We start from the raw sequence: 49836 nt of genomic DNA on the forward strand, positions 1-49836 counted from the left end.
GGATAGGATATGTTAAGAACTTCTTTTTCGATCGCTCTTGTAAGTATTTTCGCACTATTAACTCCCAAGTTTTCATTTGCTTCGGAAGGTGTTGAGAAACATGATGAATCTGCGCAAGTAGATACTCCTGAGGAGATTAACGAGTACATTCAACATCACTTGAAAGACTCGCACGATTTCACCCTATTTTCTTATGGCAGTGAGCCTAGAAAACATTTTGGATTTCCACTACCAGTTATTTTTATAGATGAAGGAATACACATGTTCATGTCATCTAAATTTCATCACGGAGAAACTGTAGCTGAATCCAATGGAAAGCACTATGCCTTATACCACGGTAAAATCTACAGAACGAACGAAGCTGGTGATATTGATCTGGATGAGGCAGGACATGCTACAAATGTCAAGCCTCTGGATATATCCATTACAAAAAATGTTGTCGGTATGTTATTGGCCGGCTTGTTGTTGATTTTAGGATTTAGATCACTTGCTAATAGCTATAAAAAAGGACCTTTACCAACAGGTGTAGGAAGAGTATTGGAGCCATTGGTTATTTATGTGAGAGACGAAATTGCCAAACCAAACATTGGAGAAAAGAGGTATAAAGATTTTTCTGGATTCCTTTTAACAGTATTCTTTTACATCTGGCTATTAAACTTAATGGGAATGACCCCTCTTGGGTTTAACGTTACAGGTAATATAGCAATAACAGTTTGCTTGGCATTGTTTACCTTTTTCATAGTACAATTTAGCGGTAATAAGAGCTACTGGGTGCATATTTTCTGGATGCCTGGCGTGCCCATTATTATGAAAATAATATTAATGCCAGTAGAGGTGCTAGGTATGTTGACCAAGCCATTCTCACTATTAATACGTCTTTTTGCTAATATGACTGCAGGTCACTTTGTTGTGATGAGTTTGATAGCATTAACCATAACTTTGAAAGCGCAATTTGGCGTAGTGGCATCAACAAGTATGTCATTTGTATTAGCATTTTTCATTAGCATGATTGAATTGCTTGTAGCTTTTCTTCAGGCATATATTTTCACGATGTTATCAGCGCTGTTTATTGGAATGGCTGTAGCTGATGATCATCATTAATTTTAGAACTTTTGTTTAATTAATATAAATCAAATTTTATGTACAATTTAATTGGAGCAGGTTTAATCGTTATCGGAGCAGGTCTTGGATTAGGCCAAATCGGTGGTAAGGCTATGGAAGGTATTTCTAGACAGCCAGAAGCAACAGGTAAGATTCAAACTGCGATGATCATTATTGCGGCACTATTAGAAGGACTAGCCTTCGCTGCGTTGATCTTAGGTAAATAATCCTGTGAGAAGTTATTCAAGGCGCTAGGCCTTGAATAACTTCTCTTATTAAACAAAAAACTAAACAAATGGAGCAATTAATAAACGACTTCTCACCGGGCTTGTTCATCATGCAAACGGTGATTTTCTTAATCCTACTTTTCATTTTAGTAAAAGTAGCCTGGAAGCCAATTTTGAATTCAATTAGAGTAAGAGAAGACTCTATTAAAGATGCTTTAGAAGCAGCTGAGAAAGCCAAGGAAGAAATGGCGAAGCTTCAGTCTGACAACCAAAAGTTATTAGAAGAAGCTAGAAAGGAAAGAGATGTTATCCTTAAGGAAGCCAGAGAAGTTGCAGCAGGTCTACAGGAAGAGGCTAAAACTGAGGCTAACAAACAAGCTGAGAAGATGATTGCAGATGCCAAGATGGCCATCAATACTGAAAAGCAAGCTGCAATGGCTGAGGTTAAAACTCAGGTAGCTACACTTTCACTTCAGATTACTGAGAAGCTTCTTAGAAAATCATTGGAGTCAGATAAAGCTCAAAAAGATTTAATCAACGAGTTTGTTAAAGATATAAAACTCAACTAAGCAATGTCAGAATTAAGAGTAGCATCGAGATATGCCAAGTCATTATTAGAACTAGCTGCTGAGCAAGGTGTACTGGAAGAAGTACATGCTGACATGGTGAGTTTTCATAAAGTATGTACTGATAGTCGTGATTTTTATTTAATGCTTAAAAATCCAATTATCAAGCATGATAAAAAGCTGGCTATACTTAATGCCGTATTCAAAGGCAAAGTACATAAGCTTACTTTGGCTATATTCGATATCATAACAAGAAAGAATAGAGAGGCTATATTAGATGCAATATCTAAAGAGTTTCATCTTCAGTATAACATTCATAAGGGTATTGAGGTTGCTAAGGTAGTTTCTGCAGTTCCTCTTGATAAGGCTATTAAGGCTAAAATTGAAGCAATTGTTTCTGAGATATCATCTTTTGATAAGGTAGAGCTGCAGGAGAAAGTAGATAAAGACCTTATAGGTGGTTATATACTTACTGTAGGAGACAGGCAAATCGATGATTCAATAAAAAGTAAGCTTAAAGCGCTTGAGCTTGAGTTTACTCACAATCCATACATAAAAGAATTTTAATTTAAGACAATATAAAAATGGCAGACGTAAGACCAGATGAAGTTTCAGCAATACTAAGAGAGCAACTCTCAGGTGCTAAAACTGAAGCCGAACTAGAAGAAATTGGAACCGTACTTGAGGTTGGTGATGGAGTAGCAAGGATCTATGGACTATCAAAAGCACAGTCAGGTGAGCTTTTGGAGTTTGAGAACGGTTTGAAAGCTCTTGTACTGAACCTTGAAGAAGACAACGTAGGTGCTGTACTTTTAGGTGAGTCAAAAGGAATTAAAGAAGGTGATACTGTAAAGAGAACTGGAACAATTGCTTCAGTCAATGTAGGTGAAGGTATGGTTGGCCGTGTGGTTGATACCTTAGGTAACCCAATTGATGGAAAAGGACCAATCGAAGGTGAAACTTTCGAAATGCCATTGGAAAGAAAAGCTCCTGGTGTAATCTATCGTCAGCCTGTAAATGAGCCACTTCAAACTGGTATCAAGGCAATTGACTCAATGATTCCAATCGGAAGAGGACAAAGAGAATTGATCATTGGTGATAGACAAACTGGTAAAACAGCTGTGGCTATCGATACTATTATCAACCAAAAAGAATTTTATGATAGAGGTGAGCCTGTATTCTGTATCTATGTAGCTGTTGCTCAAAAAGCATCTACTGTAGCTAACGTTGTTGCTTCTTTAGAGAAAGCTGGAGCTATGGCTTATACAGTGGTGGTTGCTGCTTCTGCTTCTGATCCTGCTCCTATGCAGTTCTTTGCTCCATTTACTGGTGCCGCTGTTGGAGAGTTCTTCAGAGATACAGGAAGACCAGCTTTGGTAATCTATGATGATTTATCAAAACAAGCAGTAGCTTACCGTGAGGTATCTCTTCTATTAAGAAGACCTCCGGGACGTGAGGCATACCCTGGTGATGTATTCTATCTTCACTCAAGATTATTAGAAAGAGCGGCCAAAATAACTACCAGTCAGGAAATTGCTGAGCAAATGAATGACTTACCTGAATCTTTGAAAGGTAAAGTTAAAGGTGGTGGATCATTAACAGCTCTTCCAATTATTGAAACACAAGCTGGTGACGTTTCTGCATATATCCCGACCAACGTAATTTCTATTACTGACGGACAGATATTCTTGGAAACTAACCTTTTCAACTCTGGTATCAGACCTGCAATTAATGTTGGTATTTCTGTATCACGTGTGGGAGGTTCTGCTCAGATCAAGTCAATGAAAAAGGTAGCTGGTACATTGAAATTGGATCAGGCTCAATTCCGCGAATTGGAAGCTTTTGCTAAGTTTGGTTCTGACCTTGATGCTGCTACTAAATTGACTATTGAAAGAGGTAGAAGAAACCTTGAAATATTGAAGCAAGCGCAGTTCTCTCCAGTACCTGTAGAAGAGCAAGTAGCTATTATCTACGTTTCTACTAAAGGTATGATGGATAATGTGCCAGTTGAGAAAGTAAAAGAATTTGAAAGAAACTTCCTTGATACTTTAAGATCTAAGCACAGAGATGCATTGGATTTATTGAAAGCAGGAAAGCTTGAAGATAGCGTTACAGATGTTTTGGCAGCTGTAGCAAAAGAACATTCGAATCATTATTAAGATTTTAGTGTAAAATCACTATTTAAATAGCGCTAAATGGCAAGTTTAAAAGAAGTAAAAAGTAGAATACAATCAGTAACATCAACACAGCAGATAACCAAAGCTATGAAGATGGTAGCTGCTGCTAAGCTGAGAAGAGCACAGGACAACATCACTCAGATGAGACCTTATGCTGCTAAACTGGCTGGCTTACTTCAAAACCTATCTGCACAGAATGAAGGTGAAAACTCTAGTGAGTACACTGAAGTAAGAAATGTAGAGAAGGTATTAATAATGGTTGTTACTTCTGATAAAGGACTTTGTGGAGCTTTTAACAGTAACGTGTTTAAGGCTACTAATAAGCACATTCAGGATAATTATAAGAAACAATCAGAAAGTGGTAATGTAGATATTATGCCTATGGGTAAAAAGGCTCTAGACTATTTCACAAAGAGAGACTATAATGTAATCTCTGATTTCTGGAATATGTTTATGCCCGTGTCTTTTGAAGCAAGCGAAGCTGCCGCTGAATTTGCTATGAAGGCTTTCTCTAAGGGTCAATATGATAAAGTAGTACTTATCTATAATGAGTTCAAAAATGTGGCAACACAAATAATGAACGTAGAGCAGTTTTTACCTGTATTGCCACCAGATTCAAGTAATGAATTTTCAACAGATTATATCTTCCAGCCTAACAGAGAAGAAATAGTTACTGAACTGATACCAAAATCGTTAAAGATTCAGGTGTTCAAAGCTATTTTGGACTCTAATGCTGCAGAGCATGGAGCAAGGATGACAGCTATGGATCAGGCAACTGATAATGCTGGTGAGCTGTTGAAAGAGTTGAAATTAACCTATAACAGAACGCGTCAGGCGGCAATTACAAAAGAGATTTTGGAGATTGTTGGTGGAGCGGAAGCTTTAGGATAATTACTGATATATTATTTGGAAAAGCCCATCTGCTATTTAGCAGATGGGCTTTTTTTATTGCCACAAACTTTTATTTACTTATCTGACTCTTCTGGCATCAATACAATCTTAATGTACTCATCTGCAGGTAAATACTTTTTAGCTGCTTCCTGAAGATCTTTTGATGTGAGAGCTTCGATTTGCTTTTCATACTCATAATAACCTGATAGATCATAGTCATTAAAATAGTAGCCATACAGTGAGTTCAACCAATATTGGTTTTCCTTAAGGTTGTCTTTTCTTTCTTTTCTTTGGGTCTCTTTTAGCTTATTGATATCTTCTTCAGAAACACCTTCCTTTTTGATTTTTTCAATCTCATCAAAGGTGGCCTTTACTAAGTCATCAACGTTCTCAGGGCCGCAAGGGAATTGAATTCTGAAAGTATAATTTTCATAAGGGTACTTGCTAATACTTCCTGAAGCACCTACTCCATATACTCCACCTTTTTCTTCTCTCAAGATTTCAATGAGTTTAATACTCAGTAATTCACCAAGGGTTCTTATGTTATAACTGTCTTCTTTTGTGTATTTTGTTTTGTCAGTAAATACAATGTTAACAGAGCTTTTTTGATCTGTTCCTTTATTGACTACTTTCTCAACCTTTCCTGATGGAGGTCTGATACCTAAGTCTTTCCAGGTTTCTTCTCTTGATGTAGAAGGTAAACCTCCAAGGTAAGATTCTAATAATGGACTGATCTCAGATATGTTGAAATTACCTACAAACAAGAATGTGAAATCGCTGGCATCAGCAAACCTGTCCTGATAAATTTCAAATGATCTTTCGAAATTAATGGCATCAAGATCTTCCGGAGTTGGGAACCCACCACCTCTTGGATGATCTTGGGTAAGGATTCTACTTACCTGATCAGAAAAATAAAACTGAGGGTTGGACATTAAATTACCCAAAAGCATTTTGTTCTTTGATTTGAAAGACTCAAAAGACTTCTCATCTTTTCTTGGGTTGGTGAAATACAAATACACCATCTGTAACATTGTCTCCAAATCTTTAGGAGCGGCATTACCACTGATACCTTCAGTAAGGTTGCTAATGAAAGGGTTTACTCTAACTGTTTTTCCTGACATCATTTTTTGTAAGTCGGTTACTGTAAATTCACCAACTCCACTTTCATTGATAATTTGAGAAGCAAAACTCGCGTTTTTATCATCAGCATCAGGGTAGATTGACTGTCCACCCGGGCTATATGCTCTCATTAAGATCTCATCATTTTTAAAATCAGTAGGCTTTAAAACCACTTTAACACCGTTAGATAGAGTAAGCTCTGTAGCTCCAACGGTTTCTAATTCTTTGCGTGAAGCAATTTTTCCAGCTGTTGGCTTCTCTTCTAAAAGTTCAGCTCCAACAGTACCATCATCGTATGGAGTAATCTTTGCTAATTGCGCTTTGAAAAGAATTTTCTTAACCTCTTCTTCAGTCGGCATTACAACACCTTCTTTTTCTGGACCGGTAATCACTACCACTCTGTTAGAGTTACTGATCCATTTTTTAGCCAATGCATTTACCTCTTCAACTGTTATTGTTGGTAATACCTTTTTATAAAAATCATATTCAAAGGCAATTCCAGGAATAGGCTCATTGCTCAGGAAGTTTCTGATATACTCAGAGGCGTAGTTTTGCGACTCTGTCTTATCTGCCTCCTTATATGCTTTCTCCATACGGTTTAGCATATCGGCTTTATATCTGTCTAACTCTCCTTCTGTAAAACCGAATTTCTTTACTCGCTCATTTTCAGTTACTAGGGCGTTTAACCCATTTTCAACTCCATTTTCACCTACTACAGCGAAAGAAGAGTAGTTACTTTTGGTACGAACCATGCTGCCATAGCTTGTGCTAGCAAAAAAGAATGGAGGTTCTGGTGACTGCTTTAGCTCATCTAGCCTTTTAGTGATCATTCCAGAATAGAGATTATAAACTATGTCTCGTCTGTACTGATCTAAGGTTTTAGTCTCTTCGTTATCCTGCTTATAAATTAATTGAATTTGAGTAAAAGAAGCCTCGGGATCTGTAACTACACTAACTGCAGTATTGTCCTGATCAGGCACGTCATAAAATGTTCTTTCACGAGGGTTCTTAGGGTTTTTGATCTTGCTAAATTGAGCCTTGATTTTTTTCTCCATAGCAGCAGGATCGATGTCACCTACTACAACCAATGACATCAGGTCAGGTCTGTACCAGTCTTTATAGAACTTTCTAATGGTCTCATAATCGAATGATTCCAATACTTCTTTTTTACCAATAGGCAATCTATTGGCATATCTTGAATCTTTGAACATTACTGGGAACCACTCATCGCGCATACGCTGATTGGCGCCTTGTCCTAATCGCCACTCTTCAATAACCACACCTCTCTCCTTATCTATTTCTTCATCAGATAAAGTGATATTATGGGCCCAGTCTTCTAATACTAATAGTCCTTTGTTAAGGGTTTCTTCATTGTCTGAAGGTATTGGAAGAATATAAACTGTTTCGTCAAAAGAAGTGTAGGCATTTAGATCAGCTCCGAATTTTACACCTACTGATTGTAGGTAATCTACCAATTCATTTTTTTCAAAATTCTTAGTGCCGTTAAAAGCCATGTGCTCCAAAAAGTGAGCAAGACCAAGTTGATTTTCATCTTCAACGGTAGACCCTACATTAACCACCAATCGTAATTCCACCTTATCTTCTGGCTTTTCATTTTTACGGATGTAGTAAGTCATCCCGTTGTCAAGTTTTCCAACAACAACATTTGGGTCTGTTGGAAGGGGGCTATTAAGACTCCCCTTGATTTCTTTTTCTTGTGCATTGACGAGTCCTGTCAGCACAAACAGGAAAATTGCCAAAACACTTAAACATCTTTTCATCATATTGGTTTTAGGTTAGTTTTTATAAGAATAATATTATTCCTGTTAGTGTAAATGTATTCTATTAGCACCAATAAAAGAAGGGCTAAACATGATTAAATGTTTAGCCCTTCTTTTAAAATCTTAAAGAAATTTAATTTTGATAATTGCTTCTAAGAAAGCACCTCTTCCTGAGTTGTTTCTTGCTCCTGCTTTAGTTCCTCCTCAGATTTTACACCTTGAAGCTGTTCTTTAGGAATAAAGAATTTCTTCTGGAATATTAAAATGATGACTACACCAATAAATATGGATGAATCAGCAATGTTGAACACTGGACTGAAGAATAGGAAGTAATCGCCACCTACAAACGGCATCCATTCTGGATAATGGCCGTCAAACAGCGGGAAGAACAACATATCAATTACCTGACCATGAAACCAAGGTGTAGGAGAACCTGCCGGTGCGTTATCTAGTAGTACCCCATATAAAGTACTGTCAATGACATTGCCTACCGCACCACCTAATATAAGTCCCATGCACCATAAAAGGCCAGTATGAGCTTTTTTGATATATAGGTAATAGATATAATAACCAATGCCGAACATTGCTCCAAGACGGAATAAAGTCAATAATAACTTACCATACTCATGGCTCGATTTCAAACCAAAGGCCATTCCAGGGTTGAGTAAGTAATGAAGTTTGAACCAGTCGCCCAGTACATCAATTTCACCACCGGCTCCCATCATCATGTTGTTGTGCACAAGCAGCTTAGAGGTTTGGTCAATAGCGATGACAACCAAAGCCACCAAAAAATACCTCAACAACGTCATATTCAGCTTCATAATCTTAGGCCTCAATTTTTATTTTTAACTTATGCTCGTCCATTTCAAGCAAACTTCCATCAACTATACTGTCAGAAATGTTCAACGATAAAGCCTGAGTTTCTGTACATATATATTCCTTATTGCCTTCTAGTGCCGCATTCACAAGGTCAGTATTCTTTTCAATTATGATAATAATCTTATCCTGAACTTCAAGCCCCATGTCTTTACGCATGTTCTGTACACGGTTCACCAAATCTCTTGCAATACCTTCTTTCTTCAAATCCTCATCTATTGTGATATCCAAGGCCACAGTAAGCCTTCCTTCAGTTGCTACAGACCAACCTGGAATATCCTGATAGGTTACTTCAACATCTTCTAACGTCAACGTTACCTTTTGATCAGTTAGCGCTATTTCTAAGCTATTATCTGCCTCTAGTTTGCTGATATCATCAGCGTTTAGCTGATTGATCTTCGCAGCTATTTCCTTCATTTTAGGGCCATACTCCTGTCCTAGCTTTCTGAAGTTTGGCTTGACATTCTTTACCAGTATACCTGATTCATCATCAACAAATTCGATGGTTTTGATATTAACTTCAGATTTGATTAACTCCTCAACCGCAGTAACGTGAGATTTAAACTGTGCGTTTAGAACAGGCACCAAAATCTTAGATAAAGGCTGACGCACTTTGATCAAATGCTTCTTGCGCAGTGAGTGAACAAGAGAAGAAACATTCTGAGCCAATGCCATGCGAGTTTCTAAATCTTCGTTGATATAGCTTGCATCTGATACAGGATAGCTTGCCAAATGTACTGACTCAAATGATTCTAAATTGCTCACAGCGTTTAAATCCTGATATAGTCTGTCCATATAGAATGGAGCTATTGGAGATGAAAGCTTGGCAATAGTTACAAGACAGCTATACAGGGTCTGATAAGCTGAGCGTTTGTCATCATTGTATTCACCTCTCCAGAAACGCTTTCTGTTCAAACGAACATACCAGTTACTTAAATCATCTATAGTGAAGTCCTGAATAAAACGCGCTGCTTTTGTAGGCTCATAATCCTCATATGCCTGATCTACTTTTGCAATAAGGCTGTTAAGTTTACTAAGTATCCAGCGGTCACTTTCTGTTCTCGAGCTTAAATCTATTTCGCCTTCACTATAATCGAATTTGTCAAGGTTAGCGTAAAGCGCAAAGAATGAATATGTATTGTGGAGCGTACCAAAGAATTTTCTTGAAACTTCAGATACACCGTCAATATTAAATTTAAGATTATCCCAAGGGTTGGCATTTGAGATCATATACCAGCGCGTGGCATCAGGACCATGCTCGGCTAGTGTTTTAAATGGATCCACAGCATTACCCAATCGCTTGGACATTTTGTTTCCATTCTTATCTAAAACAAGTCCGTTAGCAATTACATTTTTAAATGCTACACTTTTATTTAGCATTACCGCAATGGCATGCAGTGTAAAGAACCAACCTCTTGTCTGATCGACACCTTCTGCAATGAAATCTGCAGGGTAATTAGCTTTAAAAATGTCTTCATTTTCAAAAGGATAGTGCCATTGAGCATACGGCATAGCCCCTGAGTCAAACCAAACATCTATAAGGTCGGGCTCTCGAAACATTTTCTTGCCAGACGGAGAGACTAAGACAACATCATCTACAAATGGTCTGTGTAGGTCAAAATCATCTGAAAGTTCAGCTTCCATAAATCCAGCTTCTACAGACTTAGCCACTTCAGCCTTTAGCTCTTCCATTGAGCCGATACATTTATGCTCAGCTTTATCTTCAGAAACCCAAATTGGCAATGGTGTTCCCCAGAATCTTGAACGTGACAAGTTCCAATCGACAAGATTCTCTAACCAGTTACCAAATCTTCCTGTACCGGTAGATTCAGGTTTCCAGTTGATCGTTTTGTTCAATGCTACCAAATCATCCTTGACGGCAGTGGTCTTGATGAACCATGAGTCAAGCGGATAGTATAAAATAGGTTTGTCCGTTCTCCAGCAATGTGGGTAGGAGTGTTCGTATTTTTCTACTTTAAAAGCTTTATTCTCTTCTTTTAACTTGATAGCCAATAGCACATCAAGAGACTTATCAGGTGCATCAGCCTCGCTGTAGTATTCATTTTTGACATACATACCAGCAAACTCGCCCATCTCTTTCACATATCGGCCTTGACGGTCAACTATAGGAGCATCTTTGCCCTCACTATCCTTAACCAATATCGCTCCTATGCCTGCTTGCTTAGCCACACGGTAATCATCAGCACCAAATGTTGGAGAGATATGAACTATGCCAGTACCATCTTCAGTGCTTACATAATCACCAGGGATTACTTTGAATGCAGGTCCATCTGGCTGGATATAAGGCAATAACTGTTCATATTCCTGACCAACTAAATCCTTACCCTTAATTTCTTCAACTACCTGATATGGGATTACCTTATCACCTGCTTTATAATCTTCAATTTTGGCCTCAGCATCTTTAGCATTCAGGTAAGAGTTGAGTCTGTCCTTTGCTAAAATCACAAATACCTTTTCAAAGGTGTAAGGGTTGAATGTTTCAACCTTCACATAGTCTATCTTTTCACCTACTGCCAAAGCAGTATTTGCAGCTAGCGTCCATGGAGTGGTTGTCCAGGCCAGGAAATACTCATTGTCAGTACCTTTCTTTTTAAACTGTGCTGTAACCGTGGTATCCTTTACATCTCTATAAGTGCCAGGCTGGTTCAGCTCGTGAGAGCTTAGGCCGGTACCTGCTGCTGGTGAGAAAGGTTGAATAGTATAGCCTTTATAAAGCAACCCCTTATCGTAAAGTTGCTTTAATATATTCCAAAGTGATTCAATGTAATCTTTTTCGAACGTAACATAAGGGTCGTCAAGATCAACCCAGTAACCCATCTTTTCAGTCAGGTCATCCCATTGATCTTTGAATTTCATTACGGTCTCACGGCACTTCTGATTGTATTCCTCAACAGATATTTTCTTGCCAATATCCTCTTTAGTAATACCTAATTCCTTTTCAACCTGAAGCTCAACTGGAAGCCCGTGTGTATCCCAGCCACCTTTTCTCTTTACCTGAAAGCCCTTAAGAGTCTTATAACGGCAGAAAATATCCTTTACTGCTCTGGCCATCACATGGTGAATACCAGGCGTGCCATTAGCAGAGGGAGGGCCCTCATAAAATGTGAATGTCGGCTGTCCTTCCCTAGTATCTATCGATTTTTTGAAGACCTCTTCTTTCTTCCAATAATCAAGTACTTCATTGGCTATTTCAGCATAGTTAAGCCCTTTATACTCTTTATACTTCACCGTATTACTCCTTTAAAGATTATGATTTAATTTCTTCTGATGTGTTTTCTTCATCTTTTGCCACCCTGATCAACTCAAGATCAATTTCTTCATCCTCATCTTCCTGATAGAAGCCATCATCGTATTGCTCGATAAGTGGATGAAGTGTTTTACTTCTTTTACCACTATCAAATGTCATCAAAAGTGAAGGCAATAAAATGAGGTTGGTAATCATAGCAATTAACAAAGTGATGGATGTCAAAATTCCTAACGCTACAGTTCCTCCAAAATCTGACCATACAAAAATGACAAAACCAGCAAAAAGGATGATGGAGGTGTACATCATGCTCGCCCCTGTTTCTTTTAAGCTTCTGCTCACGGCTAAAGGCACAAAGAATTTATGAGCGAATAATTCTTGTCTGTACTTTGCAAGAAAATGGATGGAGTCATCCACTGAAATTCCAAATACAATACTAAATATCAATGCAGTGCTCGGCTTAAGGTGGATACCTGCAAAGCCCATTATTCCTGCCGTAATAAGCAGCGGAATTACATTTGGTACTAATGAGATTATGATCATCCTTACATTGACAAATAACACTGCCATAATAATGGCGATAATGATAAAGGCCAGACAAAGGCTGAACCAAAGATTCTGAATTAAAAATTTGTTGCCTTTGATAAATAGTGGGGTGGTACCTGTAATACTTAATTTTAAGTCCGTATCACCAAACAAGGTATCAATTTTTGGTTGAACAACACCTTTGATCAGAGAGTCCATTTTATGGGAGCCTATATCTGCTACCTGCATAGACAAGCGCATTTTAGTTAAAGTAGAATCAACAAAGGAGCTAAAGAGCCCAGAGCTGTCTCCTTGATTTCGCATGTACCTGAGGATGTAATTTTTCTCTCTGTTGGTAGGTAAACTATATCGTGCAGGGTTATTATTATAAAATGCCTGCTTGGATGCTTTTACAAAACTAACCACACTAACGGGCTTAGATATATCTCTTTGTTCTGCTAAAAAGGTTTCAAACTCATCAATCTTTTGAAGGTTTTTGAGATCAATAACGCCTCTGCGTTTTTGCGTGTCAACAACAATTTCTAATGGCATAATCCCACTAAAATGTTGTTCGAAGAATCGCAAGTCTTTTTTTATCTCACTACTTGAAGGCAGGTCATCAACCATATAAGATACTGCCTCAACCTTTGTCATTCCGTAAATGGAAATAGCAACCAATATACCAGTAACAGAATATATAGCTGCTCTGTGTCTATGCACCAGAATATCCATTTTACTGAGTATAAAGTCTATACCTTTAAAACGTAAATGTTTCAGCTGCTTGCCCCCTGGAGATGGCAGCCATGAGAAAACAGCTGGTATAAGAATTATACTTACCACGAAAGTGGCCATGATATTTAAACCAGCTACAATTCCGAATTCTCTAAGAATTGTAATGTCAGTGGAGGCGAGCACAAGGAAGCCTACAGCAGTTGTAAAGTTTGTGATTAAAGTAACAAGGCCTATTTTCCTCACCACTCTACTAATGGCCATTACTTTATTGCCATGCTTCTCAAATTCTTGATGATACTTATTGAGCAGGTAGACACTATTGGGTATGCCAATGACGACAATCACGGGAGGTATCAGTCCTGTAAGTATGGTTATTTTATAGCCAAAGAGCACCAGAGAGCCCATTACCCAAACCACAACAACAGCAATGATTGTCATTGGAAATACAACGGCATCCCAGGTTCTGAAGAATAAAAATAGAATCAGTCCTGTAACTGCTACAGAAAGGAAAAGGAAAATCTGCATTTCCTTTTTTACCTTGCCCGCTACGACTGAGCGTACAAAAGGTAATCCGGCATAGTGTAATTTTATACCAGTCTCTTTTTCAAAGGCCTCACCGTTGTCTATTATCTTTTGGGTTAGGTCAAGTCTTTTCGCGGAATTAAGCACTTCCCGTTTTATAGAAATCAATACCAGAGTGGCTCCATTGTTTTCATTGACAAGCTGCCCTGCATAAAATTTCTGATCAAAAGCCTCTGACATAAGACTGTCTAAAGTGGCTCGGTCATCAGGGATGCCATTAGCAAAAATGGGCTTTAAGATAAATTTGTTGTTGGCAGTGTCTTTTTCTAGTAGTTGAATCAATGGTAGCGATAGAACACTATTGACCCCATCAAGAGTGTCAAGCTCTTTACTTAATTTATAAAGTGATTTGAACTTATCAGTTTCGTAAACGCTGCTATCAAGAATTCCCAGTGCGACCAAGTTTCCATCTTCTCCAAATAAAGACTTGAATTTTTGCAACTCGATCATATCTGGATCATCTGCAGGTACAGTTTTTGCAAATTCAAAACTCATCTCAGCAAAGCGCGCATGATATCCCATGAAGGCCGTAATGGCCACCAATATAGCTACTAATAATAGCCGCTGTTTAATGATGATATGAGAAAGCTTAGTCCACATGCTAAAACAAAGGCACAAAGGTAATGATTTTAGCCAGAAACAGTAGTTAAAAATGGGATAGAAGGCATTGCAGCAAAAACTCCGAATTTGACCACCAGAAATTAGCTATTTGGTAACGAAATCCCTTTGATCTTTCTGAAAAGTGAGATGGCGTGTCTGTCGGTCATACCAGATACAAAATCGATGCAACTCATCAGCACAGAATAGGAGTTGCCCTTGTTCTGTTTGATATCTAAAATAGCTTCTGGAGGCATTAAACGTAAAAGCGATTGGTTTTTAATGGAAGCCTTATTGTTTTGAGATAAATCCATAGCGGCCTCAGTGAAAGCCTCCAACAACCCTGGAAGCACCTCGAATCCTGCGGCTTCGGTCTCCATAACCTGACGTGATCTGTAGATCTTTTCAATAGAGATTTTAATAACGTCATTTAAAACTCCTGCAGACGGTATGGCATCGGTTAGTGAGGTGTCAAATTCTCCGGAGATAATTTCTTTCTCTTTATCCAAAAACAAAGCGCAGCATTCATCAATCAGTTGACCAACAGAAAGTGCTCTTAGCGTGCCAATTCGCTCGTTAATAGTATCAATCTTATTGAGTTTTTCTAAGCTGAATCTTTCCTTCAAAATGTTGGCAAAGAGCTCAACTGTTTTTTCATAACTGACAAGCCCAAGTCTACAGCCATCTTCCAGATCAATAAGATGATAGCAAATGTCATCTGCAGCTTCTACCAAAAATGCCAATGGATGTCGTGACCAACTGTAGCCTTCAAACTGTATTAATCCGGTGCTTTCAGCAATAGATTTAAATGTGTCTTTTTCGCTTTGAAAGAAACCATATTTCTTTTGGCTTCTTCGATTAGGGTCTTTTGATTTGATGATCGATTGTCGCGGGTATTTGCTAAAAGCAGCAAGCGTAGCATAAGTCAGCTTCATGCCCTGGTACCGCTCTTTGTTAAATAACCTGAAACCCTGAGCATTTCCTTCGAACGTGGTAAGGTCAGCCCACTCGGACTCGTTGACTAATGATTGATATTGCGTACCATTTCCTTCTTTAAAGAAACCTGATATGGCATCTTCGCCAGAATGCCCAAAAGGAGGATTGCCTATGTCATGTGCTAAAGAAGCAGCAGCGACTATGGCACCAAAATCATGAATGGAAAAGCTTTTTGAAAGTGCTGAATGCCTTTCAAGAATCACCTCGCCAACGCGTTTTCCTAAAGTTCTGCCCACGCTGGACACCTCGAGACTATGGGTGAGCCGTGTATGCACGAAATCATGCTCTGGTAATGGGTGAACTTGTGTTTTATCTTGCAGCCGTCTGAAAGGATGGGAAAAAATTATTCTATCATAATCCTGCTCAAAAGCACTTCTGCTAGGCTCATGTGCTGTCTTTTTCTCTGGAGTACGCTGATTAGATAAAAGTTCTTCCCAATTCATGATAACTATTTTGGACTACTAAAATTATATAATTTCAAAGGATCCTGACGCAGCAAAATGGCAATAGTTTGATAAAGATCAGGAAGTTGTTCGCTCATTTGTGTCGGCTGCTCAAAGAAATATTCAAGTGCAACAGCAAAGAACTCATATTCATTGGTGCCTGCATAGGCTCTTAATAAATGCGGCTGACCACTATTTATTTTTGGCATTTCCCTGTCGGTGATAATACTCAGTGTTTGAAGAGCATCCTTGTTAAGAAAGTCAAACTCCTCATTTCTAATTCGGTTTTCGAAGTGTATGGCATGTGCCATTTCGTGAATACCTACATTAAATGAATCGGTCAGATCCCCATACCCTTCTACGAAGTGATTCCATGAGAGTAGTATTATTCCTGCTCTTGGGTTTACCTCGCCAAGATGATATTTTTTGGTGATGTGAGAATAATATGAATCAGGATAGATCAGTATTTTATCAAAGTTTGAAAGGTAAATCTCTGGCAATCCAAAAGTCAATTGTATCGCACTGGCAGAGATCAAAACTTTCATCTCTTCCGAAACTGGTAATGATGATCTGGAAATAAACCTTTTAGAATAAATAAAACGTTGCACCCGCCTTTCAAACTCTTTCTTTTTGGCCAAAGGCAGTACTTTATAATAAGCGCTGTATTTGTTAAGTATCAGCTTCCTGCTACTTTTTAATGGCTGTCTGACCTTAAGGCTGTACCTAATCTGATCGTAGATATAAACATATATGTCATTAAATATTGACCAGACTCCAAAAATTAAAAGTCCAAGAACTGTAAATAATAAAAGGTATCCCAACTAGATTTTTTTCAGCAAGCTGGTTACAGATACAAGGTCAGAAACTCTGGCATGAAGCTCTGAGATATTAATACGCTCCTGCTGAAGGTTGTCTCTATCTCTTATAGTTACTGTATTGTCTTCAAGCGTTTGATGGTCAACAGTAACGCAGTAAGGTGTACCAACCGCATCTTGTCTTCTATATCGCTTGCCAATGGCATCTTTTTCATCATAAGTGCAATTGAAATCAAGCTTAAGCTCATCTAATATTTCCCTTGCCTTTTCAGGAAGTCCATCTTTTTTCAACAATGGTAACACTGCCACTTTAGTTGGAGCAATAGCTGCAGGTATTTTCATAACTGTTCTTTCGCTGCCATCTGTCAAGGTCTCTTCTGTGAAGGCGGCCGTCAATACGGCAAGAAATAATCTATCAAGACCAATTGAAGTTTCAATGACATAAGGCACATAGCTCTTGTTTTCCTGTGGATCAAAGAACTGTAATTTTTTACCTGAATGTTCTTCATGAGCTTTTAGGTCAAAGTCAGTACGGCTATGGATACCTTCCAATTCTTTGAAGCCCATTGGGAAATTAAATTCAATGTCACAAGCCGCATTGGCATAATGAGCCAGGTTTAAATGGTCATGGAATCTATAGTTTTCTTCTCCCAAACCAAGCAGTTTATGCCAGCCGATTCTTGTGTTTTTCCAGTGCTCATACCATTGCATTTCGTCACCTGGTTTTACAAAAAATTGCATTTCCATTTGCTCAAATTCACGCATACGGAAAATGAACTGGCGCGCGATAATTTCATTTCTGAAAGCTTTGCCAATTTGCGCAATACCAAATGGTATTTTCATTCTTCCTGTTTTTTGTACATTAAGGAAGTTGACGAATATTCCCTGAGCAGTTTCAGGTCTTAAATATATTTTGCTAGCACCATCAGCTACAGAACCAAGTTCTGTAGAAAACATCAAATTAAATTGGCGTACATCTGTCCAGTTTTTTGATCCGGATACAGGATCTGCAATGCCTAAATCTTCAATTAAAGTTTTGAGGTCGGCTAGATTATCCGACTCAATGGCATTTTTCATGCGCTCATTGATACTGTCAATCTCAGATTGATAGCCCAGAACCCGACCATTGGTAGCCAGGTATTGTTCTTTATCAAAAGAATCACCAAAACGTTTAGCTGCCTTATCAACTTCTTTGTTGATTTTTCCTTCAATTTTGGCAATATGATCTTCTATTAAAACGTCAGCTCTATAACGTTTTTTAGAGTCCTTGTTGTCAACCATTGGGTCATTAAATGCATCAACATGACCTGAAGCTTTCCAGGTAGTTGGGTGCATAAAAATTGAAGCATCAAGGCCAACAATATTTTCGTTCATTTGAACCATGGCTTTCCACCAAAATGACTTGAGGTTATTTTTTAACTCTACACCATTTTGGCCATAATCATAAGCCGCAGCCAGTCCATCATAAATTTCACTAGAAGGAAAAATAAAGCCATACTCCTTCGCATGTGCAATTATTTTTTTTAACAAATTATCGTCTTGGTTCGCCATAGGGCGCAAAGATATAAAAATGATCTAATTGCTAGGCATTAGCCTCTTCCATAACTTTTTGATAAGGAAGTTCAAGTAAGAAGATAGTACCCTCTCCGTAGGTAGATTCAAGAGTGATCTTGCCTGATATTTTCTCGGTCATCTCTTTGGCAATGTACAATCCCAGACCTGAACCTTCTGATTTTTGTGTGGCTCTAAAGAACATATTAAAAATTTTGTCTTGCAGATCATCTTCAATACCAGTTCCATTATCTTCAATTTTAATCACTCCTGTTTGTTCTTTTAATTCCCAGGTTATTAAAATATGTGGATTGGTTTTGGCCATGTCATGGTATTTAATGGCATTGGCTACAAGGTTGTTGAGAACAATTTTTAGTCTTCCTCTGTCTGTCTCGACAGAGATATCCTCAGGAATTAGAATTTGAATGTCTATTGATTCTGAGTGTTCATAGAACTGTAGTCCTTCAACCACCTCTTCTATCAATGGCTTGAGGCAGACACTTTCTTTGTCAATGCCCAATCTTGTATTTCTTGAGTAATCGATGATGTCAGAGATAAACCCATTGAGGGTATGAATTCTTTTCTCCATCATGTTGTGGTATTCATTCAGCTCATCCGGAGCATCGGTCATTCGTGCCAATTGTATAAGTCCTATTATCGAGCTTAAAGGGGCCTTTAAGTCATGTGAAGTACTATAAACAAACCTGTCGAGTTCTTCATTGGTTTTTTCGAGTAGTGTATTTTGCTCTTCTATTTTTCTAAATGCCTTATTCTTGTCATTAATATCCAGAAGTGTGCCCACCATCCTAATGGGTTCACCTTTCTCATTCCACTGGGCCTGGCCAGATAGGAGTACCCATATATATGTGTTATCACCTTTTCTAATTCTAACCTCTTTATAGAAGTGCTCCCTGTTTTCAAGGTGCTCCTTTAGTTTTGCCTTTATCTTAGGAAGGTCAGAAGGGTGCATAACCTTATTCAATTTATCAGAGGTCATATCCTCATACTTTTCTGGAGGGTATCTCAAAAGGTCTATCAACAATGGACTAAGGAAAAGTTTGTCATTGATGGCATCCCAGTCCCAAATACCAGCACTTGAACCCTGAATGGCGAGTTCGAACCTGTCCTTATTTATCTTTAGCTCTTCAGATATTTTTTCGAGCTTAAGTTCGGCAGTGTGGTTAAGTCTTAGAATAAAAATGATTATGATGCATGCTGTTATAGCAGAAATCGTAGTGTTAAACATGAAGTTGAGCTGCACACCACCAGGAGGAATTACTGACTTCTGGACAAAATCAAATTCATACTTATATATAACCAGACATAGTATGAGCGAGAATATGGACATTGCTATGGCCTTATTCATTTGCTCAAAACCGAAAAGGGCAAATGAGCCAACAATTATTGGAATAAAAAACATAAATACGCCTGTCTCTTGAGCTTCCTTTTCTGCAGAGAATGACAAAATAAGATTGGCACTAAGAAGTAGCATAAAGGTGGCCACTTGATGCTTGCCAGCTCTATTAATAAAAAATGAGCCTAAAGAAAGCACGAATAATAGCTGATAAACTATAAATGAGCTTTCAGCACCTTGCCACAAATCAAAGAAAGTATAGAATACAGCTATAAAGGCACAGAATAGACTTAGTTGACCAGTTAGAATGGCGCGCTTAGCGGTGTCCGTCTTTTCTATATTAGAATGACTTCCGAGATACAGGTTTCGGAAAAATTGTGAGTTTTCTGATTGGTTCAACGCTTGTCTCTAACTTCTATGAGGGTAAATTTATAATTATTGCAGCTTATTTGCTAATAAACAGTGAGTTAAGGGTTCGGTAAGAGGCTGTTATTGGATCAGATCAACATGGCGGTTATCTTATCTGGGTAGTGGTTACTTTTTCTAGTATTGGCTTATAAGGAATATGGATGAAGAAAGTTGTACCCTCGCCTATGTTTGATTCAAATGACAACTGACCTGAAATTTTTTCGGTCATTTCTTTGGCAATGTAAAGACCAAGACCTGATCCTTCGGAGCTTTCAGTTGCTCTAAAAAACATGTTAAACACTTTATCTTGAAGACTGTCGTCTATGCCAGTACCATTGTCCACTATTTTTATCACCCCAAGTCCTTCTTTAAAATCCCACTGGATTTTAATAAAAGGATTTTCCTGACTTGTATTGTGATACTTAATGGCATTAGCAATAAGGTTGTTAAGAATGATTTTTAATCTTCCTCGGTCAGAGCTGATGAGCAGATCATCATCAAATTCAATTTTGATATCGATTCTTTGAGAATCTTCATAGTATTTTAAACCATCAATAACCTCAACAATGAGATCTTTCAAATTAATGGAAGAAGATTCAACTTCTAATCTCGTATTTCTTGAGTAATCAATAATTTCTGCAATAAACCCGTTGAGAGCACCAACTCTTTTTCTCATTCTGGAAAGAATGTCACCGAACTCTTTTGGATCATTTGACATTTCTGCCACGTTTATTAAGCCCAATATCGAACTTAAAGGAGCTTTAAGATCATGAGAAGTACTATAGACAAATCTGTCTAGTTCTTCATTAGTCTTTGCCAGTAATTCATTTTGTTCTTCAACCGTTTTAAAGGCCTTTCTTCGATCATCAATATCTAAAACAGTTCCAACCATTCTGATTGGCGTGCCTTTTTTATCCCATTGGGCTTGACCGGTGTCTAGCACCCAGATGTAGCTACCATCGGCCTTTTTTAATCTACATTCAATTCGGAAAGGTGTACTTTTGTCAAAATGTTCATTAAGCGCAGTTTCAAACCTTTCCTTATCATCAGGATGCAGAATTCTAAATAATCGTTCTGAGGTAACCCCGACTAATTTTTCATCTGTATAGTCAAGAATTTTAAGCAATAAAGGGCTAATGAAAAGGTGATCGCTCTGTACATCCCAATCCCAAATACCAACACTTGATCCTTGAATGGCCAGTTCAAAACGTTGACGGCTTTCAGTTAATTCTTTGGTTAGCTCAATTAACTGAGTCTGCGAGTTATACATTTTTTCTTCATATCTCTTATTAATCGACAGTATGTAGAAGACCATCGTTATCAAAGCGATAACACAGATAGAAAAATTAATGAAAAAACTTAATTCAATATAATCCTGAGTGAGCGGGAGCTTTTCAAACTGAACCAAATTCGTAAAATAGACTATATAAAAGGCGGTAATGCTCGCAATTACAATTATTAATGAACTAATCTTTTCGTTGGCCCCAAATAGTGTTAATGAACCAACAGCAACAACGAAAAAGTACATGAAAACACCTGTATCCTGAACTTCCCAGGAAGCAAGTATTGTTACCAGTGCTACGCCAGATAATAAGAGCACCATTTTCGAAGCGGTGTACTTTCCAAACCTTAATAGTACAAGACTTGCAATACTTCCGGTGATTAAAATAAAATAATACGGGATATATTGGTAGGCCTCATTGAGGTAATCAATTATGGGATAGATTGTGGATACAATGAGCCCTATATAAGCAATGCTCCTAGTGAGCTTGACTCTCTTTTCCAATGCCCAAACACCAAAGGTGTCTGTTGTCACAAGCTCTTTGCCACTATAATCTTTATTTTCTGACATTAAATTAAAACAAGTATGAATTTGTACTCATACCAATGGATGTACAAAGCTAATATTTATTGATTAATTCAAGGTTAGGCCTATTAATTAGAAGAGCTATCAAAAAGCAGTGTCATCTTATTTAGACTTTTGTTTGAGCCAACCATTGTAAGCCAATCCCCTTTCCTAAGCCTGGTGTAGCCATGGGAAATGATCATCTGACCTTTACGCCTGATAGATAGAATAATAACGTCTTGAGGTAACCTCATCTCTCTTAAAGGGAGTCCAAATAGGTTAGGGTTTAAGACCTGAAGGTCAATAGTGTCTTGTCCTTCTTGCATACCTAATAGCAACGAGGTGGCTTGTGGTGATCTCACAAAATGATCCATCAAACTCACCATTGCTGTTGAAGGGTCTACCACTAGTGCCCCTAGCTTATGAAATTTGTCGAAATTGTAATGGTTATTAAGCCTTACAATTATATCCTTGGTTCCAATATGCTCATAAATTCTTGTTGTGAGTTCGTAATTCTCATCATCAGTAAGCATTAAAACAACTGCCTCTGACAAGCCAGCCTCCAGCGTATTTAGCGAATCAAGGTCTATACTATCAATTTCTCTAATATCTATGTCTGGATATTCATCTTTATTTACATCCTTTCTTCTAGTAGCCAGTTTAACTTCCCATCCGTGTGCTTTTAGTTGTCTTGCCAAAGCCACAGATTGACTTTCAAATCCAAAAATGATGGCATCTCTTACTCCATCAAATACCGGAGTTTCAGCTTTTTGATGACTTTCACCAACCATGCTAAGCGCCCATTTGAAGAATGGCGGTCCAACGACCTGATTAATGACAATAACAGCAATAATCAGTGTGGAGAACTCAGCTCCCCATGACGGAAAATTATTAGCAACAATAGTAGCTAAACCTAAACCTACACCAGCTTGGGTGATGTAGGGCATCCAACCAATGCGATTGTAAAGAGGAGGATCTCCCGCTAGTGACCCACCAATAAATGACCCTATAATCATACTTACAAGCCTTATAAAAAAGAACAACAATGCTATTGGCCATACTTTGAGCAATAAGTCCAAAGACATGCTTGCACCTGCAAGAGTGAAAAAGCATACATAAATTATCGGGCCAACGTCCTCGAGCAGTTTGATAAACTCATGTCGGTATTTACTGTAATTGGTAACAATAAAACTTGCCAGAATACATATCAGAAGGGGCTCAATATGAAATTGTTTTCCAAAGTGAAGGTAAGTGTAGTCCTTTATAAAATAAGATAAGAGATAGATGCTAAACCCTAAACTTAGGATATACACAATCTTAGCATAGGTGTGAATTCTAAAAGAGAGTAGTAGAATTAAAACTCTTCCAAGTAAGTATCCAATGATAAAAGAGGCTGCTAATTCAGCTATTATTATTATTAAAAACCAAAAGTCAATTTGAGCCCCATTGACCAAGACATTGGCCAGTGACATGCAAATGGCAAATAATATGATTACCAAAAAGTCTTTTAGAACGGTAACACCCATTGCCGTTTGGGTAAATGGTCCTTTTGCACGGACTTCATTGATAATGGCTATAGCAGAAGCTGGAGAACGAGCCACAAAAATTGTAGCAGTTAAAATGGCGGCTGCAATTCGTGTTGACTTATCCATTTTCTGCATAAAATGAATGCTGTCAGCCAGCAGATACACTGCAAGTGCACTCATTATAAATGTTACTACAAGCTGACCAAAGGTCATCCATTTAATACTTTTCAGCCTGCCTCTTAGGTCTTTTAGGTATAATTCTGCTGCCGCGGCAAAGGCAATGAAGGCCAGAGATATATCATTAACAAATTGAAGATTGAGTTTAGATGCTGAGGGAATTAAATTCAAAAAGAATGGGCCAGAAACAACACCAATGATGAGCAACCCTGTGATTAAGGGTAATTTAACAGCCTGAAATTTTTTGGCGATTTGATTTGCTGCAATAGCAACAATTACGAAACCAAGAAAAAGAATAAAGACTTGTTGGATGTCGTTCATAGGCCTGATTCACTCTTAATAGAAACAGGAAAATACTTAAAGTTTATCTTATTTTTTAGCCTTTACTTAAGAGTTTTTGGTTTGTTCCAATATTGATCCATCTGATCAGAAGTTATATGTGTTAATTTCTTTCTATCTATAGCAGATTCTACTGCCAGATATTGGAATCTTTTTCTCATCTCATTATCTGTGATTTGCCATTTTCTGGATCGATATGCCGGGACCTTCCATGTGACTTAATAATATGATCTTGGTGTATTTCATCTCAGTTAGTTTAATTTCCCATAAGTCAATTTCCTCCAAAGCCACTCCATAGGTCCATAATTGTTGTACTTGAGCCATAGTTTGCTAAATGTCATTTGGAAAAGAATAATAATAATGGCTATTGGAAAGGTGTATGAAGGCCCCATTTTAGCACCAAGGGCAAAGCCAATACAATAAAATATGCTTATACAAATGACAGTATGCATAAGGTAGTTTGTTAATGCCATTTTACCCATTGGAGCAAACCATTGGAGCCATTTGTATCCATTAAAATACAGTAGCGTAAGTGCACCCATAATTGCAATTGCGAGCGATACACCTCCAATGATTTGGGTTAATGAGTCCCACAAACCGAGCATGTCTGGGAGGTGTATTCCATCATTATGAAAATATAGAAAAGCGAGATTGGCAGGTATTCCAATTACAAATCCATAAAGCGTAATGCTCTTTATTATTGGTTTGGTTGTCACATTATAGTTTGTGTAATTGTTCTTCCCGATGTAGTAACCGAGTAAAAAAAGTGCGAGAATTTTGAAAAACCGATTACTATTCAAAAGATCTGAGAGCCTGAATAGTAGCCCTGGCTGATTCCACCTCCAGAATTCTTGCCAACCGTGAGCAGGATCAAAAAGATAAGTTCTCCATCTATCATCTTCAGGGATTCCGTTCTTTGTATCGATGACCAAACCATTGTTTTCAAGCCATTGACCCGGCATGAAATCAAATATGGCAACGAGTGTATGAATACCAAGTGAAGTGAGAAGCAATAACCCCGAGGTTATGAGTAGCTTACGGTTACCGAAGTTTGCAAATAGTGGTAGTAAAAACCCCATAAGAGCATAGGCCAGAAGTATGTCACCAGCCCAAAGAAACTGAAGATGCAAATAACCAATGATGGCCAAGATCAATAGCCTCCGATAAAAGATCACTTTCCAGTTGTCTGTTTTACTCTTTAACCTCATCATGATAATGGAGAAACCAATGCCAAACAGAATGGAAAAAATGGTGTAGAATTTTCCGTCAAAGAAGATTCGGGCTGTGCTGATTAAAATCTGATCTGTTTGATAGGTACTAAAGGAACTTTTGGTGACATCTGATTGAAGGTCATAACCACTAAAATTGATGATGTTCATGATGAGAATCCCAAATAGAGCAAACCCGCGAAGTATATCAAGGATTTCAATACGGTCAGCCTGTGGTACCGGAGTGATGGTGTTGTTCTGATTGAGAGCCACAGTTATTCGGAGTTTTTAGTTTTAAAAGCCCGTGGCTTCATTTGTGTAAAACACTCCAAAACAAGAGTTTCTCCATCGAAATAGCGGAGGACATTCCTATCGTAACATGCCAGATTGCTCAGGTCACCAAGCGTATGTCCCATATAAGGGATAATGACTCGCTGGCTATTTGTAAGAGTGCTTGCAATTAATTCTCCGGTTTCTAATGAAAAAGTTGGATCAAATCCACCAGAAATAATCAATGTCGGTAGGTCTGATTTTACTGACTCATACATCGAACGGTCTACCGGATTTACTGGCCAGGTTTCGCAAGCCTCTTTTCTTGTTTTATAGATATAGTCGCCTAAAAATGAGGCGTGTTCTGAGGAATCAGCTGCCTGATGTGGAATCTCCTCAGCACAGATATTGGACAAGAACATGCCATCAGCATAGAAATAACTTGTGGTAGTATCGCTTAGGTTGAATGTTTCAAGCAAAGGGGTGTAGTTTTCAAGAAAGGCTTCGTGAATGATGAATGGAAGCTGTGAATAGGTGTAGTCATCATATAAATAAGAAGATATCTTGGCGGCAACAGGATACCATTTGATGTTTAAGGGCATTGTAGCCCCGTTGAAATCAACCGGAACAGTTACAGTATCTGTTTGAAGTCTTCTTTTTAAGACAATAAACTCATTCATAATTTCAGGGAAAGCTACTTTGCATAATGGGTCCTGTAAGCAGTAGCTGAACACTTTTTGAAGGGATTGCTCAGACCACTTACCTCTATTGGCAGTGTACCCAATATTTGGTGCATCCGGTGCATGTAATACTACTCGATTGACCTTATCAGCGTACCGATCCATATACATGAGTGACACTTTTCCGCCATAAGATGTCCCGAAAATATTGATCCTGTCATATCCCAGCCATCTACGAACCTCTTCCATATCTTCTGCGATATATTTTGTTGCATAAAAATTGAAATCCACCGAATCTTTATAGGTTTCAATACAGGACATCAATTCCTCTTTTGGATAAGGGTGTTGAAAGTGTTCCTGTGGGGAAGCCTTAGTTTGTATGTCAATACAATGGAGTGGCCCAGATCTTCCTGTTCCACGTACATCGATATAAACTATGTCATGATACTTGCGGAAAGTATCATCTTCTTCAGTATAAAAATAAGATTGATTTGAGGCAGCAACTCCAGGGCCTCCATCAACGATAAAAATTGGTTCTTTTAGGCTGTCCCTATTTAGTGCAGGTGTAACTGCTACAAATAGGGGAATTTTCCTACCTATAGATTTATCTCTATTTTCAAAAACTTCAAGTGTTCCGATTAAAATGGAGTCCTGAAATCCTTCTGGCTGGAAATAATTCAATTGATCAAAAATGACTGGCTCAGATTTTTCATTGCTACATGCCAGCATACCTACTATTAGAAGTGCGGAAATAAGAATATTAAGCTTTTTCATTTCATTAGGTTTTTGTTTGCAGGGGCAGCCAAACAAAAATCATCTTTGAGATTATGAGTGGTTCACCCAACATATCAACTCATATAATGGTATTACAAATCATCAGGATGAATACCAGCATCAATAGACAAAATCTCACACTTAGTAATAAGGCAATAGACTATTCCGATGCTATGAGTAATCTATTTGAACCAACTATAAACAATAACCTCCTTGCACATTGAAATTACACAAGTAGTCCCCAAAATCCTAGCCTGTTACTTAAGGCTTTTTGCCTTCTCCCAATACCTATCCATCTCATCTAAAGTCATCTCGCCCATTTTTTTACCATCCTTTTCAGATTCAGATTCGAGATAATTGAAACGCTTAATGAATTTTTTATTTGTCCTTTCTAAGGCTTCTTCAGGGTTGATATCTAAAAAGCGCGCATAATTAATTAGTGAAAACATAAGATCACCAAACTCAGCCTGAGCTTTGGTTTTATCAATTTCTGTTTCGTTTTCAATATTGAATTCTGCCTTGAACTCATTCATTTCTTCTTCTACTTTCTCCCAAACCTGCTCTTTCTTTTCCCAGTCAAACCCAACACCTCTGGCTTTCTCCTGTATCCGCATCGCCTTAACCATGGCTGGTAATGATTTAGGCACACCACCTAAAACTGATTTTTTGCTATTGCCTTTTTCCTTAAGCTTTATCTTCTCCCAATTCTCCTTAACAGCTTTCTCATCTTCAACTTCTACATCTCCATAAATGTGTGGGTGCCTATTGATTAGTTTTTCACAAATACTATTAAGTACATCGGCTATATCAAATTCATTTTTCTCTGAGGCTATACGAGCATAGAAAGTGTTATGTAGCATAAGGTCACCCAACTCTTTTTTTACTTCGTCCATATCATTTTCAATAATGGCATCAGTAAGCTCATAGGTTTCTTCAATTGTCAGGTGCCTCAAGCTTTCCATGGTCTGTTTCATATCCCAGGGGCAGTTCTCTCTAAGTTCATCCATGATGGTAAGCAGCCTGTCAAATGCTTCTAATTTGGCTTTGCGATTAAGATCTGGAGTTGTTTTAATTTTTTTCATGAATGTCCTTTTTCAGAAACTTTGATTCGATTGCTGTTATTTCCTTAGTGAATCAGTATTTTTGCTTAAAAATAAAGAAACATGACTACATTACTATTGGGAATCGGAATTGTGGCCTTATTCTTCATCCTGATGTCGGTGCGACTAATTTTTTTAAAGGATGGACAGTTTAAAGGTACGTGTGCTTCACAAAACCCCTATTTAAATAAAGAAGGCGCGCAATGCGGTTACTGTGGTAAGACCATGACAGGAGATGAATCTTGTGGAAATCCTGATAATGAAGTAGACAAAGTAATGGCTAAGTTTTCATAAGCTTAGCCCCTAAACACCAGGTAGGAAATATAGGCAATATATACCGCCACAAATAGCATTCCTTCCCACCTAACAATACGAGCACCTTTCCCAACTGCAACAGCAAATAATAGTAAGGCACTTGCTCCAACTATCATAACTATATCGGTATTGCTGGCTACATCAAAAGGCAGAGGTCTTATGACAGCAACTAACACCTAGTATCCATAAGAGATTGAATATGTTAGAACCAACTACATTACCCACGGCTATATCCGTGTTGCCTTTATAGGCAGCCATTGCAGAGGTAAAAAGTTCAGGAAGGGAGGTGCCAATTGCCACAACTGTTAATCCTATAAAAGTTTCACTAAGCCCAAATTGACTTGCAATAGTTGTGGCACCATTAACCACCCATTCACCTCCAAAATATAGTCCTATCAAGCCTAAAAAGATATATAAGATGGACTTATTCATAGAGTGTGTAGGTTCCGGCTTTTGAGCTGCGGCATCAATTTTCTCATTATCTGATTTAAAAACCACATATATATAGCCCATAAAGAGAACAAAAAACAGAAGTAGAATGGCACCATCAATTCTGCTCAATGTGAGTGATTTTACATCAGAAAGTAAGGCAGCGTTTGCCAAAAAACCAACCAAAAGTGTGGCCACTAGTGAGAATGGAATTTCAGAAAAATAGATATTCTTTGAAATAGGTAAAGGCCTAATTATAGCACTTATGCCTAAAATCAATAAGATGTTAGCAATGTTACTACCAAAGATGTTTCCAATGGCCAGACCGGGATTACCTCCAAAACTGGCTGTTACGTTCACCAGTAGTTCAGGTAGTGATGTTCCAAAAGAGACAATTGTTAACCCAATAATCATTTGAGATACATTGTATCTTGTTGCTATTGAAGATGCCCCATCGACCAATAAGTCTGCACCTTTTATTAGAAATATAAACCCTAGGATAAAGAGAAAATAGATCATAAAATACTGATTTGTAATTAGTTGTAATTGATAATGTTATAGCTATTTGTTCTTTTGATAAGAAAAGAATTATCAGTGAGACGCATAAATAAATTAAAGTCACAAATCCTGATTAAAATGAAAATGCTAACTTTGCATATTCATTTTAACCTAGTAAAAATTGACTTTAATAAAATCCATTTCAGGAATAAGAGGAACGATTGGAGGGCAGCCTGGTGAGGGATTAACTCCGTTAGATATTGTTAAATTCAGCGCGGCATTTGGAAGTTGGGCTGTAAAGCAAAGTGGCAAGAAAAAAATCATTATTGGCAGAGATGCGCGCATCTCCGGTGAGATGGTTAGTGGTTTGGTAGTGAATACATTAATAGGGTTGGGAATAGATGTTATTGACCTTGGTCTTTCAACTACACCAACTGTAGAAATGGCAGTTCCTGCTGAAGATGCCGCAGGTGGAATTATCTTAACAGCCAGCCACAATCCTATACAGTGGAATGCGCTGAAGCTTCTTAATAGTAAGGGTGAGTTTATTTCAGGAGATGATGGTGCGGAAGTACTAAAAATTGCAGAGTCAAATGACTATAAATTTGCTGAGGTACTGTCCTTAGGGAAGTTAAAAACGGATGATTCTTATATCGATAAGCATATTGATATCATCTTAAAATTACCTCTAGTTGATGTAGGGGTCGTTAAAGAGCGCAAGTTTAGTGTTGTTGTTGATGCTGTTAATTCAACTGGAGGAATTGCAGTACCGAGATTGCTTAAAGCAATGGGGGTTAAGGTTACAGAGCTTTATTGCGAGCCTACTGGGCATTTTCCTCATAACCCTGAACCACTACCAGAAAACCTAAATCATATTTCTTCAGAAATGGAGAAAGGGAAATTTGACTTGGGAATTGTAGTAGATCCAGATGTGGACAGATTGGCGCTAATTCAGGAAGATGGAACTCCTTTTGGTGAAGAATACACTCTTGTGGCTGTTGCTGACTATATTTTATCTAACAATAAAGGGAATACCGTTTCTAACATGTCTTCATCCATGGCATTAAGAGTAGTTACTGAAAAGCATGAGTGTACTTACACATCATCAGCTGTAGGTGAGGTAAATGTTGTAGAGGAAATGAAGAGAACCAATGCAGTAATTGGTGGTGAGGGAAATGGAGGTATTATTTATCCTGAATTACATTATGGTAGAGATGCTTTGGTGGGTATTGCTTTGTTCCTAACGCATTTGGCCAAGTTTGGAAAAAGCTGTTCACGACTTAGAGCGAGTTATCCAAATTTCCATATCTCTAAAAATAAAATTGAGCTTACTCCAGAGGTGGATGTAGACAAAATTTTGGTTGAAATTCAAAAGCAATATGCTTCAAAAAAGATCAGCACCATAGACGGTGTGAAAATTGAATTTGATCAGGAGTGGGTTCACCTAAGAAAGTCTAACACAGAGCCAATAATAAGAATATATTCAGAGTCAGAATCAGAGGCAACTGCCGAACATCTGGCAAAGAAAATAATCTCCGACATTAAAGAAATAATTACAGCTAAAGCATAAAATCATGAATGTTTATCTGGACAATGCAGCAACAACAGCTATAGATAGTGAAGTATTTGAGGCCATGAAGCCTTACTTACTTGAAAATTTTGGCAACCCATCGTCTACTCATTCTCATGGGCGAAAGGTGCGTTCAGCAATTGAATATGCCAGAAAAACTGTAGCAGAATTACTTCATGCTTCTCCGAGTGAAATTTTCTTCACTTCTGGAGGAACTGAGGCTGATAACACGCTCATCTGTTCGTCAATTGATACATATGATTTAAAACATGCTATAAGCTCTAAAATTGAGCACCATGCGGTGCTTCACACATTAGAGAACCTTGAAAAGCAAGGCAAAATTAAGCTCAGCTTTGTAAACCTGGATGATAACGGTAATGTTGACTTTGATCATCTGGAAGAGCTGTTAAAAACCAATAGCCGCTCGTTGGTGTCTCTTATGCATGCCAACAATGAAATTGGCAATCTTATAGACCTTGACAGATTGGGAGAGCTATGCGCAAGTTATGACGCAATAGTTCACTCTGATACTGTTCAGACCATGGGTCATTATAAACACGATTTATCAAAGCTGAAATTACATTGTATCACTGGAGCAGGACATAAATTTCATGGACCAAAAGGTGCTGGATTTATGTATATTGATAGGAATACGAAAATTGCTCCATTCATTCATGGTGGTGCTCAAGAGCGTAATATGCGTGGAGGTACAGAAAATGTTTACGGCATTATAGGTACAGCCAAGGCTTTGGAAATAGCCTACAGAGATATGGAAGAACATCAGGTTTATATCCAGGGGTTGAAAGACCGGATGATCTCCAAATTGAAGAATACTATTGAAGGTGTTGGATTTAATGGGGAATCAGAAAATAAGGACAAAAGCCTGTATACGGTATTAAATGTTTGTTTACCGCCATCTCCAGACAATGACATGCTTCTATTTACTTTGGACATAAATGGTATTTCTGCTTCTGGTGGAAGTGCTTGCTCAAGCGGAGCGTCTAAAGGATCCCATGTGCTTTCAGGCATTAATTCTGATCCAACTAGAGGTGCGGTAAGATTCTCATTCAGTAAGTACAACACTCCTGAAGAGATAGACTACGCTGCAGAAAAGGTAGCTGAGTTTTATAGTGAGTTGGCAGTGAAAAACTTATAAATAGAAGAGGATACCTAAAGTTATTGCTATACTTCTATTAGCATGTTTTTTATAGCCTTCAGGTTTGGTTTCAAGGTCATAAGTATCAGTAAGTCCATAATTGTAGCGAACATCCAGAATAAGATGATTTATAGAAAGTGGGTAAATTAGTCCAAGTCCTGCTATAGCACCTATCTCTTGCCTACTATCTTTAAACCCTTCATTATTATAGCTGCTGGTAAATACATAGTCTTCCTCAATAATTTTGGTTTCAGCTTCGATTCTTGACCTATATTTCCCTTTTGTCCAACGACCGGCATAAACTCCAAGGACTCCATAGTATTCTATTTTATTACCAAACCTGTATTGAAGCAGGACTGGTAACTGTAAATATGTGCTGGTTAATTGATCAAAAATGTCATCACCAAACTCTTCTTTATAACCTTTAGTAGTCATTAACAGCTCAGCTTGTAGATAGATTTGAGTTGTCAAAGGCACGTTTCCCATGGCTCCAAATTCTGTTCCTGATTTAAGAACTTGATAATCTGAGTCAAAGCTCTGCTGAGAAAGCGTCAACCCAGCTTTCGGGCCTATCCTTACCTGACTATGAGTTATGGCAGAAATGGATAAAATTAAAAGTGATGTAATTAATAGTCTCATGGACGTATAGGTTCTAGTACATACCTGAATTCTGTAGAGCCAACCTTGTCGCTTCTTTGGATAACTTGTAATTCCAGAAGGCGAAATTGTAATTCAACAATTAGATATTCCTCAATACCCAAATTACTGCTAAGTTCAATCTGCTGATCACCATTGACTAACTGCCATGTACCTTCATCCGTTTCATTATTTAGGTTAGTTCGGGTATAAGTTAAATCTTGATTTAATTTTATTCTATATGCTGATAAATCTGTATCCTGTTCAACTCCATTAATGTATACATTCGTCATTTTCCATTCTTTGCTTAAGAAAAATGATAGATCTGGTTTTTCTGAACTTCCGCATGAAAACAGACCTATAATTATGAAGAAATGAAGTATGTATTTTGACCTCAGCATGATTAATTCACAATTAGTTTTTGAATGTAGTTCGCCTCTTTAACCTTAACATGAATAAAGTATGATCCATGTTGGAGACCTGTAACTTCTATCATTGGCCGTTCAGGTGTTGTAGACCATACTTTTTTACCTGTTAGCGAATGGATATTTATCTTAATGTCACTCGAAAGCCAGCTTTCAGGAAATGAAATGAAAACATTTCCATAACTAGGATTTGGATAAACACTCAATTCTTTACTCAGCAAGTCCTCGGCCCCAGTTACTGTCAGGTTCACAAACTGGCATGAGGTGGTTTGATTACAATCATTGAATGTGGTTAAACACAACTCATAAACAGCGCCAAATAATACATCAATATCGTTGTAAGTATAAACGGGATTTAATTCTGTTGAAGTCTGTCCATTGCCAAAGTCCCATAGGTAATCTTTACCATTCTGCGATTGATTTTCTAAATATATAGTTACACTTTGCTCTGCTATCTCATAAAGTATGTTAAATTCCGCAGTAGGCAACTGACTAATCAGTACCTCAGTGCTTGCTTCATTGCTACAACCATTAATGTCAGTGACTTCAACACTGTAAATCCCTGCATCTGTTACATCTAAAGTTTGATTGTTTGATCCATCACTCCATAAATAGTTAGTAAATCCAGGGCCTGCATCTATCGTTAAGGTTTCACTTTCACACAATTCAAATTCTGTTGGCAAGCTAAACACTGGCTTGTCAAATATTTCGATTTCCGTAATCGTGGAGGCCTCACACCCATTTGATTTGATTGTTAATTCAACTCCATAGTTACCTGCATTACTATAGGAATAACTAACACTCCCCGGCACTTCACTATCGATAACCCCATCTCCATCAAAATCCCAACTATAAGTAGTATTTGCACCTGTGCCTGAAGAAAGGTCTGTGAATATAACATCGCTGTCAATGCATCCATTGTTTACACTGAAATTTGGAACAGGAGCATTGTTAAAAATTACTTCTTTAACCAATTCTTCAATACAACCAGAGCCATTATCAACTGTCAATCTTGCGAAATATGGGCCATCATCTAAGTAAGTGAACTCATCAGTATCTGTATTGCTATCAATTTTACCATCACTGTCAAAGTCCCACGAAACTATAGCCGAATCATTTAGGCCTGATGAAGTATTTGTAAATATCACAGGGTCTCCAACACAAGCTGACTCTAAGCTAAAGTCGAGCTGCGGTTTCTCTATGATTGTGATTGTCTGTACCGCAATATAACTGCACCCCTCTGAAGATGTGGCGATGAGCTCAACATTATATGATCCGTCTAATGGATATATAAAAGTTGGATTAAGCCTGTTACTATCTTCTAATCCATCTCCGTCAAAATCCCACGAATAAGTAGTTGCACTGGTAGTATTTACTGATCCATTTGTGAATGCTGTTGATGTTCCTGCACAAGATGTCGCAGCAGAAAAATCCGGAATTATAGCTTCTGGTATTGTAATATTCAAAATATGCTCGTCAGTACATTCTGTGCTGTTGCTGATTGACAAAATAGCAATATAGTTTCCAGCTGATAAGTAGTCATAACTCACGTTACCGGCTAGATTGCTATCTTCAATGCCGTCATTATTAAAATCCCAGCTATATATTGCTCCTGATGATAATCCTGTAGAGCTGTCAATAAAATCTATTACTGTGGTTTCACAGTTATTCTCAAATGTAAAAGAGGCTAATGGTTCACTTGCTATTTCTATTATAGCAGAATGAGTGAGTGTTTCACTCCCAGTTTCTATAGTCAGGGTAGCTGTATACATTCCTGATGTTGTGTAAACAAACTGTTCACTACCTGCAGTATTGCTGTCTTCGAGACCATCATCATCAAAGTCCCAACTATAGGTTGAGCCAGGTGGAATGTCAGTAGAGTTATCTAGAAAAAGGGTAGCTGCTCCAGCGCATCCTAGCTGAACAGAGAAACTAGCATTGGGCCCACCTCCTGTCGATACCGGATCTACCGTAACTGCTTTTGAATAGGTTGTTCTGCAGCCAAGTCCATCACTTACTTCAAGCGTTGTCAAATAGGAGCTCGCTGCAGGAAAGGTATTTTGGGTATTGCCGGCCGTATTATCATCTTCTATTCCATCAGTATCAAAATCCCAAGACCAGGTTGAAGCAGGGTCAACATTAAATTGATCTACAGTATAAGATGTAATGGAGCCAACCTCAACACGATCGGTGTTAAAGACAACAATAGGCTTTGGTTTTATAGTGATTTCAACTCCAACACTATCATAACAAATTTGACCTTGACTTATTGCTAAGGAAACCTCATATGTGCCAGGGTTGGTGAATGTATAGTTTGCATTGCCTATAATGTTGCTGTCTACAATTTCATCTCCGTTAAAATACCATCTGTACTCAGCATCTCCTTGGATATCAGTGCTTAAGTCTGTGAAGGTTATTTGTTCACCTGCACAGGCTAACGAAATATCAAAGTTGGCAGTAGGCTGAGCGCAATCGTCAATCACCTCAAACTCTCTGGTCTCTTTGAACCCCCAAAGCCCATTTTCATTTCGTGCTCTGAAGCTTATTTTGTTTGTTCCCACAGGAATGTCCAAGGCTGAAGGAATTAATAAGCTGGCAATATCAACATCAACATCATCAGGTTCAACATCTACTAATGCTCCATTACCATAGCCTGGGTCATCTCCATAAAAATATTCTAAATCAGTTATTTTCAGTGGAGTGCTACTCATATTACCACCGGGATTCACGTATACCACTCTAGTCTCGGCAAACCCCCAATTGCCTAATGCGTCTTGTGCTCTGATACCAATGACATGATAACCTGAAGTTAAACCATTTGGTAATAGCTGTTGAACATCTATTAATTGACCTGTCGTAATGGTTATAGCTGTTCCATTTCCTTGGCCTGGATCAACGTCAAAATAATATTCAAGTGCCACCATATCTTCTGGCGTTGGGTTTGGATTTAATGGGTTCTGTACATAGAAAACTCTAGTTTCATAAAATCCCCATTTGTCACTCGCATTTTTTACTCGGTATGAAACTGTATGAAAGCCATTTGACAAAGCACTAACATCAAGAACTTCATTTAAATCCACAGTGGTGTTGGGTGAAATAGGTGATAAAACCCCGTTGCCAACCCCAGGGTCCAAATCTACGAAATACTCTATATCAGTTAGGTTAACAGGCAAGGGTGGAGTTGTATCTTCATTGCTCTTGATGAAAAAATTACGTGCTTCATATACCCCCCAGTTTCCCGATGCATTTTGAGCTCTTATTACTAATAAATGAATCCCTTCTGATAACCCCATCATTGAGGTTGGTATCGTAATATTTATATCAATTGACTGACCTTGAGATATTGGTATGTCAGTAGCTAATCCAACACCGGGATCATCATCAATGTAGTACTCCATAGCTATGATGTCATCTTGCGCTAGCAAGACACCATATGACATAAGTGTCGTAAGCAATATTGTTATGATTCTAAGCAAATATCTTTAGTTTGACTTTGCTTTAATCCTTACATCCAAATCGTCTCCAGGGTTGATTACTGTACTTGTATTTAAGATTTGAATAGTAGGTAGTGGCGTTGTATCTAGCACAAAGTTAGAGTCTGTAAAAGGGTAGGGTCCTCCTGAAATTCCGATATCAGTACCATCACTGCCTGCATTCAGCGCAGGCGAACCTCCTTGAAGTGTAAAATCATAAGCTGGATCCCAAGTATTTAACAATTGAACATTGCCAAATAAAGGGGAGGAACTTTCTATATTTCCATCACCAGAATTTGAAACCCCACCACCAGAAGGGGGCAGCTGATCATTCCCGGTTTCATAACTTAAGTTATTAGTGAATATATTTCTCTGAAAATTAGTTGAATTACTATTGCCTGAGGCATTTTCACTTGGAGTTCGTCCATAAAAGATATTATTGGCTACAATAACGTCTGTAAGCTTATTAAATGAATCTGAAGACCCTTTACTGCCTACAAATACATTGTTTTGAATAATAACATTATCTCCTTCACTGGATTTTTCAATTATACCATAAATGATATTGTTGGAAAGAACTGCAGTGGATAATGCAGAGGTAAAGAAATTGATTCCTTCCATATAATTATTTCTAAATATAAGATTAGCTACAGCATTGGCGAAAACACTTTGACCATCAATATAATTGTCATAGATTTCTGCGTTGGCTATAACTGGTGCTGTAGAACCAGAAGACCAATAAATTCTATCAAAATCGCAGTTATAAACTTTTATACCATCCAATGTATAATCGAGACCACTTCTTTTAAGTGGAAATAACTCTTGAAAACGGATACCAGTTATTGTTGAATTGGAAGCATTTGATGTATTATCCACATTATTTCTAAGGGTAATATCTACCATAACAGATTCATGAGGAAAGTCCTTATCCAGATTAAAGCCAATGCCTACGAGATGTAATTCCTTCTCAATAATGACACTACCATAGGCATTTGGACTTGGCTGTATATAAATAAAGTCCCCTGCACTGGCAGCATCAACGGCCTCTTGAATGGTGGAAAAAATGTTTGACCCTGTGGGAGCATTAAAGTTGTTGTCAGCTATGAAAACGTCCTGTCCCAGTGATGGAAGTACGACACAAATCATTAGCAATGAGAAGATTAAATTTTTCATTCCTTAACTTTTTTAGTGGTACATCATATTGATGCACAAAGAAAGTAAGAAATTATTAGGCCTTAATGAAGAAAATCGGAGCCAATGTTCAGTAAATCAGTGAATTGATAAGTAAAATACAACGATATTCCGCTGTAATCTAATTAATAACCAAATCCTTTAGACATTTGATCCAGAGCGGATGCTCGTTCAGACTCTCAACAAGCTGAACCTTTTCACCACCATGCTCTTCAAATATTTCTTGATACTCATCACCAATCTCAATAATGGTTTCGAGGCAGTCTGCTGTAAATGCAGGAGAAAAGACCAATAGTTTTTTAGCTCCCTTTTTTCCCCATTCTTCAACTACCTTATCAGAAAAAGGAGTAAGCCATTTCTTGTCCAACCGTGACTGGAAACAGACTGTGTATCTATCTTCTGGCAGGTTCAGCTTTTCGGCAATCAATCTTGTTGTGGCGTAGCAGGTTGCTTTATAGCAATATTTATTTTCTTCAGTTAGCTCATGTTCACAATCTCTATCACTGCATAATCCATCCTGATATACCTTGTCAACATGTCTGTCCGGTAGCCCGTGGTAGGAGAAAAGCACATGATCATAATCATCAATATTATACTTTGAAGCTCTATCCAAAATAGCATCAATAAAATCAGGGTTGTCAAAATACTGACCTACAAACCTAATCTCAGGTATCACCCACCATTTCTTAACCACATCCATCACTAACTCATAAGCCGATCCAGTACTTGCAGAAGCATATTGAGGAAACATAGGCAGCACTACTATTTTGTTGTAGTTCTTTAATCTCATCTGCTCCAAAACATCTACAATGTTTGGATTCTTATAGCGCATGGCTAAGTGGACATCATAATCATCACCTAACTCCTTATCTAATAGTTGAGCGACATTGTTGCTAATTGTTAGTAAAGGAGAGCCTTCTTCTGTCCACACTTCTTTATAAACTTTGGCAGATTTGGGTGCTCTAAAAGGAACAATAATCAAGTTAACGAGCAGTAATCTTGCTATCGCAGGAATGTCTATTACCCTTGGATCATTTAAAAATTGAGATAAGTATGATCTAACATGAGATACACTTGGACTGTCTGGTGTGCCAAGGTTTATCAATAAAACCCCTGTTTTTGATTTATTCATAGTCTAGAAATAATATATAGCCACAGAATAGGCTGCAAATCTTAGAAATCTTGTTGAAGCAAAAAGTAAAAACTTTGGAAAAGGGAAGTTTGTGGCTCCCACCAGCATACAAATTGCCGAAAAAGGAACTGGTGTAATAGCGCCTATTATTATTAAGAAACCAGCATATCGGTTTAAAATATTTTTGTACTTACGGATGTATTTATCAAAAAGAGGTTTGAATAGTGCAACGGACCTTAAGTTGGAGCCTATGTAGTAACCCAACACTCCTGCTGCAAATGAGATTATAGTTAATAGCGCAACATTAGCCGCATAGGTTTCGAAGATACCATGCTTTACTGACCAGATCATAAACAGCTCGGGTGGTATGATACCGAAAATCACTTCTGAAGCCGTGAATACAGCATATACCAAAAATGGCCATTGAGCAATGTGCTCTAGAAAAAGGTCAAAGTGGGTGTACTTTTGAACGTAATAATACCCAACAATTATCAATGCCAAACCGAAAATCCCTCGCGCGAGGTTTTTAATTAATATTCTCGATCTGATATTAAAAAGACTCATTCTATTATTGTATTGGGCAACGTTTAAACTCCTGATTCTCATCAAAAAGTTTCCGGTAAGTGATATGTGTTTTAACAATGTCTCCACCCACTTGTTCTACCACTCTAATCATTTTAGGATTAAAATCTCCGATCCAGTTCATTTCCAAGTCGTCATAGCGCTGGTAGTCCTTCTGCACCATTTGGGCAGTAGCCAAAACGAGTGCACCTTCTACACCTTTTCCCTGATGCTCAGGAACTATTCCAAATACTAAACCAAGCATTTTTTTGCAGGTCTTTCTCCATTTATGATAAACAAATTTTAGCTTACCTATGAGGTCAAGTTTACCATTTACATGTTTAAAAATCTGGTTAACCTCAGGAAGGTTTATGTAGAAAGCAATAGGTTCATCATTATAATAGCCATACCAGACAATCTTTTCATCTATAATCGGCTTCATTTGCTTCATGATGGCCTTCGCCTGTAATGACGACATTTGTGATACTCCCTTATGTCGTGCCCAGGCCTTATTATATACAATTCGAAAATCTTCAGTGTATTTATCGAGCTTGTTTAATTCTAAATGACGGAAAGAGTAGCCGCTATCTTTCTGAGAGAGAATCTTTTCTCCTTTTTCCATCAACTTGCTTGAGAAGGGGTCTCTTACCTTACGTCCGAATGTAAACTGTTTGAAGTAATCTTTGAAACCATAGGCTTCGAAAAGCTCCTGATAGAAGGGAGGATTATAGTTACAGTTGTAGTTCGGTTCTATTTCAAATCCGTCAACTAAAAGACCCCACCATTTATCACGCTCACCAAAATTAATAGGGCCGTCCATGGCCTCCATATCATTTTTTATGAGCCACTCTTTACAAGTATCAAATAACAAAAAGGCCGCTATTTTATCATTTATACATTCAAAAAAGCCCATTCCACCAGTAGGCTGGTCGTTATCTTTAGATACGGTTTTTTTATTAATGAAAGCTGCAACCCGACCAACAATCTGTCCGTTATCGTCCTCCAGAATCCAACGGATACACTCACCATTCCTAAAAGTCTTGTTTTTTTTAGAATCAAATACAGCGTCAATATCCTTGTCAAGAGGTCTTATCCATTTAGGATTATTCTTGTAAAGACGAACCGGTAATTTAATAAACTCTTGAGCCTGAGCTTTATTATTTACTTCAATAACTCTCATAGGTGCAAGTATAAGAGTTCTAGGCCTTAATTGCCGCCTTATCCTTTGTATTAGGTAAAATAATGGTGAAGGTTGTTCCTTTATCAAGGGCACTTTGAATGTTCACATTACCGCCTAGTTTTTCGATGGCATTTTTAACGATGTACAAGCCAATGCCTGAACCTTCAGCCGAGGTAGTAGCCCTGAAGAACATATCAAAGATTTTTGGAAGTGCACTTTCATCAATACCAATACCATTGTCTTCTATTTTGATCACCGCCCTTTCGGCATCAATATTAATATCGATCTTAATAAAAGAGTTAGAAATTTCGGTATTCAAATACTTGATCGCATTTGAGATTAGATTTCTGAAAATCTCATTCACTCTCCATTCATCACTATAAAATTCATGGTCAGAAACGGTGATGAATTTATCGATGTTGCTGGCACCTCTCAAATAGCCAAGGCCTTCGAAGCAGTTTTCAATCACTTTTTTGAAGTCAATTTTATTGACAGCGATATCCATTTTCAGGTTTTTCGAATGGCTCAACACATCATTGATAAAGCTGTCAAGTTGCTTAACCCTGTCTTCTATAATGGAAATGTATTGCCTTATATCGTCCTCATTTTGATCATGGCTAGCTAGGTGAACCAGGCCTAAAATAGATGAGAGTGGTGCTCTAAGGTCATGAGAAACCTTATATACAAAGTTGTCTAGCTCATTATTTCTGATCTGCAATTCATGCTCGACATTCACACGGTCCGTAATGTCTACATAGATACCATAAATACCTATGGTCTTATTATTAAAAGATACAGGTACGCCATATATGATTACAGGAATGAGTGAACCATCTTTATGCTGGCGCTTTGATTCCAGTACTCCGACCGTTCCTTTGGCGGTTATAATATTTATATCAATGGCCTCTTTATTCTTGTCTTCCGGTACAATGATGTTGTTAAGCTGGTTCCCAATGATATCTTCCTCACCAAAGCCAAACATTTTTTGAAAACCACTATTCATTTGAACCACCTTATGTTCGTCATCAAGCAGAACAATTCCCATAGGCGCATTATCAAACAACTGGGAGAACAGCTGCTCATTTTGCTCGATAATATTTTGTGTGATTTTAGAATCGTTAATATCTAGAATCGTTCCTGCAGACTTTTTGACTTCTCCTTTTTTATTGCGTTCGGTAACTTTTCCTTTATCCAACACCCAGAACCATTCTCCACATTTCTTCTTAATACGATATTCCGATTCAAAAACTTTAGATTTTCCGGCTATATGATCGTCCATTTTGGCACGAACACTGTCAACATCGTCAGGATGGATCATGCTTTTCCAGCCCTTAAATGCTTCGTCAAACTCTTCTTTAGTATAACCCAGTTTGGCAGCCCATGATTTATTGAGAAATGTCCTTCCAGATTTAGCCTTCCATTCCCACAAACCAAGTTCGGCACCTTCCAGCGCAAGTGTTAATCTTTCCTGAGTTAGTTTATACTGATGTTCGACCTCTTTTTTGTCTGTGATATCAAGCAGTAGGCCGTAGCGTACAATGGTGCCATCTTTGAGTTTTGCTGGGCTACTTTTACCCTCAATCCACTTTTCTTCTCCATCAACTATAATACGGCCTTGCCATTCCCAATTTTTGGCTTCAAACTCACTGCTTTGAGTTGAATTTCTGAAAGTTGCTAAATCATCAGGGTGGATGCACATCTCCAGCTTGTTGGCATCTTCCATCACCTCTTCTGGTGAGAAGCCAAACATTTCCTGACACCCTTGGCTTATATATCTGAACTTATGAGGATTATCACCTATTTCTTCATATTCATAAATCACACCGGGAAGTCCCATGGTGAGCATCTGAAACTTCAAGTGTGTTTCAGATAAAATCTCATCAGCCTGCCGCTGAAAAGTAATGTCAGTCAACATTAAGATCACTTCCTCAAGATCCTCATTGGCATTTTTAACGGGGAAAATATGTCCTTTAATAAATTTCTTTTCGTTGATCCCTAATGACTTTATTGAAGGTGTATCATATGGATTGTAAGCTATGATAGGAATGTCGCAAGGTTGACCAGAAAATCCTTTTTGTATAAAAGGCATTATACCTAAATCCACCAGCTGATCGTCTTCCAGTATATTGTAATTAGTGATTGCTTTAATGGCCATGCCACTATTTGCTCCCCACAAATCCCCATAGGCCTTATTGAAGTATCTGGGTCTGCCATCCTTATGATAGATTGCTGTAGCTATTGGAGACTCCTCTATGAGATGCTTCATTTTGCTATGAGTGGCAAACTTCTGAGATACTTTTCTTAAGATGACCATACAGCCAAGTCCTTCACCAAAGGGTAAGTTAAACGGGGACAAGCTTGCCTGACAGATGTTATTACTTCCATCTGTAGCAAAATGAAAGTTATTTTTCAGTACAATACCGCTGTTGTTGAGCGCTTGCTTTAGTCCGTCTAAAAAGAATTTTTGTCCAAACTGGAAGGAAACTGAAAATATAGGTTTACCGATAACCTGACCGGACGTTAATCCAGTGATTTCTACCATTTTGGGATTCCAGGCAATGACTTTGCAGTCGTCATCAAGCAAAAATATACCATCAACACTGGCCTCTATCAAATCTGTAATATAGAGACTATCCGCACCCAACTTGTTCATCAATATTATTTCTCAAAATAAAATTTGCAATATAAGGGTTAGAATGTGAGATTCAAGAGAATTGTAAGAAAATCCTTTAAAAGGCAACTTTAGGGTTAGTTTTTGGGTTGATGAAGGCAATAAAGGCCACTCAGCTCATTCTTAAAATAGTATAATTATGAAATCCAACAACGTCACTTTTACCAACAAAGAGAATAATACGATATCTGCTAAACTTGAATTACCTCTTGATAATAAACCAGAGGCGTATGTAATCTTTGCTCATTGTTTTACGTGTTCCAAGAATCTTTCGGCCGTTGTTAATATTTCAAGAGCTTTGGCTCAACACGGGTTTGGTGTTTTAAGATTTGACTTTACTGGTTTAGGAGAAAGTGAAGGGGAATTCTCTGATACTAACTTTACCTCAAACACCACTGATCTAATTGCAGCCTATACTTTTTTAGAAACTAATTATAAAGCTCCTGAGCTGGTAATTGGCCATTCACTTGGAGGAGCAGCAGTTTTGGCTGCTGCACATAATTTTAAAGCGACAAAAGGTGTAGTTACTATAGGTTCTCCATATGACCCGGCCCATTTAAAGAAGCTTTTTAAAGCAAAGTCAGACATTATTGAAAATGAGGGCGAAGCTACAGTAGACATTGGAGGAAGAGCATTTAAAATAAAAAAGCAGCTGATTGAAGATCTGGAAGAAGCTTCCAGCGAAGAGCGTATTTCTCAACTTAATAAGTCATTATTGATCTTTCACTCTCCGCAAGATCAGGTGGTCGATATTTCTAACGCTAAAGAAATTTACCTAGTGGCCAGGCACCCAAAAAGCTTTATATCACTTGACAAAGCGGACCATTTGTTATCTAATAAGCTCGACTCAACTTATGTTGGTAATACAATTGCCGCTTGGGCTGAGCGATATGTTGAGGAAGAGGACGCAGATGAATTGAATACTGATTTACAGGCTGTAGTGATGACAGGTGAACAAGGTTATACTACAGAAATAAAAGCGGCTGGGCATAGTTTGATTGCAGATGAGCCGGAGTCTGTTGGTGGTCTGAATCTAGGTCCGAATCCTTATGATTTACTGGTGTCGAGCTTAGGGGCTTGCACCAGTATGACCTTGAGAATGTATGCCGATAGAAAAAACATCGATTTAAAAGAGGTAAAAGTTCACTTGAAGCATGATAAGGTTCATAGTAGTGATTGTGAGTCTTGCGAAACAAAACCTGTTTTGATAGATCAAATTGAAAGGTATATTGAACTTTCAGGCAATCTCACTGAAGAGGAAAAAGCTAAACTTTTAGAGATTGCTGATAAATGCCCGGTTCACAGAACACTGCACAATGAAATTGTGGTTAAGACAAGCCTGATGTAGCTATTGAACCCTTACAAATTCTATCTCTTCTACATTCCAGTCAATTACTAAACCTTTGGCAATGCCTTTAGCTGCCTTTTTGCCAAATAAAATCTCTGACAAGTACAGCGCAGGATCATAAGATTTTGCTCCACCAACAGAGGTGATGAGTTTACCGTCATGTACGAAGCTTACTCCATCATGAACAGTGAGTTGCGGGAAGGTCTCTTTATACCTTTGAATGTCTGATGGAAAAGTGGTTGATTCTTTTTCATTTACTAAACCTGCCTGAGCTAATACAAAGGCACCATCGCATAGGGACATTACATATTGAGCATTACCGCCAGTTGTCTTTACAAAATTGATGAGCAACTCATTTTCAAGATCAGAATCCATACTGTGTTCGGCACTTGGCACAACCAGTACATCAATGTTGGGCAATGAATCATATAGAAAGGAATAGTCTGGTGTAATCTTCAGTCCTTCAAATGAGGTTATCATCATTGAATCTGGTGCAACTGTAAAAACTGACATACCCTTTTCAGTATGAAATACGGTGTGATGCAGTATGTCCATAGGAGCAACCAGTTCAGAATTGTAAACTCCATCCACTATTAAGAAGGCAACATTCAATTTTTTATCGGGCATGATTGGAGCAGGAAGTTCAGGTACAGTATTCGTTACCTCTTTATTCTCGATTTTATTGCAAGCTAGTAAAGCCACTGTAACCAGAAATGTGTAGATAAGATTTTTCATTTCGTGAGATTAGGTTTTTGATATGTACAAGATTCTATCATTTTACCAAAGTAAAACTTAGAATCTATTTTTTTATAACCAAGCGTCTCGAATTGCACTTCAAAATCTTGTAGCACGTTAGCTTCCAGTTGACTGAATATCTTGAAAAACAAATACATCAGCTTGATAAGGCCGTTTTTGAAAATAGAATTGGTTTTTCTAAAGTCTGTACAGAGCCAGATTCCTGAAGTACTTAACGAGTTCTCAATCTTCTTCATTATGAGAGTTAGATTCGCTAGAGCAAAAACATCTAAGAAGTAGTTGGTTATAACCACATCGGCATTAGGCGGATTAATAGCTAAGGCGTTTTGACAAATAAAAGTGACTTCTATGTTTTTAAACGGTTGCCTGGCTTTCGCCAGCCTGATCATTTTTGGTGATAGTTCGACAAATGAGATAGTTAAGTGAATTTTTTGTTTGTCAAGCTCCTTTAGAATCTCACCAGATCCACCTCCTAAAATCAGGATGTGATTACCCTCTTTTAAATGCTTGAGCATAGCTTTTTGAGAATCAATAAGATTATTACCAAAAATCAACCTGCCTAACTTGTCGTAAACGGGTGCTATAAAGTTGAAATTGTTTCTCACAGGAGGTAGAAAATAGGAAAAAGAAAGATTCCATCTCCTGCATAGCGATAGTATTTGATTATGTAAGTATTTTCTCTTCTCCAGAAGATGATTTGCAAAACCCCAAACATAGATGCAAGAAGTACCGATTCCCTTACAAACCCTAATACTGTTAAATAGGTAATCAAAGCAATACCTACTAACCCCAAAACCTTTAGTACAACCAAGGTAATGGGTTCTCCTGCGGCCATGACAAACGAAGGAAATTTGGCATTCAAATCTTCCTTCTGGTCCATCAATGAAAATACCAGCAAATTGAATAGAACAATAATAAAAAAGATAGAAATGACCAACAACTGAAAATTAGAAATAGGATTCGTCATTTGGCTCACTGGACCAAGGCAAATGCCTGCTGTGTAAATTATAGCGATTACCAACTCTTTATGAAGTATGAATTTACTTTTCAGAAAATGAATAGATAAAAAGTAAACCAGTACAGCACTGCTTAGGACTGTACCGTATAGTAATGTTTTGTAAGGTATAAAGGGAAGCAAACAAGCGGTAAGTAGAATGGTAAAGATCAGGGCTTTGGTAAGTATAGAAGAGTGTCTTTTATGAAACGCTAGCCTGGCACTAAGCTGATCGGCTTTGCTGTTCTTAGCATCTAGCAAATGGTCGAAGGTGTAGATAGACCAAACTACCAGACCCAATATAAGTAGTGAAGTATTAGAATATTTAATATCGGTAATTATTGAAAGAAAGATAGAAGAGATAATTGAACCGATTACTACATCAATACTCAGATGATTTATAGTTATGAAGGATAAAAACTTCTGCATAAAAAAAGAGCCTAACTCTAAAGTTAGGCTCTTTTTTTATTAATCAAGTCAAAAACTAGTTGTGATCAACACCTTTAACACCTGTTCCGAAGTCAATGTCAATAACTCTAGTGTCGCCAGATCTTAAAGTTATATTAGAAACACTTGGGAAGCTGTAGTTTCTCTCATCAACAGCTTGATTTAAGTTTGGTAAATAACCAGTACCACCGTTAGTGATTTCCCAACCGCCATTCCAATTGAATTCACCAGTTGCTAATAGATTACCACCAGTTGCCGTTGCTGTGGCGCCAGATCCAGGTGCACCTACTGCAGAAGGCTCAATAGTAATTAAAGGAATAGCTGTGTAACCCTCACCTTCTTCGTCAATATTATCAATATCGTTAATTGAACCATCCTCGTTTACATCACCGTCATCCATAGATGCTACAGCCTGAATAGATCCACCTTTTGTAACCAAAACAGATGGCATTTCATCAGAGAAGAATGAAGTCTTATAACTTGCTGTTTGATCCTTATATACAATGTTTCCGGATCCATCAACAGTTAAAAGAGTAGATGTTAAATCACTAGAGCTACCTGTTTCAATATTTGTTGCACTACCACTAGTAAAATTATCTCTAGTGCCAGTACCAACCTCTAGGTAAGTAAATTCTATATCGTCAGGCAACAAAGCATAAGGAACTGTATTGCCACTGTTATCAAGAGCGAATGTCCATTGCGTTCCAAATTGAAGTACACTTATAGCTGCCTGAGTAGTAGCTCCACCGCCTGAGAAAGTAAAGGTTGGTGAAGTATAGTCATCGCCAGTATCAACCATAAATATTCTTTCTAATCTACCCATTCCAACAGCTGTACCATCTCCGCCACCAGCAAATGAAATTTCAAAACCAGTTACTTCGTCTGCAATCTCATCCCAGTTGTTTGCTTCGAAACCAGGACCGGTTCCAGCATTGATACCTGCGGTAATCTCAGCCTGACCAATTTCACCAGAGCCATTAGCAGTAGCCGTAAAGTTATCAGCAAAGATTGGGTTTGAATCTTCATCCAGGTAGTTAATTGTCACAGTATAGTCATTGTCAGCTACAAGCCCTGTTCCTACTGTAGTAACTGTTGCTGAAGTATACATCCACTCTAAATATGCCATTGCTGTAGCTCCTGTGCCTGTACCTCCGTCAGCAACTGCAACAGTCGGTGTGGTTGTATAGCCCGAGCCTAGATTTGTAACCTGTAAAACTATGTCAGTATTAATTTCATTTGGGAGAGTAAAGTTGTTCCCATCTTGAAAAGTGAAAGTAGGAATAGATCTACCAACTCTTGCAAATGAGCCCATAGTAAATCCTTCTCCTGCTGGATCTGGAGCATTAAATACAGTTCTTACACCAACAACAGCAGGGATATTATAAAAGTCTGAACTATAATTAAAAATGTTCCAGCTTGGCCCAAAATTAGTTGCAACGTCTAAGTATTCAGGTCTATCTAAATCAACATTATTAACTCTTGAAACAGCTATTCTTTGGGTTGCACTTACATTTGGCACTATTAGATCAAATTGAACGCCAGCAGGTACTGTCATAGAATATGCTCCTGTGGTAGCATCAACATCAGCTGAACCTAAATCAAGAACGTTGTCATTGGTCGCAAGAAAGTACGTTAAACCAGCAAGTGAAGACGCTTGTGTTAAAGCATCATCAAAATCTGCCACTAGTGCAACTCCTGTTGGAAATTCGGTAGTAGTGTTAGTTACGTCAGTCTCTATTGTAACTGTACCTTGCACTGTAGCCGTAGCCGCTGAAGCTCCTAAAACAGTGATAATCGCACTTTCAGTTACAGGAGTAGGTATAATCACACCATTGACGATTTGGTAATGAACTCCTTGTTGGATTGAACCAAAATCGGCATTTAGAGTAGCTGGAATGATAGAACCTCCAGAAACAGATATTACATTTCCTCCGATTGCAACTCTATTAAATAAAGCTAAACCAGCAGCATTAGTGGTAACAGTTTGCTCATCTAGCCCACCAGATCCCAATGAAGCCGCCATAGTTACAGTAAGACCTTCTACACCATTTCCATCTGTATCTACAACCTTGAGTTGAAAGCCTACTAATTCTCCTGCCTCATTAAGAGCAGCAACATTTTGAGCTTTAATTGAGTCTTGTCTTGCATTTACAAGATCATTTTGAGCATTTAAAAGATCCTCTTCAGAGAAATCATCGTCACATGATGTAGCCAACAAGCCAACACCAAGTAGCATTAATAATAAAAATTTGAATTGTTTCATTTTCTATTGAGTTTAATTAAAAGACTTGGTTTAAAATTTATTAAAATGTAAAGATTTGATAAGCAAAGTTGATGCTGAAAGATTGTGAATAAAGGTTTTCAGTTACCTGAGGGTCTGCAATACCAACAGCATTTAAGTTGTTGATACCTCTTTGGTACCTAAATTCAGTGGTAAAAGTATTACCATTGTCAAGAGCAAAATCAAGAGCAAAACCACCAAAAAAGCTAAAGTTTGATGCATTTATGTCCCCTCCTATATTCTCCTCTAGATTAGAAAGTAACACTTGATTGCCATTGTTGAAGTTGAAAACCGCATCTCGCTGCTCGAAAGCACCGAAAACATAGGCATAACTAAAGCCAACAATGAATTTTGGTGTAATCGCTGACTCTTCCATGTCAGGAAGACTTATTCGTGCCGATAGAGGAATTTCTATGCTGTGCAAAAGAACCGATCTGTTCTTGTAGTCCACTGAGGAAATTCCATTAAGAAAATCTGACGAAATGTCCGCTGACGTTTCGTAGCTTCTCTCAAAATCATGACGGCCGCCACCAAATAGTGTATACTTAATCTCTCCCTGAGCTTCTAAAAAGCCCAAGACCTGGTACCTTGCAAAACCTCCAACATTTGTACCCATTGTTATGCCGGGTTGTGTAAAGGAATTGAAATTTGTTCCTGCTGTAGCTCCTACTTTTAGTTGCGCCTTTGTTTCAGCAGTAAATGCGAACAAAAAAGCCACCAAAAATACAGATAACAGCCATTTACGTTTAGTCTGTTTTACTTCCATATTATCATCTTTATTTATCATTAATTAATAGTTCAATTGTTAAAGATTTAGTTAATTTTTATGTAAGGGATAGCTATAATA

At 38.0% G+C, this 49836-nt stretch carries 38 protein-coding genes; 10 read left to right on the plus strand and 28 right to left on the minus strand.

The features are described from left to right. Positions 1-9: 9 nt before the first annotated feature. The 6 genes from atpB (at position 10) to atpG (ending at position 4962) form a co-directional block, all read left to right on the plus strand. Positions 10-1101, plus strand: a complete 1092-nt coding sequence (gene atpB / locus E1140_RS17710; protein WP_155187111.1) for a F0F1 ATP synthase subunit A — start codon at positions 10-12, stop codon at positions 1099-1101. A gap of 38 nt (positions 1102-1139) precedes the next feature. After that, positions 1140-1328: an ATP synthase F0 subunit C gene (gene atpE, locus E1140_RS17715; protein WP_155187116.1), complete on the plus strand. Its 189-nt coding sequence runs from the start codon at positions 1140-1142 to the stop codon at positions 1326-1328. A gap of 68 nt (positions 1329-1396) precedes the next feature. Beyond that, on the plus strand, positions 1397-1897 hold the full coding sequence (locus tag E1140_RS17720) for a F0F1 ATP synthase subunit B (RefSeq protein ID WP_155187119.1): 501 nt from the start codon (positions 1397-1399) through the stop codon (positions 1895-1897). A gap of 3 nt (positions 1898-1900) precedes the next feature. Further along, complete coding sequence (atpH, locus tag E1140_RS17725) at positions 1901-2461, plus strand: ATP synthase F1 subunit delta (RefSeq protein WP_155187122.1); 561 nt, start codon at positions 1901-1903, stop codon at positions 2459-2461. A 17-nt stretch (positions 2462-2478) separates the two neighbouring features. Beyond that, positions 2479-4053, plus strand: coding sequence for a F0F1 ATP synthase subunit alpha (gene atpA / locus E1140_RS17730; RefSeq protein WP_155187125.1), 1575 nt, complete (start codon positions 2479-2481; stop codon positions 4051-4053). 36 nt (positions 4054-4089) lie between these two features. Next, a complete protein-coding gene (gene atpG / locus E1140_RS17735) occupies positions 4090-4962 on the plus strand; it encodes an ATP synthase F1 subunit gamma (RefSeq protein ID WP_155187128.1) in 873 nt (290 codons plus the stop codon). Between the two features lie 74 nt (positions 4963-5036). Here atpG and E1140_RS17740 read toward each other — a convergent pair whose 3' ends face one another. From E1140_RS17740 to mazG, 13 genes are all read right to left on the minus strand, one after another. Next, entirely contained in the window at positions 5037-7862 is a 2826-nt protein-coding gene (locus E1140_RS17740; protein ID WP_246203011.1) for a M16 family metallopeptidase, read from the minus strand. A 152-nt stretch (positions 7863-8014) separates the two neighbouring features. Then, positions 8015-8671 (minus strand): lipoprotein signal peptidase, encoded by a 657-nt coding sequence (locus E1140_RS17745; protein ID WP_155187217.1) that lies wholly within the window; start codon positions 8669-8671, stop codon positions 8015-8017. A gap of 16 nt (positions 8672-8687) precedes the next feature. Further along, the gene (gene ileS / locus E1140_RS17750; protein ID WP_185153659.1) at positions 8688-11987 is read right to left on the minus strand and encodes an isoleucine--tRNA ligase; all 3300 of its coding nucleotides are present in this window, start codon (positions 11985-11987) and stop codon (positions 8688-8690) included. Between the two features lie 19 nt (positions 11988-12006). After that, positions 12007-14442, minus strand: coding sequence for an efflux RND transporter permease subunit (locus tag E1140_RS17755; protein ID WP_155187134.1), 2436 nt, complete (start codon positions 14440-14442; stop codon positions 12007-12009). A 101-nt stretch (positions 14443-14543) separates the two neighbouring features. Continuing rightward, positions 14544-15878, minus strand: a complete 1335-nt coding sequence (locus E1140_RS17760; RefSeq protein WP_155187137.1) for a deoxyguanosinetriphosphate triphosphohydrolase — start codon at positions 15876-15878, stop codon at positions 14544-14546. 5 nt (positions 15879-15883) lie between these two features. After that, positions 15884-16699, minus strand: a complete 816-nt coding sequence (locus E1140_RS17765) for a zinc-dependent peptidase (protein WP_155187140.1) — start codon at positions 16697-16699, stop codon at positions 15884-15886. Beyond that, positions 16700-18244, minus strand: a complete 1545-nt coding sequence (locus tag E1140_RS17770; RefSeq protein ID WP_155187143.1) for a glycine--tRNA ligase — start codon at positions 18242-18244, stop codon at positions 16700-16702. A gap of 31 nt (positions 18245-18275) precedes the next feature. Beyond that, positions 18276-19997, minus strand: a complete 1722-nt coding sequence (locus E1140_RS17775; protein WP_155187146.1) for a sensor histidine kinase — start codon at positions 19995-19997, stop codon at positions 18276-18278. 115 nt (positions 19998-20112) lie between these two features. Further along, positions 20113-21858, minus strand: coding sequence for a sensor histidine kinase (locus E1140_RS17780; protein ID WP_155187149.1), 1746 nt, complete (start codon positions 21856-21858; stop codon positions 20113-20115). 83 nt (positions 21859-21941) lie between these two features. Continuing rightward, the gene (locus E1140_RS17785) at positions 21942-23876 is read right to left on the minus strand and encodes a monovalent cation:proton antiporter family protein (RefSeq protein ID WP_155187152.1); all 1935 of its coding nucleotides are present in this window, start codon (positions 23874-23876) and stop codon (positions 21942-21944) included. A gap of 269 nt (positions 23877-24145) precedes the next feature. Continuing rightward, the gene (locus tag E1140_RS22055; protein WP_155187156.1) at positions 24146-25375 is read right to left on the minus strand and encodes a DUF418 domain-containing protein; all 1230 of its coding nucleotides are present in this window, start codon (positions 25373-25375) and stop codon (positions 24146-24148) included. Positions 25376-25377: 2 nt separating this feature from the next. Then, positions 25378-26826, minus strand: a complete 1449-nt coding sequence (locus E1140_RS17795; protein ID WP_155187159.1) for an alpha/beta fold hydrolase — start codon at positions 26824-26826, stop codon at positions 25378-25380. Positions 26827-27083: 257 nt separating this feature from the next. Then, on the minus strand, positions 27084-27908 hold the full coding sequence (gene mazG, locus E1140_RS17800) for a nucleoside triphosphate pyrophosphohydrolase (protein ID WP_155187162.1): 825 nt from the start codon (positions 27906-27908) through the stop codon (positions 27084-27086). Between the two features lie 81 nt (positions 27909-27989). Between mazG and E1140_RS17805 the strand changes: the two genes are divergently transcribed. Further along, on the plus strand, positions 27990-28220 hold the full coding sequence (locus E1140_RS17805) for a hypothetical protein (RefSeq protein ID WP_155187165.1): 231 nt from the start codon (positions 27990-27992) through the stop codon (positions 28218-28220). Between the two features lie 2 nt (positions 28221-28222). Here E1140_RS17805 and E1140_RS21960 read toward each other — a convergent pair whose 3' ends face one another. Next, on the minus strand, positions 28223-28357 hold the full coding sequence (locus E1140_RS21960; RefSeq protein ID WP_281350435.1) for a hypothetical protein: 135 nt from the start codon (positions 28355-28357) through the stop codon (positions 28223-28225). 25 nt (positions 28358-28382) lie between these two features. Beyond that, positions 28383-29189 (minus strand): calcium/sodium antiporter, encoded by an 807-nt coding sequence (locus E1140_RS17810; RefSeq protein ID WP_246203013.1) that lies wholly within the window; start codon positions 29187-29189, stop codon positions 28383-28385. Positions 29190-29349: 160 nt separating this feature from the next. On the opposite strand from E1140_RS17810, the gene glmM reads away from it, so the two are divergent. Further along, positions 29350-30738 (plus strand): phosphoglucosamine mutase, encoded by a 1389-nt coding sequence (glmM, locus tag E1140_RS17815; RefSeq protein ID WP_155187168.1) that lies wholly within the window; start codon positions 29350-29352, stop codon positions 30736-30738. Positions 30739-30742: 4 nt separating this feature from the next. Next, complete coding sequence (locus tag E1140_RS17820; protein ID WP_155187171.1) at positions 30743-31894, plus strand: cysteine desulfurase family protein; 1152 nt, start codon at positions 30743-30745, stop codon at positions 31892-31894. Here E1140_RS17820 and E1140_RS17825 read toward each other — a convergent pair. The 8 genes from E1140_RS17825 to E1140_RS17860 form a co-directional block, all read right to left on the minus strand. After that, the gene (locus tag E1140_RS17825; RefSeq protein WP_155187173.1) at positions 31889-32533 is read right to left on the minus strand and encodes a porin family protein; all 645 of its coding nucleotides are present in this window, start codon (positions 32531-32533) and stop codon (positions 31889-31891) included. The two genes, E1140_RS17820 and E1140_RS17825, sit on opposite strands and share 6 nt — an antisense overlap. Next, positions 32530-32931: a lipocalin family protein gene (locus E1140_RS17830; RefSeq protein WP_155187176.1), complete on the minus strand. Its 402-nt coding sequence runs from the start codon at positions 32929-32931 to the stop codon at positions 32530-32532. Before E1140_RS17830 ends, E1140_RS17825 begins: the two co-directional genes overlap by 4 nt. A 2-nt stretch (positions 32932-32933) precedes the next feature. Beyond that, a complete protein-coding gene (locus tag E1140_RS17835; RefSeq protein ID WP_155187180.1) occupies positions 32934-36431 on the minus strand; it encodes a PKD domain-containing protein in 3498 nt (1165 codons plus the stop codon). A 6-nt stretch (positions 36432-36437) separates the two neighbouring features. Further along, the gene (locus E1140_RS17840; RefSeq protein ID WP_155187183.1) at positions 36438-37601 is read right to left on the minus strand and encodes a right-handed parallel beta-helix repeat-containing protein; all 1164 of its coding nucleotides are present in this window, start codon (positions 37599-37601) and stop codon (positions 36438-36440) included. Between the two features lie 139 nt (positions 37602-37740). Next, positions 37741-38751 (minus strand): ferrochelatase, encoded by a 1011-nt coding sequence (gene hemH, locus E1140_RS17845; protein WP_155187187.1) that lies wholly within the window; start codon positions 38749-38751, stop codon positions 37741-37743. Between the two features lie 3 nt (positions 38752-38754). Further along, positions 38755-39315: a YqaA family protein gene (locus tag E1140_RS17850; RefSeq protein WP_185153660.1), complete on the minus strand. Its 561-nt coding sequence runs from the start codon at positions 39313-39315 to the stop codon at positions 38755-38757. 4 nt (positions 39316-39319) lie between these two features. Further along, complete coding sequence (locus E1140_RS17855) at positions 39320-40492, minus strand: hypothetical protein (protein ID WP_155187192.1); 1173 nt, start codon at positions 40490-40492, stop codon at positions 39320-39322. A 19-nt stretch (positions 40493-40511) separates the two neighbouring features. Continuing rightward, on the minus strand, positions 40512-43145 hold the full coding sequence (locus E1140_RS17860; RefSeq protein ID WP_155187195.1) for a PAS domain S-box protein: 2634 nt from the start codon (positions 43143-43145) through the stop codon (positions 40512-40514). Positions 43146-43302: 157 nt separating this feature from the next. On the opposite strand from E1140_RS17860, the gene E1140_RS17865 reads away from it, so the two are divergent. Next, positions 43303-44511 (plus strand): bifunctional alpha/beta hydrolase/OsmC family protein, encoded by a 1209-nt coding sequence (locus E1140_RS17865; protein ID WP_155187198.1) that lies wholly within the window; start codon positions 43303-43305, stop codon positions 44509-44511. Here the strand turns inward: E1140_RS17865 and E1140_RS17870 are convergent, their stop codons facing one another. Genes E1140_RS17870 through E1140_RS17890 form a run of 5 tightly spaced genes read right to left on the minus strand, consistent with a single transcriptional unit; the run spans position 44512 to position 49776 of the window. Next, the gene (locus E1140_RS17870) at positions 44512-45246 is read right to left on the minus strand and encodes a DJ-1/PfpI family protein (protein WP_155187201.1); all 735 of its coding nucleotides are present in this window, start codon (positions 45244-45246) and stop codon (positions 44512-44514) included. Continuing rightward, positions 45243-45872 carry a methyltransferase domain-containing protein gene (locus E1140_RS17875; RefSeq protein WP_185153661.1) on the minus strand — a complete coding sequence of 210 codons (630 nt, stop codon included), beginning with the start codon at positions 45870-45872 and terminating at the stop codon, positions 45243-45245. The genes E1140_RS17870 and E1140_RS17875 overlap by 4 nt, the downstream gene beginning before the upstream one ends. Continuing rightward, entirely contained in the window at positions 45869-46690 is an 822-nt protein-coding gene (locus tag E1140_RS17880) for a hypothetical protein (protein ID WP_155187207.1), read from the minus strand. Before E1140_RS17880 ends, E1140_RS17875 begins: the two co-directional genes overlap by 4 nt. 55 nt (positions 46691-46745) lie before the next feature. Beyond that, entirely contained in the window at positions 46746-48971 is a 2226-nt protein-coding gene (locus tag E1140_RS17885) for a hypothetical protein (protein ID WP_155187210.1), read from the minus strand. A 40-nt stretch (positions 48972-49011) separates the two neighbouring features. Next, positions 49012-49776, minus strand: a complete 765-nt coding sequence (locus tag E1140_RS17890; RefSeq protein ID WP_155187213.1) for an outer membrane beta-barrel protein — start codon at positions 49774-49776, stop codon at positions 49012-49014. Positions 49777-49836 lie beyond the last annotated feature (60 nt).

Source organism: Fulvivirga lutimaris (genome assembly GCF_009711525.1).
Classification (GTDB): domain Bacteria; phylum Bacteroidota; class Bacteroidia; order Cytophagales; family Cyclobacteriaceae; genus Fulvivirga; species Fulvivirga lutimaris.

Bases quoted from the DNA above. Each gene is read 5' to 3' on its own strand.
- E1140_RS17780 (WP_155187149.1), bottom strand. From the start codon at position 21,858: ATGTCAGAAAATAAAGATTATAGTGGCAAAGAGCTTGTGACAACAGAC.
- E1140_RS17755 (WP_155187134.1), bottom strand. From the start codon at position 14,442: ATGTGGACTAAGCTTTCTCATATCATCATTAAACAGCGGCTATTATTA.
- E1140_RS17870 (WP_155187201.1), bottom strand. From the start codon at position 45,246: ATGAAAAATCTTATCTACACATTTCTGGTTACAGTGGCTTTACTAGCT.
- E1140_RS17740 (WP_246203011.1), bottom strand. From the start codon at position 7,862: ATGAAAAGATGTTTAAGTGTTTTGGCAATTTTCCTGTTTGTGCTGACA.
- hemH (WP_155187187.1), bottom strand. From the start codon at position 38,751: ATGAATAAATCAAAAACAGGGGTTTTATTGATAAACCTTGGCACACCA.
- E1140_RS17865 (WP_155187198.1), top strand. From the start codon at position 43,303: ATGAAATCCAACAACGTCACTTTTACCAACAAAGAGAATAATACGATA.
- E1140_RS17745 (WP_155187217.1), bottom strand. From the start codon at position 8,671: ATGACGTTGTTGAGGTATTTTTTGGTGGCTTTGGTTGTCATCGCTATT.
- atpG (WP_155187128.1), top strand. From the start codon at position 4,090: ATGGCAAGTTTAAAAGAAGTAAAAAGTAGAATACAATCAGTAACATCA.
- E1140_RS17805 (WP_155187165.1), top strand. From the start codon at position 27,990: ATGACTACATTACTATTGGGAATCGGAATTGTGGCCTTATTCTTCATC.
- E1140_RS21960 (WP_281350435.1), bottom strand. From the start codon at position 28,357: ATGATAGTTGGAGCAAGTGCCTTACTATTATTTGCTGTTGCAGTTGGG.
- atpE (WP_155187116.1), top strand. From the start codon at position 1,140: ATGTACAATTTAATTGGAGCAGGTTTAATCGTTATCGGAGCAGGTCTT.
- E1140_RS17890 (WP_155187213.1), bottom strand. From the start codon at position 49,776: ATGATAAATAAAGATGATAATATGGAAGTAAAACAGACTAAACGTAAA.
- E1140_RS17880 (WP_155187207.1), bottom strand. From the start codon at position 46,690: ATGCAGAAGTTTTTATCCTTCATAACTATAAATCATCTGAGTATTGAT.
- E1140_RS17850 (WP_185153660.1), bottom strand. From the start codon at position 39,315: ATGAGTCTTTTTAATATCAGATCGAGAATATTAATTAAAAACCTCGCG.
- E1140_RS17860 (WP_155187195.1), bottom strand. From the start codon at position 43,145: ATGAACAAGTTGGGTGCGGATAGTCTCTATATTACAGATTTGATAGAG.
- E1140_RS17825 (WP_155187173.1), bottom strand. From the start codon at position 32,533: ATGAGACTATTAATTACATCACTTTTAATTTTATCCATTTCTGCCATA.
- E1140_RS17840 (WP_155187183.1), bottom strand. From the start codon at position 37,601: ATGAAAAATTTAATCTTCTCATTGCTAATGATTTGTGTCGTACTTCCA.
- E1140_RS17785 (WP_155187152.1), bottom strand. From the start codon at position 23,876: ATGAACGACATCCAACAAGTCTTTATTCTTTTTCTTGGTTTCGTAATT.
- mazG (WP_155187162.1), bottom strand. From the start codon at position 27,908: ATGAAAAAAATTAAAACAACTCCAGATCTTAATCGCAAAGCCAAATTA.
- E1140_RS17885 (WP_155187210.1), bottom strand. From the start codon at position 48,971: ATGAAACAATTCAAATTTTTATTATTAATGCTACTTGGTGTTGGCTTG.
- atpH (WP_155187122.1), top strand. From the start codon at position 1,901: ATGTCAGAATTAAGAGTAGCATCGAGATATGCCAAGTCATTATTAGAA.
- atpA (WP_155187125.1), top strand. From the start codon at position 2,479: ATGGCAGACGTAAGACCAGATGAAGTTTCAGCAATACTAAGAGAGCAA.
- E1140_RS17820 (WP_155187171.1), top strand. From the start codon at position 30,743: ATGAATGTTTATCTGGACAATGCAGCAACAACAGCTATAGATAGTGAA.
- E1140_RS17810 (WP_246203013.1), bottom strand. From the start codon at position 29,189: ATGATCTATTTTCTCTTTATCCTAGGGTTTATATTTCTAATAAAAGGT.
- E1140_RS17770 (WP_155187143.1), bottom strand. From the start codon at position 18,244: ATGGCGAACCAAGACGATAATTTGTTAAAAAAAATAATTGCACATGCG.
- E1140_RS17760 (WP_155187137.1), bottom strand. From the start codon at position 15,878: ATGAATTGGGAAGAACTTTTATCTAATCAGCGTACTCCAGAGAAAAAG.
- E1140_RS17720 (WP_155187119.1), top strand. From the start codon at position 1,397: ATGGAGCAATTAATAAACGACTTCTCACCGGGCTTGTTCATCATGCAA.
- E1140_RS17855 (WP_155187192.1), bottom strand. From the start codon at position 40,492: ATGAGAGTTATTGAAGTAAATAATAAAGCTCAGGCTCAAGAGTTTATT.
- atpB (WP_155187111.1), top strand. From the start codon at position 10: ATGTTAAGAACTTCTTTTTCGATCGCTCTTGTAAGTATTTTCGCACTA.
- E1140_RS17795 (WP_155187159.1), bottom strand. From the start codon at position 26,826: ATGAAAAAGCTTAATATTCTTATTTCCGCACTTCTAATAGTAGGTATG.
- E1140_RS17830 (WP_155187176.1), bottom strand. From the start codon at position 32,931: ATGCTGAGGTCAAAATACATACTTCATTTCTTCATAATTATAGGTCTG.